Genomic DNA, 57,671 nt, shown 5'->3' with positions numbered 1-57,671 from the left:
TTGATGTTGTAAGGAAGAATTTTATACTCAAGGATTCATTATTTGGCAATTATGCAGCTGATACAATAATTGCTATTAACTTGAATGAATCTAAACTCAGTATTATAGAAGAAAGAATAAAGGAATTTTACGATAGAAATGGTGCAGATTTTTATGATATATACTTAACGCTTTATGAAAAGACAAATGATGACATGATAAATAATAAGTTACTTGAAAAGGAAATTCAAATAATTAAACCGAGAAAAATTATATATCTTGGATTTGATAATTGCTCTGGACCAGCTTTATCTGAGAAAGAATTAGAAATATTAGTTTCTGGAATAAGTGATTTCAATAAAAAAGACACACCAGAATATAAATATGTTAATGATAAATTTAAGCTTCTAATGGAATATGCTGCTTTAGAAAATAAAATGGGTAATATAAGTTAATGGAGGACTATTATGATTCAGTCAACTTATACAAATAAAGAATGGGAAGATAAAGAAAATGAATATCTTTTAAAAATTAATTCCATAGTCATTCCATTAAAGCCAACACCAATTGAAGTTATGGGAATTGTAAGCAGGCTGGACAACCTTCACACAGAAGCAAGCTTTGATTATTCAAATTTTAAACGAAAGCTGGAGCTTGCTAATATGGATTTAAGGAATGCAGAAATTGAATACTTTTCTATAATTAAGCATCAGCAACAAAACTTAGGGTATAAGGTTACAGAGAATGATATAAAAGGGTTAGTTAAAAGTTATATTTCTAATAATATTATTAATGGATATTCCTCTGATTTATATACTTTAGTAAAATATTATATTTTCAGAACGACATTTATGGATCAGGTACTTAAATCCATATTGGAAAAGAAACAAAGCATAAATATTATAAAGACAATGATGGAAACATACAATAATAAGAAAAATTAGAAAAAAATATATAAAATGTTATTGTAATACAAAAATATAAGTGTTATAATAAATATGCAATACACCATAAAGCCCATTAACGGGCACCGTATCCCTATAAGTATAGATGATGAAGTTTTTGAAGTTTAAAGTCGATTTCGACATATAGTTTTTCAATTTTAAACTCTATAGAAACGTTGAATCTCATCCATTTTTATTCGTTATCTATAATATACCTTGAAAGCTAAAGTAAATGTATTAATAATATGTTCTTTGGCTTTCATCTCCCACAAAAATTGAATTTATGCTGCTAATATTTAATTATGTATTCTATCCATAAATTTAAACGCATTAAACTCCTATTAAGTAAGCACATAATGTTAATAATCTCTCTTTCTATAAATATAGCAGCTAAATATATAAATAAGTATCACAGAATAGCCAAAAAATAAATTGTTTTGTGATGCTTATTTTATTTTATAATATATGTTAATTTAAAAAATATAGTTAATTGTTCCATATTTCAACAAATTAAACAAATAATTTTATTTATTTATTTAATTTAATATTATAAATCTCAAAAAAACAAAATTATCACCCTATATTATTTACAAAAAAGGAAAAAATATTACATTGTGAAAGCCGAATTATTATATAGGGATATATTTGTTGTGAGAAAGAATTGTATTCAAGAGTAAAATAAATCTAGTTTGAATTTTGATGAAACAGGTAAAAATAGCGTTACTAAAAAGTGTGTTTTCGGGAAATGTAAATTTCCCGAAATAAAAAAATGGTATTTTTCAATGGTTTGAGCGGAATTATAAAAAATTAAATAAAGAGGTTTTTTTTTCGAAATCGACTATGCATAGATTGTGGCAAATTTTTGGATTTGAAAATTAAATAAAACTAGTATAAATCTGATTTGAAAAAATATAAATTTGAAAATATTTCTATTTCGTTATAGAGAAAGTTCAATATATATATAGCTAAATATGTATATATATTAAATCAATTAAATTATATAGAAGAAATTACTTTCAATATAAAATTTGACAGAAATAACTATATTATTCTATATAAATGTAATATAATAAAAATACAGGTATGCAAAAAGCATATGAATAGATAACAATTCCAGGGCGGAACAGATTCGTCTGATTACGAAGAGTTACTAAAATTAATAGAAGGTGAATATTGTGGCTGATAACAGCACTATATTACAAGAAGAACAAACATCAAAGGTACTTACAAATAATTTATTGCTACGCGATAGTTTTGATAATAGCGGAGCTTTAATGGCTATTAAATTTGGAGGAGATATTCAAGAGTCAGATGGAGAGGATGCTAATTTTACTTTAAGGTTTAAAGCAACTGAGGCTCAGGGTAATTTTGCTATTGATAGACATTTGCTAAACTTTGTATGTACAGCAGATGATAGTGGCGCAGTTCCTGCCATTACTTTTAATGATTATAAAATATGGAACGAAACAAATGATGGTCCAAATTCAGGACTAAATGCAGATTTACTTGATGGTAGACATGCTACTGAATTTAAAGATAGGTATGGTTATCATCATTTTCTTCATCAAGTTAATAAAGATCCTAAAACAACTGATGAAAAGAATTGGGTAAAAATAGCTACCTTTACTACAAGAAGAATTATGGGTAATAGATCAGATTTAGACTATACTCATGAGGGAAAACCAGCTTATGGAGGCGTATTTGAATATAGTGGAAATGGTGTCTTTGGAGTAGATCCTAAAGATGTTGTAGTTCCAGGAGGAAATGTAACTATTCCTGCAAAAAATATAAATTCTTTAAATCAAGCTCTTGCAACACTTGATATAAGAGATCAATTTAAGGCAAATACCCCACAATTCTTAGACGAATACGACCCAGATGTATTTCATACAACTAACCTTTTAACAGAAGGTGTGTATAATGGAGCTTTAAGGGGCTGCGTTACTTTACTTAAAAATGATAATGCAACAACTTTTGATTTCCATGTTGGATTATTTGAAGATCCATTATATACAAAAGATACTACAATGAATGATGCTTGGAATGGTATAAGAAAATATTTTTATGTAAGTTTACATGATGAAACCTTGCCATTTTTATCAGAAAAAGATGTCTATACTACTCCTAGTTATGAGGATATGGACTCTAATTTAAACAAAGGCTATACCAAGGATGATAAAAGAAATTGGGATACAGATGATGAAAATGGAGATAAAGATGCTTCGGGTGCAGTTATTGATGGATATTCTGCAAGCTATCCTAATTTCCCGCAATATAGCTGGAGTTATAGCGGTAATACAGGAACAAAAAATTATCAAAATGATGTTACAAATGAATTATCTGGTGGTACTAAAAGTGCAATGGCAAACTTGTATTTTACAAAACCTGATGTGGAAAAAGCTAAAAGGTTAAGAGAACTAAAGTTAGCTTATGGAAATGATTATAAACTAGCTTTAGAAAGTGAACTTGCACGTTTGAAGGAATTAGGTCTTGCTATGGCAGATGGAGATTCGGATCCAAGTGGAGGTTCAGGACCAGGAGGTTCGAGCTCATCTGATGGTGAGGGCGGAAAGTCTTCAGATAAAGATTCTAGTAATGCAAACTTCAATTTTACTGAGTTAAGTCAGTTAGACCCTCTTATTGAACAAGGAAGTGAAAGAAGACATGATTTTAAAGATGATCCTATTCCTCACTTGGAATATAGAGACGAAGATGTTGAAGCGATTACAGATGTGCATACTGGTCCATTATCAAGAATAGATCTAGAAACTAAAATTCGTGGTAATTACCAAGAGTTACCAAAAACTATTCAAGAAGCTGAGCCATATAATGAAACAAAGAGAATGAGAAAGCCATTCCCAAAGAATAATGATGCAGATCAAGGGGATAAATATCAAACTTATATTGATATTATGAGATTATATCATGTAAATACAATAGTGGAACCACTAGATGGGCTTCAAGTAGTAACTCATATATTTGAATTATATATGGCAATAGATGAAAAAACAGAAATAAGAATTCAGCCATATATGTCAAGTGCATGCCTTATGTATAATTTTAATGAATGTGTACCAACAGGAGAAATGCCAGCTGCAACACGTTATATAAGACCAAAATCTATATATGATAATAGATATGCAAGTGTTCGACACAGGCATTATGACTATGAAAGAAGAATTTGGGAACTTACCTTAGAAGCAGATCAAATCTGGAAGAACTTTAAGAATTATGTAGCAATTGATCAAGGTATGGATAATGCAAATAAAGTAATGCTTACAGATAAAGAAGGAAAAGTTTATGCTGCTGATGATAATATGGTAAGGCATTGTGAGCCAACAGATATAAATCCAGACACAGGAGAAGCGCCAAGAAGAAAAGGTTCAAGGGTTCTTGTAACAGGTGTTCCTGAAAATAGAACAATAGAAAATTGTAAAAGTTCTATAGGCACTTCTTGCGTTGAAGAAAGTGGTATTACAATAACAGAACTAAATAGCTTGAAAGGTATTCGGGGAAATATTCAAGATCAAATAAACGATTTATTGGCTGCAGTAAATGATGAAGTTGAGAAAATATGGACAGACATTGGAGATGTATGGGAGGTATTGAAAAAAATAAAGGGATTGCTTGAAGATTTAGTTAAGGCATTAAATGCAGCATTAGGTAATTTCGTAAAGAAAACTGGAGATACTATGAATGGGTCTTTGTGGATTCAATATGATGGGAAGGCATTAAAAAATGGAGCACCTAAAGGATTTGAGGAAAAAAATAAAGATGGAGGAGGAGAAACTTTCTGTGGAGTAAAATTCTATAGTACTGCTTCTGATGCAAAACATGGTGGATATTTATATGGTGCAACTAATAAGACAAGTGTAGGGCTAGGGGTTCAAAGAAAAAATGGAGAAGATAGAGATGCAGATTGGGCTATAGCACTTATAGCAGAAGAGAAGGTAGATGGCAAATACTTACCTCTTAGGTGCAATTTTAATTTTAATAGAATAACTTTTGCAATAGATGGTAGAGATGATACGAAATTAGATGCAAATGGTAAAGAGATTCCTGCTAATACTTTTTCAATAGATTTTAAAAAGCTTTATGATTGGTATAATAGCACTCATACGGAAACATTAGATTAGTTTCTTCAATTGTTCTTTGCAATAGAAGAGACGCTATTGCAAAGAATTTAATATTTTTAGGGAGATGATAGGGATGAAAAAAAGAATTATAGGGTGTATATTGCTTGGATTAATGGTGTGTACAAGTTCTACTACAGTTTTTGCAGGAATCTGGGAACAAAGTGGACCTTCATATGATCGTTATTGGAAGTATTTAAAAGATGATGGAAGTTATGCAACAAATGAATGGCTTTATTATAATAACGCATGGTATTATTTCGGTAAATATGGTCAAATGGCTGATAATAGACAAAACTGGGAAATGCCAGGTAGTAAATACACTTATTACTTTTATGCTTCAGGAAAAATGGCAACTGGTTTTATAAGAGATACTGAATCAAATTATTTTTCTGATGTTTGGATGTTTGCTGATAAAGATGGACACTGTATAGATGGACCACTTATTATTGATGGCCAACTATATTATATAGATGTAAAAAGCGGTTTTGCTAGCGCAAATTCTACTTATAATAATGATTACTTATATCTTTATAATGATGTTACTAAAGAGAATGACAAAATTCCTTGTATAAATGATAAAGGAAAAATATTTGATAGAAATGGTAAGCCTTTTACAGCTAATTCTAAAGTCTTTACTAGGGCAAAATATATACCAGAGTATGATTCTAATGGTAATTTAGTTGGAGAAATCAAAAATTCAACTGATTGGAGAATTATGAATTGGTAATCAATAGATAGTGTTTAAAGTTAGTTAGAATAGTATAACTATAATAGAAATACAAATAATTGATTATATAATATAATATGAATCAAAAAACATACAGCTAGTTAATCAATAACATAGCTGTATGTTTTTATTTACATATTAATTTTCTTAAAAAAATTTGATCCTCTCCCCTCACCTTCTACTAAATAAAAAACTTCACGCATAAAAATTAACAACATAATCCTAAGAATATAAGAATATATATTTTTTAGAATATATATTCTTATATTCTTGGCTTCTAAACGCCTATTTTAGGTATGTTCCTTATTCTTATATTCGTATATTCTTATATTTCTGAGAATCTTATTAAAGTTTTCGTATGTTATGAAAATAAAGTGAATATTATCTCAGTGAATAGCAACGTAAATTTAAATTTACGGCAAATTTTCTTTAAATGGTTTTGCTATAAAAAAAATGATATAATTATTAAGTATAATTAAATTTTGAGTATATTGACTTAATTACTAATGTAAGCTATGCTAAGGTTTAGTTAAAAGTAGTTAAAAATGTATGTAAAAAGGGGTGGGGTATAAAATTAAATGAATTTAAATATTTATTTAATTTTGTATATAATTTAATGACTTATTGTAGGTCGAATTCGTGGTAGAAAAATGTAGAATGTAGAAGTTAAATCTAAGGAATGGAGGGTCTTGTTTAAGTGGAACAAAAAAAAATAACCAAAATTACGCCTGGCAATTTATTAGAACTATTTACACTGGGATATATAATGAAAAAAGATTCAGAAGTATATTTTAAAGAAGTTCTAGACGAAATAAAGCGTTTTGACATTACATGGGATATATCTCATGGAACTTATTATCCTGTAATTAATTCTATGATTAAAAATGGGTATATCAATTACATGTATGATTACAACCAAAAGAAGTATTACGAAATAACACCTGTAGGCAGAGACTATTATAATTCTAATTCTGAACATTATAAAAAATTACTTAGCAAAACATCTAAATTTTATAAAGATGTTGCAAAAGTTTTACCTTAAAATCTAGCTTATGCTAGATTTTTTTGTTTTATCTCATATTGACAAAATATCCAATATAGGGTTAAGATGATATTAGGTTAGGAAATAAAATTATTTCACGTACAAGACTTAAAACTATATAATTTACATTTTAACTACGAAAAAGGAGCTTTTGCATTAACTGATAAAAATCTGTTAGCGATAGCTCATTTTTAATTTTAAAAATGTTGTAAGTTTAAAAAATAGCATCAAATAAATATGAAATAAAGTTTAATGTTGACGTACTAAATTTTAAAATATATCATGAATATATTAAGAAATTCGAGGATTTTGATTTAGAAAAAGTAAAGCTGCAAGAGGTAGCTGAGGTTTTAGAGGCAAATCCATTTTAAAGAAGGATACAACAGTTTGAAGCATTTCGGTATCTTAAATTTATCATAGCAGAAATGGAGGGATATGATGCTTATTAATGAAAATGATTATTTGCAAACCATTCAGAAAATAAAGGAAGAAATAAAAGCTTCACAATATAGAGCTATAAAAACTGTGAATAAAGAACTTATACTATTATATTGGAATATAGGTAATGTGATTCTTAATAATAGCAAATGGGGCAATAAGTTTATAGATAGCCTTGCAAAGGATATTAAAATGGAATTCCCTGAAATAAAAGGTTTCTCTATTAGGAATTTAAAATACATGCGTAAATTTGCAGAATTATATACAGATTTTGAATTTGTGCAGACAGTGTCTGCACAAATAACATGGTCACATAATATTGAGATTATGGATAAGGTAAAATCACAGGATGAAAGAAAATGGTATATTGAAAAGGCTATAGAAAATGGATGGTCTTTAAATGTATTGGCTACTCAGATAAAAACAAATCTATATAAAAGGCAAGTACTTGTAGAAAAAACCACTAATTACGAAAAAAATTTACCTAAGACACAAAGTACAATTGCAAAGGGAATTTTAAAAGATCCCTACAATTTTGATTTTATTACATTTAGGGAAGATATGTTAGAAGTTCAATTAGAAAAAGAACTTGTAAAGCAGGTTACAAAGTTACTTTTAGAACTAGGTTCAGGCTTTGCATTTGTAGGAAATCAGTATCACATAGAAGTGGCTGGAGAAGATTTCTATATTGATTTATTATTTTATCATTTAAAACTAAAATGCTATGTAGTCATTGAGCTGAAAACAGGAAAATTTGTACCTGAATATGCAGGTAAATTAAATTTTTATCTTTCTGCTGTTGATGATATCTTAAAAACAGAACAGGATAATCCAACTATTGGGCTTTTATTATGCAGAGAGAAAAATAAGTTAATTGCAGAATATGCCCTTAAAGATATGACAAAACCAATTGGAATAAGTGAATACAAACTATTTGGAGAATTACCAGATGAATTTGAAGATGCATTGCCAACTATTGAAGATTTAGAAAAACGCATTAATTTCTTTGATGGGGAAATATCTGATGATTAAAGATCAGAGAAAATCAATCAGGTAAAATTCTTAAATTGTGCAGACAGTGTCTGCACAATTTAAGTTGAACTGCTATAAATGTAAAAATCACATTTATAACAGTTTTTGTGTACCAAGTATTTGTATTAACTAATATTACTCCACTTTTCTATATTTCAAATACTCCCCTATCTTTGTCTTGGCAATATTTCTTCTTTTATTTATGCTGCCTCTACAGATGCCAAATTTATCACCTATTTCTTTGTCGGTAAGATTATCTATATACCATAATTTAATAATTTTACGTTCTAAAGGAGTAAGGATCTTAAAGGCTGTGCTGCAAGTAATACCATTTATCCAGTTGGTATTTAAAAAAGTATTATTATATGTATCACTATTTTCTTCCCCGTAAGCCACTGGGATAGAGGAAGTTTTAATATCGTAATATACAGTTATCTTATTTAAAGTATAGTCGTTTTCGACTTTTGATTGCACATCTTCCAATATATCTGCAAAGGTAAGATTGGTATCTTCTACAAACTTAATTGATTTAATTGGTGTAGAAATACTTACAGAGCTTCCACGTCCAATGGGATCTCGTATAGTTTTCTCCCAGTACCTATAGGCATAATAGTGGAAATTTTTATCTATATAGGTATGAAAACTAGGCCTTACATCCTTGTATTTCTGACACATATTAAAAAATATTATTTTCAAATCTTGTTTTATATCTTCAGAGCTTGACTCATGAAAAATATTCATGATTGTATTAATTGTTGAGAATACTACATTCTTCCCTGCATATTGATTATAAAAATGAGAATTTAATAATTTTCTATCTTTAGGATCTTCAACAAATAGCTTTATAAAGCTTCTTACAGAATAGTAATTTAAATTGTATTTACCATACTTTATTAGTACTGCATAATTGGATAAGAATTTTGCAAAGGACTCCAATAATTTATCTGCAGCATCCATTGAACCATTTTTATATTCATATACTAAGTCATGTACTCTTTGATAATCTTTGCTATAATCAACTTCATATTGTTTATTTCTCATAAAAGCTACCTGAATAATTTAGTGATGGGATTAAGACTAACATTATTCTCCCTCTCTTCTTAGATCTTTTCTCCAAACCGCCTTGTTCTTACTAAATTTTTAGAAGTGGCAGTTTTATCAGTAGTATCTGAATTTATTTATTCCTCTTCAAGGCGTCTTGCAGCCTTTTTTCTTTCATCTATAAGCCCTGGAGTTCCCCTGTCAGCTTGATTTAACATAGCTTCCTTACACCAAGGATGCAAATGCCATTTAAATTCAAATTTTCTTTGAAAAGAATCTTTTGAAAATTCACTTGGATATATTATTTCGTTGCAATACTGGCAAATAATAGGCTGACCTGGTTCAGGCTTTTTAGGTATATTTTGCCCATTTCTTGTATAATCCTCAGCATTCATATTATTATCTAGCACTATTTTCATTGTTTATCACCTGCTCTCTCTTAGCTGCAATAGCTTTTAGCTTATCAATAGTTTCTCTTGAAACCTGTATAGTATTGTTTTCTCTTTTTATCATGTGCTGTCTATCCATATATTTATGGGTGCACATTGGTATTTGGCAAAGTTCACATTTAATATATAAATGGCTTGCCTTATTCTCACATTTACTGCATATAGGACATGGATTGTATCGAGGACATGAAGTGAAGCATTCCTTATCCTCTTCAAATATTTCTTTAGTTGTCTGATGCTTATGCATATTATCTTTAATTTTTGTAACCAGCTTTTTCTCTGCTGCTGCTTGCTGCATCTTAATAAATTCTTTATTCATACTATTCTCCACCACTTTATATAGTTACTATTGTATTTGTATTATAAATGAGTTCCTTTGATTTCTTGTATAAAATTATAGTATCTTCATCTATAAAATTCATAACAGAAAAGATATCTGCACATTTTTTTAACAATTGAGGAAGAGTATATATCTTTTTAACAATACATTTTGTATTGGAATTGAATACGGAAAATATTATATCTGAGTTTTTGCTTAACTCAAAATTGATGTAAATACTGTCATATTCAGAGCTTGGAACATTGTTGATTAATTTTTGAGCACAAACTTGCTCCAGGGTGCTTAATAAATAATTTAAATTTTTCATTATATTCAGTATTCTGTCTTCGGACACTATAAATCGCCTGCCTTTAATGTAATTTAGTAAAAGTACTTATGAATCTTCTTAAATATATATAGTCGAAATAGACTTGAAACTACATAAGAGAATCCATTGATTCATAAGCCCTTTACATATTTAGAATCAATATCCTTTATATATAAATTATAGCAAATTACAATAATATTACAATCTAATATTAGCTATTTTTTTTATATATAATTTCTATTTTTCTAATATTCATTTCGTCATAACTTTCACCAAAAATACATTTTACCTTGATATTGCTAGTAGCAGGCGTAAATGGGAAGGTATCTGTTATCTTATGATATTCATCATTATTGTCTTTATAAAAGAAATCATAATTGAAATCTTCATAATACATGCTTGAATCGCTGCCATTGTTAAAGTATGGCTTAATACCTGTTATTTCATAGCCATCTGTATCAGGAATCTTGGTTTCAAATTCAAAGGAAGAAGTTTCATAATCGCTATAATAATTAATAAAGCCAGTTACTTCTTTAAGTCCATATAAAAAAGTCCTGTAATTACTTTCGACTTCTGTATATCTGCTTGCTTCAACGGTTATTTTTATTTGATTTATTTTTCTGCTTTCAAAATTTAATTTAAAAGGTCTTATGGATTCTATATCACTATCTTGTGAGTTAATGCCTGCATTAGCTGTAGCAGGATTATAGTTTAATCCATCAATAAGATCCCAGGCAGCAGAATCTCCATATCTGCAATATACTTTAGTAACTTTGCAAAGGAATGGATTAATGTATAATTCATTCATTAAAGGGGTTGTCATTATTTCTTCAGGCAGAGTTATTACATAGTTTGTTGTTAATTTTTCTACTGAATTATCAGTAACTACCCTTCGTGTCCAGTATAAATTTTCGTCTTTATAAAATGGAGAATATATATCATTATCGCTTTCAGTTATTATGCCATTAGAATCTTCATTTATTATTGTGACATTTAAGGTGTCTGGAAGATATACAGAATCAGCTGCTTCATCAAAAATAACAAATTTAGATACTTTTAAAGTTGGTCTTTTGGTGATACTTGAAGTCTTTGTTTCTATGACTGCCCCATAGTTTCTGTCATCTGTAGTGCAGGAAGATGGAGTTATTAGCAGTCTTCTTTCTGTAGCACTATTTTTAAAGTCTTCATATTGAGTGAGCAAATCATTATATTTTTGAAGCATAATTTTGTTTAAGGAAGTTAAATACGTATTTTCTTCTTTAATAAAGTCCATATTTCTGTTTAATAATCTTTCAATTGCATTGGTTTTGTTATAAAGGTCAAGAATATCAGCTAATATTTCATTTTGATTTTCATTATGTTCATCACTTCTGTTAATTGATTTATAACCAAAGTTTTTTCTATTTGCACTTGGTATATTATTAATTATTACGTTCTTCATATTTTAATTCCTTTCTTATATCCTCCATGCTACTTTCTATGGTTTCTAGTAAGTTTGTAAGCTGTACATTAATGGTTTCAGGTTTATCTAAAAAGCCTTTTTTGTAGTTTTGTAAGTATGAAACTCTCTTTTTTAGCTTATTTATATTATTTTTGATTTCCATTATGGCAAAGTCTTTTTTCTTTGACTCATGAGGGCCTCTATATCTATTGTTGTATCTTATTGCATTTGGCACATCTAAATGCTCTTCTTTTTTGAAGATAGTATTATCTATTACAAATCTAGCACTAACTTTATCAGTTTTTATATCACCAAGCTGAGCATATAAATAAATTATATATTTACCATTGTCCATATTAGTGAATTCTGCAAAGTTAGCTGTTGTTTCTGTGAATTTATCTTGCTTATTTAAAGGCATATCAGCTTTTTTAATTAGGTAGAAATATTTGTCTGGAACCTTTTTAATATATATCTGCACTTGGTTTGAAGCAGATAGCAGATTATCATTTACATCATAGATATAGACAGAATACACATAATTTCTGATATTATCTGGATTATTTACAAAGGATATTTTAATTTTCCCAACTTCTCTTTGAAGATCTATTGATATTTGAGGAACCTTCATATTTTTTGTTACTAACACACTATTATCTAAATAGGATGTAGTCTTTTGATCTTGTATTTTATTAGAGGCTGCATCTGTTTCTAAGATTCTTCTGTAGATCTTATAATGGTCAGCCCCTATATCGGTTGTTGTCCAATTTAAAGCAACTGCATCATCCTTGTCAGGATAGTTATATGTTAAAGTTGTAGCCATTTTATTCACCTACTATCTTTATAGAATTAATTGCTGGAGATACTGTGTAATCAGCAGTAGATAATTTTGCCATGATTCTAAGTCTCACGTTTGAATTTCCTTTTGCATTTTTAAGGTATTCCTTAGTTGAATTAAGCATATGCTTATAAGTAATATACATTCTAAAGTATGGAGTATTGTTCATATAAACTTCTTGAGAATGATATGGAGGATAATGTCCATCATCTGATGGTTTAAGCACATCATTGTTTTCATCATATATAGGGCCATCACCAGGGCCGTCATCCATAGCTTTTTCTTTAGTGTTATAATCCATATCTCCCATAGCCATCGGTACGTCTGGGACGTTTACTTCTAGGTTTAGGTTATCATAGTAATGAGGATCTTTAATCTTTTCAGCTTTATTTTTTAAATCAAAAACAGTTACTATGACATTTTTAAATTCTTTTACACGAGGAGCTTCATTTTTGGGATGGCTGCTTATATCTTCTTTTTTTACAGAATAGTATTTTAAGGACTGATTACTTATGTTTTTTATAAGGCTATTGTAATTTATTCTCTGCATTTCAGGGCCAGCATATAGTTCCTTGCAATAAGCTAATAAATTAAAATTGTGCTTTATTTTTTTCACATCCTTAGTTTTATCCTCATTATCTAAGTTTGTTAAGTCATGATTAATTAATAAAACCATTATTTGTATTAGATTTTCTCCAGCATTTAACTTAAAGCTGTATTTATTATTTTTAGGGAAGATTTGCCTTCCATTTATCAATACCATTGCATTAAAGGTTTCAGTTGTAACATCATAGGTAATATATCTATTTTCAATTATGGTTTCTTGTTCACATATGGCATATTGACTCATGATAAAATAGTTATTGACCCTTTCACATCTTATATCCATAACTGTAGAATCTAACGGTGCTATATCTGTAACCCTTGCCTTTGAGTAATCATCAGTATGACATACTTTATCTGCTGGAACAGCATCATGTATTATGTGCTTATCCTCAGGAATTCCTTTATTAGGATCAGCTTTAATATCTTCTATAGACTTATTTTTATATCTATCATTTACATCAAGTCTTTCAATGAGCCATTGGGAATGACCAGCTCTTAGATAAATAGAATTTAAATTTGTATTATCTGGCAAGGGGTAAACCTTAAAGTAATATTGTTTATTTACTTTGTCATATCTAGCTAGTTCAGAAAACTCAAATTTTTGTGTTTCATAGGTTAATATTTCTTTTTCATTGGTAAGAAGGCCTAAATCAACATTGCTTCCAGCTTCAACATTCTTCCATTCTACATCATCGTTTTTGTTTTCAAAGCCTACAAAATAAGCTATATCAGTATGTGGAGGCAGTTCATGAATTGGATCTACTGTAATATTTGATACTGGCTGCTCCATTTCTATGGTTTTACTTGTAAATACACTGGATTTCTTGTATTTATCATTATAAACAGATAAATTGGAAAACATATAATAGCAATAAAATTCGTTATTATCATTATCCATGTAATCAAAACTTGTTTTTTCAAAGATAATTCTAAAGGCTTTCATATTCATAGCATTAAATCTCCAAGACATACTTGAATCCCCAGCAATATTGCTTTTTTCAAGAAAGTTAGTGCCATCCTCTGAGATAAATAATTTAACGTTAGTGTTGTATAAGCTACAGCCATTTAAACATATTCTTGAAGCCTCATGATTTTCTGCAAAATCAATTTGAAGGGTTAAGGTTCCAGGCTCTTTATTTGAAGTTACTGTAGATATTGTAAGCATATCAGTTATTATTTCACTTAGAATTGAAGTTATATCTTTGTTTAAAATGACTTTAGCATTACTGCTATCAACACTTATGGTTCCAGTTGTGCTTATATCAACTTTATCACTTGGAGTAGACCTTAGCTCATTTCTTAAAATTGATATATCATAATCTATTTCACTTGTACTTTGAGGAATATTATGAGTAATTAGATTTCGTGTACTAACCATAGATAAATCATTGAACTTTATTATATAAGGTTCATAAGCAGTTTTAGTTTCTGTATATTTTTTTAAGAGCTCTGTTTGAAGAATTAATTTATCTAAGGAATGGTTAGCTTCCTCCATTTGCATATCATAATCCCCATTAATAAGCACTTCATAATTAGTTTGAGTATTGTATACCTGAAAGGCATTTTTCAAGTCCTGTTCTATGTTTTTAAACATATTATTATAATCTTTTTTATCAGATCTAACATATTTCTTTAATGTAATTGGCTTAAAATAAGGAAGTCCTGGAGTTTTGTTTTCAAAGAATTCAGTTATTCTCTTATTAACTTGATAATTTGTTGCTCCATGACCTTCTTTTAAAAGTTCTAGGGAATACTGTTCATCTTTTTGCCTAAGTTGATATTCTTGCATATTAATCATATTAAAAGCTCTCCTTCCCGCTTATATCTAAATTGTAATTGTAGACTATTGGTGTCTCATCAATAATATCTTCAGGTCTCGAAAGCTCTATTTTTATTATGAAGCTGCTTGGTGAAGTCAGCATATCTACATAAGTAATGTTTGGATTACGGTTTAATACTGCTGAGTCGGAATTTACAATAATAGTACATGATCCACTTGAAGCCTTATGACGTGGATATATACGATGCCATTCCCCTCCATTATCAAAGCTTATGGAATATTGAATAAAGTCATTTATATTTCCTGTAGCAGGGACATAATTATTAAAGGAATTAGGAATATAATCTTCTGAATTAAATATTAGCTGTTTTATTGGATTTGAAGCAGTAAAGGTCTTAGAAATATAAGTTCCAATTTTTACATATTTTCTATATCTAACATCAACTGCACTTATTCCTATGCTGTATCTATTAGCATTTACAGGTTCTCTTTTTATTAAGTTTCCATCAGAACTTATAGTGTTATAAAAAAGCTGTGCTTTTACATAGGCATCATCCAAAAAGTTTTCCGTATCAGCAGTAGTTGGATAAATTGTGCGTCTATTTCTTTTATCATATTTAAGGCCTAGGAGTTCAATACTTTGAAGTGGAGCTTCAACTTCTACATAGCCTTGTAAATCATCGCTATCATATTTTGATACCCTGGTTGGATCAATGTTGATTCCGTATTGCCTGCATACTTGAGTGCTTACAAATTCTGTTTGAATAAGTTCTAAAGTTACATATTTAACCTTTTGGCTGGAAAATGGGATTACAAGTGTACCAACTAACTCTCTATTTAATTCTATAATTTGAAGTAACCCTAGGTCATCTGAAACTATTACCTTATGTAATATTGGATTAGCAGTTTCATTGGTTTTAGGTGCACCTTTTATTACCACGTAATTAGAGTTGTTTTCTGATTTTAAGGTTAACTTTAAATTTAAATAAAGAGTGTCATCATCTGTTACCCATCTTATTCCCTCAGTATAAGAAAAACCTATCATGGATGTGTCTTCTTTAATAGAGTCTGAAATATTATACATTTCAAATTCAAACCAGTTTGTAGAGGTATATGAAGAAGCAGTATTATTATTTACATTATTCTCTTTTATAGCAGATAACTTAATGTGAGTGTTGTTTTCACCTTTAAAAGTGAACTTATTATTTATAGTTCCAACAGTGTTATATACCTCATGAGTGTTACCTGGAAAGCCATTTGAGGTATTTAGGATTTCTATGTCTATATTGTTATCTGAAATAGACTGACTGTTAACAATTCCTAGCATTAAGGCATTTGAGGAAGTATCAATAAAAGAATTCTGTGCTTTATAGCCTGTACCATCACTAAAATCATCTGAAATAATAATATCTGAGGCTTTTCTTATGGCAGTAATTTTATTTTTTATAAAATCAGTTGTTGCAGCTATTTGGTCAATTCTATTTACAAGTATATCTATAGAGTCTTCTGTTTTCTGCCTGCTGGAATTTAAAGTTTCATAATTGCTGCTACACCCTTGAATTACTGTATTCATATCATTTATTGCATTTTCAATCATAGCTGTGTATTCCTCATAAAAAGGAACTGAAGCTGCAGGTATGAATTTCATAGTAGGCTTTCCAAGCTGTTTATAGAACTCTAAAATGGCATTTTTTAACTCATAAGCATAATCTGTTTGGGTTTTTATCTGTCCATTTTGGTATTTAAATTGTATTTTTGCTACTTCCTGTTTAAGTCTTGAATCTAAAGCAGAATTATTTTGTCTATACTCATATCCATTCATTTTATTGCCTCCTAATAAGTTTCAATATCATACTTTATCTCATTTAAAATTGGAGTAAGCCATCCATCCTTTGAGGAATTTCTTCTAAATATAGCTTTAGTTCTAAATTTAGAAATCAAATGCCTATAAGAAATATCTACTATATAATTTTTAGGAATAGGCTTGTTAAAATATATTATGTTCTTATAAACATAGTATTGATAAGTTCCATCTCCTATAAAATTCTTGTAGCTAATGCTTTGATTTGCGGCTTCTGTTATATTTTTAACTTCTATTTCTGTACCTGTAGTATTTTTACTAAGATCAGTAAGCTTTACACTACAGTAGTTATCTGTGTCATCTATATAAGGTTCATCATTAAGTTTAAAAAAGGTCTTATTGTTGCCATCAAAACTTTCAATGGAAGTTGCTAGCTTTTGACTTAAATCTAATATATTAGAACCATCAATAGGCTTATAATTTACACTATAAACAGCATCAAAATCGTAATTATTTATTCTAATTGCATAATAGTGACCAGCAGAATCTTTAGAACAATCTTTTTCAAAGACTATAGTATTATCCTTTTTTAAATTAATAGGCACACCATTCTTCATAACATTTAAAATTTCATCTGTTTGGAAGCGCAAATAAGCATAATTTCCCCCAGTAATTTCTAAAAGCTCTGACTTTATTTCTGTAACTCCTTGAGGAAGTATTGGAAGCCAATCCTCCATAGTTGGATTTTCTGAACCAGCTATATAATATTCAATGTCAGTAATATAATGATTCAGGCTATCCCTTTGATGAATTTCATCAGTATAAAGCTTAATTGTTCTTATGTTATTGCCAAGATTAATCATTTTAGATACATAAAAACCTGCTCTGTCATAATGGTTGTTATAGCAGCTTATATAGTAAAAACCATAGTTATAATCATATTTAATGACCTTTCTATTATCTTTTTCATCCCCTATTATAATGGCTGCAAGATCCTTGTTTTCATTTTTTACTATCCTATCATTTACATTGTCCCAAATAGTCGAATTCAACTCTCTATCGCCATAAGTAGGTTGAAATTCAGCTTCTAAAACCTTTGGTTTAACACTATTTTTACTATCAAACCATAAAGAATTTTTGTATACATCCTGAGGATTGTACAAATAAGTTTTTCTTAAATAATGCTCCTGTACAAATAAAATATAAATTTTCTTACATAGAATATCTGGAAATTTAAAACTCACTTGTGATTTTGTAAATTTATCTTGAAGCATTTTTTGCTCATTCTCAGGCCATACTAATTCTGTAAGTGGCTCGTCTTCATCATCTGTTTGCTTATATCTTACAGCAACTATTCTAATTGGATAATTACAGCAAGGATTTAATACTAATTCATTTACTGTATTTACACTTTCAAAGTTAATTTCAAGCTCGCATACAGCCCCATTGTCAATGTCATAGTAATAACCATCTCCAGCAAAAAGTACACTAGGTTTTTTGTCTATAAAGCTTACCTCTAATTTACTATCTGAAAGGATACTTGTATTCCAAAAGTCAGTTTCACTGTCATCTAAGCAGTTTTCAATATTAGTTTCGTCATTTTTTAAATTAGTAAACCCTCTGCCAAGCTGGAAAAAAGGTGTAATATACGCTGTTTCAACCTTGTCATCATAACGCAAGGAATTATCCTGCCTTAATAAGGGCAAGGTAAGCCTATGTTCTTTATTTTCATAATTGCAGTAACAATAGCTTGGAAAGTATCCATCATACCTTGTTTTTTGTAGACTCCTTGTCGTATCAAAACTATCTGCTGTTCTAAATCTTTCAATGTGATAGGCAGGCATATAGATACTTGTTAAGGAGTGTCTGCAAGCTTCTAAAGCATCGCTGATTTCATTTATACGTGAATTCACATAGTTTATATAGGAAGAGTAACTTACATTGTATTTTGATAAATCTTCCCCTATATTATTTAGCACCCCATAAGTTGTAAGAAGATCAATATATAATTTATTCATTACATTATTTATTGAATCTGCATCAATTGTTATATCTCCAGAAGGTGCATTTGATATTAAAGTATTGGCCTTTATTTTGGAAGTTAAAGCCTGTTTTAGTGCTTCTTTTTCATTTTCAGTTCTTGCATTACTGCTTAAAGTGTCTACTACATTATCGATAATGCTATTTTTTATGGTATCTAAATTTAAAAAAGTCAAAATAATTCTCCTTTCGAATAATAAAAGGCAGCTAGAGGTTTTCTAGCTGCCTTGTAGCTACTAGATAGCTACTTCTCTTTATATTATTTTAACATGTCGAATTCGACTATGCAATAAATATTAAATATGAATTTATTTTTCTAAAGTATTTTTAGTTGCAACTCCACTTGAATCTATTATGTAATCATAGATTACAGTATCATGTGCCATTTCACCTGTGCTGTATAATAAATAATCTTTTCCATCTAAATTAATCCAGCCAGTTCTCATTTCACCTTTGACATAGGAAGTATTAGTAGTAGAATCTGTAAAATTATCTACTTGTAAGTAGTACCATTTATCATTGATTTTTTGCCAGCCTGTCTGCATAGCTCCAGAGTCATCAAAATAGAACCATCTTTTATAATTACTATCAAATACCCAGCCGGTTTTCATAGCTCCATCATTGCTTCCACCTAAGTAATACCAGTTACCATCTTTTTGCTGCCAAGAATAAAGCATATATCCATTTTCATTAAACAAAAACCAAGCAACATTATCAGCATCATTATTTTTTATAGGAAGCTTAGCCCAAGAATTTTTAGGATAAGTTCCATCTTCATATTCAAACCACCAGCCTTTAGAATCAAGCTTCCAAGTTCCTTTAGAAGTTTGAAATTCTAAGCTTATTACACCATCTGTAAAGACATTTAAATCTCCAGAAAAAACACCCAAAGTACCATTTTCAGTATACTGATGTCCAACAATTTCAATACCAGCTGAAGCTAATGCATCATTTGCAACACTATCTAAATCTTCACGATTATTGTAATTGGCCATCCATGCTTTCCTGAACATGCTTAAAGACGTATTATTTAAGCTTGATAAAAAGCCTGTATAAGTATAAAGTAATAATTCCTTGTTTGAATACATTGAAAAAGCAGCCACAAATCTTTGAACGTAATCATTAAGATTATCAAAATTTGTTTCTACATCTAAGCAAGGCATAAGTTCAAATTCGTAGCCTTGAATTTTTTCAGCAAAGTTTTTAGCTTGGTCTTCAGGATCGCTTGTACTTACTAGGAAATGATAAGCTCCTGATTTAGCTCCTACAGCCTTACACTGATTATAAAATCCATCCATATAAGAGTCTTTAAAAGTTCTTCCTTCTGTAGCCTTTAAGTAAATATACTCAGCCCCGCTATTATAGGCTCCATTTATATCTACATTTCCATTATTATTTGAAATATCTATTCCAGTAATTAATGACATATAAAAATCCTCCCTTGATTTTATTGCTAAGCTTGTACAGATTCAGATTCAGTTTGAATTTTTGTTCCGTCGATTTCAGCAGCTGCAGCTGATTTATCGTCTTCTTGTAATTTATCAGCTTGAGTTTGTGAATTAGCAGTTGTTGTTTTAACTGAATTTTCATTTCCAGCAATTACTTGTCTTATATAATCTATTTCCCCTTGAGTAAGTGAAGGAAACTTTTGCAAAAGAAGATTATCAAAATAATCAGCCTTATTTTCAAATTCCTTTGTAATATCAGCGCCTATGCGGAAATTTTCATCTACAAGTTTCCAAATATCACAAGCTTTTTTAAATTGATCCTCATATTGACTAGACTCAATTTGAAGTAAAACATATTGAAAAAGATTATCTAATAGATCTTTTACATAAGGTCTAACTTTTGCAATTAAAGTACCTAGAGCTGCAATAACAACTGTTGTTATGATTTCACCAAAGTTAATGTTTGAAATAGCATTATTAATTATATCTAACATATTATCTCTTCTTTCTAAAATATTTTATGCGTGGCTTAGCCACTATTAGCTTTAAGACCAATAATAAGCAGCTGGATAATTCCAACTGCTTATTTTACACTCTTGCCTTAACATTGTTAATGTTGTTTTAATTTCCAGCTTTGTTAGAATCTTAACCGTTAGTGCTGCTAGAATCAGTTGTACTAGTAGTAGCAGTAGGATCAGTTGTAACTCCACCAGTAGTATTACCAGCTTCATTTGAATGAACATGGGCATCAAATTTTGCTTGTAATGCATCTAATCCCTTTTGTAAAGCTGCTACATTACCTGAAATATCAGATAGAGCTTTAATTTGATCTTCTGTTAAGTTAAGACCAGTAAACGCCTTTGTTAGATCTGCTACTGCATTATCAAGAGTAACAATTCCAGCTTCAATATGGTTTAAATTTTCAGCATTAAGCTTTGTTCCAGGTATGTCTTTAGATTTATCTCTATCAACCCATTTAAGTGCTTGATATGACATAAAATCACCTCTTTGATTATAAAATTAGATTCCGTTTATATTCAGCATGGTTTTATGCATCCTCAGAATCTATGTCTCCGCAATAACTTGCACCACATTCTGCATTTCCACAATATGCTCTAGGTGCGTCAGAATAATCAGAAAGTGAGTCCAAAATTTCTTGGAGAGTTTTTTCACCATTGTCTGTTTCGACTATGATATTCGACGCTTTAATGTTAATCAAATCGCCTTCTGTACATAATATACTGCCATTATATAATAGTTTGTCATTACTATTTTTAGAAAGATTTTTTATTATATCCTTCTTATCATATATATCTATTAACTGCTCTTTGGTATAAAATCTAGTGATTAATGATTTGCTAAAACTTTTAAGATATTTTTCTACTACATTAACTATTGCATCTTTTATATTTATTTGAGCCATTTTACATTCCCACCTCATTCCATATCTCTGCAACTCCATTATCAGCTTCGGCATCTGTAATATTAAAAGCTTCTACATTCATAGAACCAGATTTTACCCCTACTATTTTGCTTATCCTAGCGTTATATGAAGTCCAAGCAGAACCAATTGTAGAATCAATATAAGTAAGCTTTTTTTCTCCAATTGTGAATCTGATATTATAATAACCATTCACATATTGAAAATAACTAAGTGTTTCAGTGGGACTTATTTCAGAAACATCAATTACAGTCATGCTTTTATCCAAACCATTGTTTATATCTCCATATACATATAAAAACTGATAGTTGTTTATATAATCACTTAAGACATAATCTCCAACGCTATTTGCTGTACCTTCAAATAAAGTCTTGGTATCAAAGCCAGCATATTGTGGTGAATAATTCATAAAATAAGTTGGTTCAAACTTTATACAAAATAATACACCAATTTGTTTTCCATGTGTGGTGTTAGTTGTATCTGTTCTAGTAACCAATGATGAATCAAGATCAAATCCTCCACCAGATGAACCAAAACCACCACTCCCCCAAGTGTAAGTTCCAGTATTCTTCTTTGTAACTGCACCTGAAGCACTTCCATCACTTTTAAGTATACCAACATAACTACCAGTTACTTTTTGCATTTGGTCATCTTTGAATTGACCGGCTGTATAAACATCATGTGAAGCAATAGTCTTTGTTGTATTTTGTTCAGCTCCCACTGGAACAAGTTCTCTCATATCTGGTACAGCCAATGTCGTTACGCCATCACCACCAAAGTAATTTATACTTCCAAATTCGTTTAAAAAATAATTAGCAAGTTTTTGATAATCAACTATATTATATACGCTACCATCACAAGCTAGATAATGTGGCGGAGCCTTTAATCCCATAACTGACATTATGTGACCTACTGGGGTATCCTGTATTCCAGATTCTTTATCTATTTGCTGTGCTGGATCTATTAATACTGTTCTACCTATTTCTATTACTTCCAGGAAAGCACCTATGCCTACAGCACTACTTGAGTTTGTTGTTCTGTCAACTCTTGCAGCTATTTGCATATCTGTATCACAATGTATAACTGCTGTACAAGTTGTATTCCAAACAGAATCGCCTCTAGCACCTGTTGCAACTTCTTTTGAATTTGTTATATCATAAAAAAACTTCCAAGCACCACTACTTTCATGCAATGAATATTTAAGAGAATATGTCTTTCCTTTTTTTAAAGTAACAATTCCGTTTTTTATAGACAATCCTTTAGCATCACCAGCTTGAACGAAAGGTATATTTTGTCCTACCGTAAATGAGGCATCAGCTGAAAGTTTACAATATATATAATCTAGATCTTCTCCTATAATACTTCTAGTGTCTATATTAGCCATTTTTTTATCTATTTCAGCTTTATTATAGAATCTTGAAACTAATGATTTACTAAAATTAGTTAAATATTTTTTAACTACATTTGTGATATTAGTATTTATATCTATTCTGTTCATTATAATCCCACCCCACTCCATATTGATGTAATATCAGAATCTACTGCTGAATCTGTTAACGCTGCATCTGGTGCTGTTGTTATTATGTCTTGGTAAGGATTATCGTAATCAAAGCCTGTGGCTGTTATTTTAAATACTCTATTTGAAGTATAATATTTATTTGATAGACTTACAGTAAATGTTGTATTTGTTTTAAATATAACATCAGCTTTGTGAAATGCCCCACTACTTTCCCAATAAAATATTGAGTAAACTTTCCCTAATACTGGCTTATATATTTTTTCTGATATGCTGTTGGTATTAGCACCATTATATAAAGCGTCAGCTTCTATTAATACATAATCAAAATTATCTAAGCTATCAGTTAAATTATATACAGTTCCAGCAGTATTTGCTGAACCATCAAACAATACACTTGTCTTTACACTATCTTTAAAGTAATTAAAGTAATAAGGCTGAGCCATTTCTTTTATTTTGAATGAACATAAATCTTTACTTATAGCAGTTATTCCAGCAGATGAATTTATTCTAAGGGACACATAAATATCTTTTTGAGGGTTAAAGATTGTACTTAAGTAAGGCTGAGAAATATATCCAGCACCATAGGTTGTAGAGACTCCTTCACATATTCTCAAATAACAACCATCTGTTTCGTTATATAAACCGAATAAAATATATCCAGTAGATGTACATGGCGCATAAATTGATGCTTCTATTTCATATATCTTTCCAGATTTTAAAAGAACTTTATTGTTATTTATTTGCATATTTCCTATATTCAATTTATCAAATGTTATTATAGATCCAGATGAATTTGATGACTGATCAGCTGACATTAAGAAATCCCCATATTCAAAGTTTATATTCTTACCATTTTCACAAGGATCTATTATTGTATTTCTTCCAATCTCTTGTATTGTAAGCTCACAATAATCTGTAAATACCATAGTTCCTTCCCTATAACTTACCATAACTGTAATATAGATATCTTTGGTAACTTCTATTGAATAAGAACCACTTCCACTTATAGTTGACCCACTTATAATTGTTTTTCCAACACTAACTGAATCTGTAACATTAAAGAATTGAAAGTCAAATCGCGCATTGCTTGTTGCAAAAAAATTAAGGTTATAGCTTTTTCCTTTTTCCAATTTAATATAACCATTTGAATCCACTATAAGATTGCCACTTTTAATTTTAAAGGGTATCTTATAATTTGCAGATAGCGTAGGATTGACCCCTGTTTTTGATGTATCTATATCAAAAGATCCAAAACTTAATTTTGATCCAATAATGCTTCTTGTATTTAAATTATCTATATCTGTTTGAATTGCTGGGATAGGTAATATCATAGTATCTACTTGCTTTTTTGTGTAAAATTTAGAAGCTAATGATTTACCAAAACTGACTAGATATCTTTTTATTATTTTAGTAACAGCATCTTCAAAATTAATTTTTGCCATTAGATTCCCACCTCACTCCATAATGAATTTATGTCTGTGTCTACAGCTGAATCTGTAAGTACAAATTCATCAACTGTTGTAATAACATCTTGGTAAGGATTTTCATAAGTATAACCTATACCTTCTATTCTAGTTACAACAGGATTTGTCCAAGGACTTGATGCTGTCCCAAAACCATATGTCATTATTTTTGAACTTTTAAAGAACAATAACAAAACTGATTTTAATGTTGTATCGTTAAGCATATCAAACCATAATCTTTTATTATTAGTGTCACCTATTGCTATTGTATCAACAGGAATCATATCTGTTTTAGTTTGAGTTATGGCTGTAGTTCCAGATGCACTATTGCCTGTTTGCCATGATATTAATAGATATTTATACTTAGTTATATCATCGCTCAAAGTATAATCTCCGACACTTGCAGCATTTCCACTAAACAATACATTTGAAGCTATACTATCCTTGTAATAATTAAAGTAATATGGTTGTGCTATCTCTTTAATGATTAAATGTGTAGTTGCACTAAATAAAACTGCAGCGCCACTTAATGTATTTATTTTTATTGATATATAGGTGTCCTCAGTAGCCTTAAATATTGCATTAGAATTTTGGTTTGATATATATGCTCCACCAGATACAACCCCAACCCCAAAACCTAGATTAATCCAGTTACTATCTGATTCATTATATATACCATAGGATAAGGAGTTACTGCATTCACCACACACTTCTGCTGATATTTCGTATGTTTTGCCGGCTTTTAATAATACTTTATTATTAAGTAAAGCCATATTTCCACTATATACTGTATCAAAAGCTATAATTCCACCAGCTACAAGATTGCTTCTTTGATCAGCTGATAATCTAAAGTCTCCATATTCAAAATTTATATTTTTTCCATCTTCGCAAGGGTCTATAATGGTTGTCCTATTGACTTCTTGTATATCAAGAAAAGTAAATCCGTCAGTTATTTCAGCACCTGTTGCACTATTTACGCCAGTAATATATATGCCTACGTTTATGTCTTTTTGTGCTGCATCTATATATGCAATAGCTTCTTGTTGTCCTTCCCAATATGAATAGCTATTTATAGTTGCTGCTACTCCAACATTCACTGAATCCGTAAAGTTCCTTATCATATAGGAAGCAAAACCAGTATTTGTGACTGTTGCGAATCTTATAGATCCTCTCACTTTATAATAAGAACCTTTTGGAAGAGTTATAGTTCCATCTGCATTAAGCGTAAAATCACCAGATATTTTTGCACCCATTTTTACTATACCTGTAGTAACACCACCAGTAATTTTTGTTGCCGGCTTATATAATCCTGTCTTCAATTTACTTCCTATAACACTTCTTGTCTTTAAATTATCTATATCTGTTTGAATTGCTGGGATAGGTAATATCATAGTATCTACTTGCTTTTTTGTGTAAAATTTAGAAGCTAATGATTTACCAAAACTGACTAGATATCTTTTTATTATTTTAGTAACAGCATCTTCAAAATTAATTTTTGCCATTAGATTCCCACCTCACTCCAAACTGAATTTATATCTGCGTCTACAATTGAATCTTGAACTATAAATTCATCAACCGTTGTAATAACATCTTGATAAGGATTTTCATAAGTATAGCCAATCCCTTCTATTTTGTATATTTTTACACCTGTCCAACCATTTAAGAATATAGACGTCAAATTCATAGTTTTATTATTTTTAAAATAGTAGAATAGTCCATATCCTGAACCATTTCCAGGTGCATAAGCTGAATTACAAAATTGATTACTAGCAGTATAATCTATATCAGATACTTTTATTATATTTGAAGCTGTTCCATGATTAGGTGTTAAAGTATTTTTAGAATAAACTATCAAATGATCATATTTAGTTATATCATCTAACAATATATAATCTCCTACTTCATTTGCACTACCTTCAAACAAAGTTGTAGAACTTATGCTATCTTTATAATAATTAAAGTAATAAGGTTGAGCTATTTCTTCTATAACAAGGTAAGCACCTACCCAATGTGAAGCGTTTGCAGCTATTTTAAAATTTATTACAGTATCAATTGTAGGCTCTAAAATAAATGTTGAGACTGGTGATGATTGTGAATCACCAGTGTACGTTGTAGGATACGCATATGGTAAATCTTCTAATACATTTCCATTAGAATCACATACATTGAAATCTATAATACCATTAGTTGAATTTCCAGCATTAGAATAAGAAAAATCAAACTTATATTTTTTATTGGCATGTAATGTTATTAATCCCTTTTCCTGATTTGAACCAGTAGAAGCACTCATGTTTCCTTTTATCATATCCAGTTCTAAATGATTTTCAGGTGCTAAATTTGATGATTGGTTTGCTTTAAAATAACCATATTCAAATTGTATCTTTTTAGCATCCTCTGCAGGATCTATTATTACTTGTCGATTTATTTCCTGGACTTCGATATAACATTCATAACTTGGAAGAGTCACAGGATTTGTAGAACTATACCAAGTTATATACATCCCTATTTCACAATCATTTGTTGGAACATAATAGCTTTTCCCAGGATGACTTGCATTAACAGATATAGTAGAATGACTATCAGAAACGATCGTTAATCCCTTTGAGTTAGTATAATCATAAAGTCCAAAATCCAAACCACTTGTAAGATTTATTGTTCTTGCTCCAAATTCTATTTTGTATTTTTTCCCGGCTTTAAGAAGTATTCTTCCGTTTGAATTTAATGTCATATTAGAGCCATTAGCTAAGTTCATTGGAATCATTGCTCCATTTGCATTAACAACAAAATCAGAATCTCTTGTAAATAGACCATAATCTAATGAACTCCCAATAACACTTCTATTTTTTAAATCGGTAATTTCAGCTTCTATACCAGAAGTATCAAAATCAGCTACAATCTTTTTACCATTAAATAAAGGATTATCATCTTTATCAACACTAAATTTATCAAGTACCTCTCGATTATCATGAGTAGCCAAAGTCGTATTCGACTCTACTTTGGTCTTTAAATTGTCAAAATCCTCTGTTGTCACATAACCTGAAAATTTAAGAGACAATGCATCAACTGCATCATTAAGGGTTTTAATATCCTTAGAATTTTTGCTATCTAAATCGCTTATTTTATCAGATATATTATTATCTAGTTCTTTAAGTTTTTGATTTACTTCATCAAAAGTTATACCTGAATTTATTGATTTAAATTCTAAATATCCACCTTTACCATCTGTTAAAAAAAACTTTAAATCCCTTGTGACTAAAAGCTGCTCTTCGCCTTTAGTAAGACTTCCCGAATAGCTTGCCACTCTTTCATAATCGCCAATCTTAACAGGACTTTTCAAAATTATATATTTATTTTGCATTTCTTCACATCCTTAAAATTTATCCAATGTGTTGATTGTATAAGCAGCGCTTTCACTTGATAATTTATTTACAAATACTGCATCATAGTCTTTATGAAATACTATATATGCTTTATCAATAAAATCATCATATACATCAATACTATAATCTTTTATCTTCGTATACTTATCATTTCTTCCAAATAGCTTTATTGTTTGCAATTTAGCATCAGTTGCATCAAATTTGAAATTTAAAAAGAAGTCATATTTTAGTATCTCTTTATTTAATATACCACAGCTTTTCCGTAAATTATCTTGATCGTCTCTATTATAATCAATAAAATAATCTAATTTATTTTTATCTGGAGAGGTTATATCAATAAATGTATGATCCAAATTACTAGTTAATGAAGTAAATTTGTCTTTTACTTTTATAGTTGTTTTAGCTAATGATATATTAGATGGTTCATATATCATTTTTAATTCTCTGTCATCTAAACTGGCTTGTGTAAATGCACAGATCTGACATTTAGAGAAATCAAGTATATCTGATGGATATAACGTTTTTCCATTCATTACAAATGGTTTATTCAGATCATCAGGCTTTGTAATTGTATAGTTATTTAATATATATTCTATAGTTACACTATTAAATTTTTTATTGTGTATATCAAAAAAAGCTTTTTGTGGAATATAATATGCCCCATCTTTTTTTAATAGATAAAACATTTCATAGTCCTCATATGTTATAATTGCTTTTCCATTACCATTGTTAACTCCAGCTATAGCGGTGGGATTTAATAATGAACCATAATATGATGAGCCACCACCAGCACCTCCATGACCACTACCAGCACCTCCGTACCAGCCACCGCCACCACCACTTTGAGTGTTAGCACCACCTACTCCAAATCCTCCATTTATACTATCACTTTTGAGTATTCCGTTTTGATACCATCTGTAACTTCCGGCACTTGTTTGAGTTCCTCCAGTACCATAACCATATCCATAAGACATACCACCAGAGTTTTGTCCCGCAGTTGTTCCGTCTGTACCAACTAATCCTCCCCCGTCTCCACCAGAACCATAACCATATCCATCATCCCTAGAATTTGCTCCACCACCACCTCCAGCCACTAATACTCTACTTTGCAATCCAGTTAAGGTATCCCAAGCTCCAGAGCTGGTTCTAAAATCTGTTGCACCTCCACCTGGCGCTCCATATAATGATTGACCACTAAGTAAGCTTCCTCCTCCATTATATCCTCCAGCATCAGAAGTTGAATCAGCTGCATTAGTATCTCCACCTTGACCACCTACATATATATATATAGTTTGTCCAGCTAACAATTTTATATCTCCAGAAGCATATCCACCTTTTCCACCTCGCTGACTTGTAGATCTAGCCGAATTACCTCCACTTGCACCATATGCTTCAAGTGAATACCTTCCATTTAACGGAGCTGTAAAAGATTGTACTCCACCAGTATAATTAAATATTAATGTTTTTAAAGCCATTAAAATCCCCCCATGGTATCTTTAATAATATTTTCTTTTCCACAAGTAAGTTTTTTAACAACTAAATTAGTAACATGCTCAGGAACTACAATAGTAGCTTTGCTTTCAGAACCACATTGAATATTTACTGGAATATCTACTTTCTTATATTGAGGAATAATTTGCTCTGTAAATCCATTAAATATTTCATTATCCTCTATGTGAATATATATATATTTATATGCTGTATCAATTTCATCTATATATTTGCAATTATTAATAACATAGTCTCTAATAAAATAATTATCTATATTATCAATATATACTTTATTGTAATTCTTATTATCATAGTAATTGAACCATGTTTTTAAATCATTAGAAAATAACATCTTGTGTTTCCCTGCTGTTTTTATATTTTCATACGTATAGCCTAAAACATTTAATAATAGAAAAGCATTGCTGCTTATTGGAATATTAGCTGACGAATATTCTCTTAAAGTAAGAAATACAATTTTAAATGGAGAAAGACTATGCAGATCATTTATAAATTCAAAGTCTTCTATATTGAATCCATTTTCATATTTCATTTCTGTTTTTATTAATGTTCCATTATAACATGAGTAGCATATACCATCATCAGATAGTACGAACATTTTAGTACCATTCCAAGGATTACTTCCAGAATAAACTCCATATAAGCTATTATCTCCAGTAATAAGTAAAAATTCAAAGCCATATGTTTGATTATATAAAGAATTTGTTTCTATATTATTTGGAACAGATGAAATTCCAAGGTAATTAGTAGTGCATTTATTTAAAGTACATGCTCCTAAAACTATGGGATAACCGCGATCAAAAAAAAATGAGCAGGAATTAAATGACTTATTGCATACAAACATAGCTGTGTTGTTATGAAAATAAAACAGTACTTCTGTTGGAAATACCCCGCTAGGGGATTTTGTAAAAAATACATTATTAAATACAACTGCCTTTGTATCACTTGTATATATTACTGCTCTTACATCTCCATTATAATTATTACACGGCCTAACTACACATTTGTTTATAGTCATTTCATTTTTAAAACCAGCATTACAATAGCAATATTGAAATTCTATAACTGTAGAAAATCCATTTCCATAATAATTTATTACATTGGTAGTCAAACTCATATCAACAGCAGCATACATTTTATGTACACCTCTACTTAAATATATATCAATTTCACCCATTGATGCTGTAATCATTGTTAGTGCAAAAGATATCGTTGCAAAAGGGTTAGCTTTGCTTCCATCTCCAGTAGTATCACTTCCACTTAAGCTAACATAAAATTTTTTATTCATTAAGGAGTGTCATCCAATACAAATCATAATCCTTTAATGTTGTAATATTATCTACTAATTCTACTGGAAGATAATCAGTTACATATACATTATATCCATTTACTGTATTTTCTTTTTGAAGTGTTAAAGAAACGGAGGTTTTTGGTACAGCACCATCATCAGTTATTTCTACATATCTAGGATCATATTCTAATAAATCCTTTGTTGTTGTATTTATATTTATAACTTTATGCTCAATAGGAGTCCCTTGCTCCGTTTGTACATAACATTGAATCAAAAAGTCACTTCCATCACCTTTAAGTGGAATAGTCACAGCTTGACCAGCCACAACATCTTTAAAAACAAATTGCTCCACATTATTTATATAAATAGAATCCCCTGTTGGTCTCATATCTGCAGAATTAAAATCGGTCTTAAGCTCATCATAATTATTATCAACCTTAGCTGATAAATTACTGATAATGCTATTTGCAGTTTTTATATCTGAAGTATTCTGACTTATAATTTGATTATTATTTTCTATTTTAGTACTTAATTCTTTATTGTCGAAATCGACTTTTACCTCTAAATTAGAGATCTTAGAATTTAATGCAGTAAGTTTGTTTTTAAGATAATCATATAATTTAGTAGAATAATAAGTTAATCCACTATTATCCAAATATTTTTTCATTAAAGAACCACTCCTTTACTTTTCAAATAAGTATGAAGATACAAATTTAGCTCACTTGATATTTTTTTAGTAGAATCAATGCTCTAATTTTCAACAGCATCTGAACTGATTGAATAATAATTTATTAATTTTCACTTGTTTTATCTGTATTTAATATACTGCAATTCTTATATGATTTGGTTTCATCATAATCAAAAAAATAATCTATTTTTGTTTATTGGGATCATAGATGCAATTGTTTTAAGTATTTTTAAAAATTTCCTCTAAAATTTATCTAATGTATCAATTGTATAATCCAATGATTGTTTTTCAATCATATTTACAATTACTTCCTCATAGTTTTCTTTGAAACTTATGAGCATTTCAAAATTAAATTTACTATATACATCAACATTAGTGCTTTTTAGTTTAATATATTTATCATTATTTTTACCATATAATGTTATTGAATTAAATAATCCATCATATGAATTAAATTTAATATTTAAGTAAAAATTATTAATTGCAATATCATCATGTAATACACTACAATTTTTATATATTACGCTTTTATCACTATCATTCTCAATATAGTAGTCCAACTTAGTTTTATCCAAAGTACCTATGTCTAAATAAGAAATATAATCGTTAGGACTAAGTTTATATAAATTTGGCTCATATTTTATTTTTATGTTTGTTTTTGATAGTGCAGTTTCTGATGGAATATATGATAAGGATATCTTGCTTAGAAGTGCATCATTTAAAGGCATTAAACACAATTGATACTGCATTAAATCTATAAGTTTGAATGGTGTGTATATTTTAGTATCTATAGAAAATGTATTATTTAAGTGATTGTATTCTATTAGACTAGGATCTTCATTTATCTGATTCATAACATCAACTAATGTTACTGGCAAAAATGTATTTGTGCTGGGATTGAAATATTTAGCAATTGGCATGTAATATTCCTCATTCTTCTTTAAAAACGATATATAACTTATTTCTTCATATGTTATTACTACTTTTCCATTACCAGAATTTATGCCAACTGTTGTTTGAGGTTCTAGCAATTTTCCATAGTATGATGAACCTCCACCGCCATAGTAACCACTACCACCTCCGCCAGAATCGTAGTTATTTCCATTACCACCGTAACCAAATCCACCATAATTGGGGCCAGCACTTGATATTTGAGATGCACCACCACCACATCCACATCCCGTACCAGCATTTCCACTAAGTCCACCTCCGTTACCTCCACAAGCGCCTTGCAATCCATCATCTGACCCACCACCGCCAGCCCCAACTATAATTCTCGAGCTTAATGACGATATGTCATTCCAATTACCGCCTATAGTACGAACATCAGAAGCACCTCCTCCTCCAGCATCTCCAGGATTATCTGCACCATTCTATTTTTATTTTTTATGTACCTACTGGTGGAATCAAAGTCTGTACTGCTCCTGTATAATTATGCTTAGTTTAAACTAGCCTTCTTCAACTAAAAATCCACCAATTATAATTTTATTTCCACTGCTCTCAGGATTTCTGTTCTCACTAAGTTTCATTAAAAGATTATGATTCCCATCTTCAATATCTTTTAAATTAATTAATGTAGAAAAATATTCTTCGTTATTCATGTACAAATCTAATTTAAAAGTAAATTTATCATCCAATATACACTCCAAAATCCCTGATGCTTTTGATAGCAAAGCCATTACACTTAAATATCTTCCTTTAAAATTAATTTCAATACAATCCCCTATATTCTCTGTCATAGCACCAACACTAAATTTATTATTCAAATTTACTTCTTTTTCAATCCAATTACCATAAAAAGTACATTCTTCATAAGATTTTATTCCCGGATTCCTTAATATATAGTTAGTAGTTGGCTTCTTATCCCCCCAACATTCTATCTCTCCAAAATTTAAATTCTTTAATACTTCAATTATAATTTGACAATAGGTTTTATGCCCCATATCATTAGGATGGAGGTTATCTATAGATATATCATTCCATGTATATTTATCACTACCTATTTCTTTCCAAACACTATCTTGAACATCTATAACTGGTATATTATAATGATAAGCTATTTTCTTATGTGCTGTAGAACACGAATCACTCATTCCAGTTGGCATTTCTAATGAAACTATCTTAACTTCTTTATTCCATTTGAATATTTCTATAATTAAATTTTCATAATAGATATTTATATCTTCCAAGGGAAAAATTCTATCATTAACTGCAAATTCTAAGAAAACAACATCTGGCCTCTTTTCCTTGAAATACTGACTAATTCTAAATACTCCAAAGTTAGACCCAGTACCGCCTGCGCCTAAATTTATTATATTTAAATTTTCCTTATATTCATCCTTTAAATACTTACTAACCAAGGCTGCATAGCTATTCTCATACTTACTAGCACCTGCTCCCTCTGTTATAGATCCTCCTACAAAATAAATATTCATATTTTCTCCTTTATCTATATTTCAAATTTTATACAATCTAGCAATACACTTCTAATACTTTTTACTATTGACTTCAATTTCAATATTAGTTATTCTTAATTCACCAAATAATCTCTCAGTTTTTCTAAAATCAAATATAAAAAAATATCCTTTTTCTAGTTTATATTGTTCCAAATACTCATGTTTCACAAACTCTTGAAACTTAATAAAAATTTTTTTATATCTAAATTAACATTATTTGTTACATTTATTTTATCACATTATGAGTTTATTTACACATATAACTTATTTTTACTATTTCAATATTGGATAAGATAATGATAACATTCTTTAGCCTTTATGTTTAGAAACAATATTTTTCATCAATATACATGCTGAATGCCTGTTATAACTACTAAAATTTATCTAAAGTATTAATTGTATACTCCAGTGATTGTTTTGCAATACTATTAACTAGTACTTCCTTATAATTATCTTTAAAACTTATGAGCATTTCCGAGTTAAATCTATTATATATATCAATATTAGTACTTTTAAGTTTTGTATATTTATCATTATTTTTACCATATAATGTTATGGAATTAAGTATTCCATCATATGAATTAAATCTAAGATTTAGATAGAAATCATTAATTATAATATCACTATTTAACATATTGCAATTTTTATATAATTCATTTTCACCAAAATCTAAAAAATAATCCATTTTGGACTTATCATTTGAATTTATATTTAAAAATGTGGGCTCAAGCTCATCATGTACTGGCGTATATTCATTTTTTACTTTTATGTTTGTTTTAGATAAAGCTATGTTTGACGGGATATAATTTAAATTTAATTTATCTACAATCTTTTCACATATGACACAAATTTTATATTTAGTTAAATCTATTATTTCTAATGGATTAATATTTTCTCCATTTACTGTTATTTGAGTATTTAATCCAGTAATAGAAATTGGCATACGCGTTTTATTTAAAATTTCTGTTTCAAGTTCGGTTAGTGTTAACTTTTTAAAATTCCTAGTATCTATATCAAAAAAATCTTTTGTTGGAATATAAAAATTATTTTCATCGCTAAATATAAAACTTGCTGCTACAGATATTCTTGCAAAACCATCACCAAAATTACCCTTCATAGTAGAATTTTTATCAGTTATTGAGGGCATATCCTCATATCCAGCTTTTGCAAGTTCTATTCCAGTAGTTCCAACATAATAACTACCTCCACCTCCACCAGTATTACCATAACCATCTCTAGTAGAGTCACCGCCAGAATAGCCACCACCTCCTCCAGCACCATTATAGTAGTATCCTGGAATTCCACTCATATAACCTATCATTGCAATAAAGCTCGAGCTACCTCCACCTCCAAATCCCCCTTTAGGTGCTGATCTTAAATCAACAGTATATCCTCCAGCATTTGTAGAGATATTCCCATATCCACCAGCGCCTCCGTTTTTAAAAGACCAACCACCATAAAGCCAAGCATAAGCATGAGTTGACGGAGTACAGGTCATTCCTGCTCCATTTCCAATATATCCAGCACCACCGCCTCCTGCATAGGCTGAACCACCATTGCTTATATTTCCATTATATCCAGTTAAATTATAGTTACCTCCCTGCTGCCCTGCTTGCCCATGCGAATAATTACTTGAAAGTCTGCTGAACATAGAACCTCCTCCGCCTCCTGCACAGCAAAGAAGAGTAGTAGAATTTAATTCTACAAAACTTCCACCACCACCACCACCTCTTGAACCATCCCATGCACCTTTTCCAGCTACTAATATTTTTAATACATCACCCTCATGTAAATAATGTGTACTCCTTGAATATGCGCCAAGACCACAAGTTGATCTATCTTCACCACCACCAGAAGCCCCCCAGCATTCTATAACATATCTTCCTTCATTTACAATTTTATATGTTTCTATTAATCCACTATATTTAAAATTCATCATAAAAATTTCTCCATTAGAAAGTATCCAAATTATCATTAAAATACTTAAAATATTGCTTAGTTAACCTATTTATCAATACTTTTCCATACGCTTTTTCAAAATTTACAAATGTATCAACAAAATCATTACTTATAATTAAATTGTCATTTTCTATTTTAGAATAAGTAACACTATCGTTTTTAGATAATGTTATTGTAGTTAACATTGTTGCTGATTTATTAAATATAAAACTTAAATAAAAATCATCTTTTAAAATTTCTGTATCTATAAAATATGCATTATTATTTGATGCAGTCTTAAAAGTTTTGTCAAAATCAATTGCATATCCAATGCCAGATTCATTTGTTCCAATAATATATAAATAAGCATTTTTTAAATCCTCTAAAAAGGGAGTATATTTTTCTTTTATTTTAATAGTCGTTTTAGACAATGAGTATATTGATGGATTATAATTAAAGATAATATTTTTAATATTTAATTTACTAATCATACATAGTTTGCACTTTTTAAAATCAAGTACTTTAGATGGAATTATTGTTTCACCATTAATATCGAAAGGTGAATTAATATTATCAATCTTATAAATTTGAGCGTTATCATTATTGTTAATAATTGAAAAAATATCATCTGCGCTTAATGGCTTAAAAAAATTTCCCCTAACATCATAATATTGTTTTTGGGGAATATAATACATATCATCCATTTGTAAAAATAACTTTAATGGAAATTCTTCAAAGGTTATCACTACTTTTCCATTACCATTGTTTATTCCAGCTGTTGTCCCACTATTTTCTAACAGAGCTATATAAGAGGAACCCCCTCCACCTCCAGCATCCCCATTACCAGATCCGCCTCCATAATAGCCACCACCACCTCCTCCACCATCTCCTGGATGACTTCCACCATATCCAAAACCTCCATTTCTAGAACCTGTACCTCCATAAACTTGACTTCCACCTATAGCACCACCACTTCCAGTATTTCCAGTCAAACCACCTCCTTCACCACCATTTTGATAATATCCACCACCTCCGCCTCCTCCAGAAGAACCAGATGGTCCAGCATTACCTCCACCATTCCATCCTCCACCACTTCCAGATGCTCCAGAAACTCCAGCTCCTCCTACATAAATGTAAACAGTTGAGATTTTAATTTTAAAAACATATTCCCCATAGCTATATCCACCATAACCACCAGAACCTCCACCATCATTTCCACCACCTGCACCATAACATTCTATTTTTATTCTTTCTGTACCTATTGGTGGAGTCCAAGTCTGTACTGCTCCTGTATAATTAAATATAATTGTTTTTAATGCCATAAAATCACCTCGTTAAAATTTATCTAAAGTGTTAATTGTATAATCAAAAGATTCTTTTGTAATTTTATTAACTAACACTTCATTATATGAATTTTTAAAGGTTATAAATTTAGCTTCATTTAAATTTTCATAAACCTCAATTTCATAGTTTTTAATTTTACTATACTTGTCATTATTTTTGCCATATAAAGTTACCGAACTTAGTAACGCATTTGGAGTGTCAAACATAAAATTAGCATAGAAATCATCCTTAATTATCTCTTTACCTAATTCACTACATTCCTTATATAATTTGTTCTCACCATAATCCAAAAAATAACTAAGATCAGATTTAGAATTAGGTGTTATATTTATAAACGCAGTTTCTTGCTTATCATATTTATCCCTTATTTTTATATTAGTCTTTGCTAAGGCTATAGATGATGGACTATATTTTATATTTAATGTTGATATATTTTCTTTTACATCAGAATAATCTTGTATGAGACACATTCTACATTTAGATATATCTAAATAATCAAGTGGATTATAAGTAATCGAATTTATTACAAATGGTGTATTTAAATCATACAAATTGGTAATTAGGTAATTGTTATTATAAATTTCATTCATTAAATCATTTAAACTTATGGGGTCAAATGATTTTTTCGTAGTATTGAAATATTTTCCTATTGGCAAATAATACTCATTATCTTTTTGAAAAAAGAGAGTATAAGTTCCATATAATAGACTTATATTTATAAATGACAATGCTGGAGACATACGACTACAATTACCATTAGTTACAGACCCTGCACCACTGCCTGAACTTGATCCTCTGCCTGAGCCTTCTGTTGTGGTAACAGCTCTTCCAACTCCACCATAACCAGGTAAAGTTTGACCATTACCAACAATATTACAACCGTCATCCCCAGCACCACCGCCGCCTACCCAGTCATACCAATCTTTACTTACACATGCTCCACCAACCAATATATATAAGTTGTTTCCAGCTTTTAAATTAAACTTTCCAGAAATATATGCTCCCTTACCGCCTTCATGTAAATTTGGACGTACTTTACCTACATTGCCACCCTGCGCACCATAAGCTTCTATTTTATATATTCCATCATAAGGAATCATCCAGGTTTGTATGGTTCCAATATATTTAAAATTAAAGGTTTTTATCATAAAAATTCCTCCTAAAAAGCTGCTTCATTAGAATGTATCCAAATTATCGTTTAAATACTTAAAATATTGCTTAGTTATTCTATTTATAACTGTCTCTGAACATTTTTTTTCAAAAGTAATTTGAGTATTTATATAATCATTACTTATATTTAAATCATCATCTTCTATTTTAAAATAATTAATATCTCTACTGCATAATGATACTGATTTTAACAAACTCATTACATCATTTAATTTAAAGCTTAAATAAAAATTATCTTTTAATAACTTTTTATCTATCGAACTGCAATCGTCATTTACGATGTCATATATATTTTCATAATTTATAATATAACTAATATTAGCTTTATTGGCTGCTTCTATGTTCAGAAAGGGATTTTGAATATTATTTTTATACGGAGTGTACATATCTTTAATTTTAATGTTAGCTTTAGATATGGCTTTAGTTGTAGGAATATAGTTTATATCTAATTCTTTAACATATTCATTAGTCCTAGAACTATTAGGTATAACACATATTTTGCATTTAGATATATCTAGATAATCAAGTGGATTATATACAATTGAATCTATCACAAATGGTTCATTTATATTATATATACTGATATTTCCATAGTTGTTATTATTAATTTCGTACCTTAAATCATTTAAACTAACAGCTTTAAATTTCTTTGCATCAGTATCAAAGTACTTTTCTATTGGTAAGTAATATTCTTCACCTTTCTTAAAAAAGAAAGCAACTTCGTCGTAAATTAGAGATATAACTACTTTTCCATCTCCAGTATTAATTCCTGAAACTGTAGAAGCGTTTTCTAGTAGACCTAAATAAGATGAACCGCCTCCACCACAGCCACCAGTTGAACCTATCGCACCATATCCACCGTAGTATCCACCGCCACCTCCAGCATTGTCGCCATTACTAGAATTTCCTCCAATACCAAAAGACGCTCCTGATGTTTGATTAGCAACTCGTCCATTATCACTAGGACCACCAATAAGACCACCTCCATAACCACCGTTGCCAAGAGGAGTATCTCCAGATGCTCCTCCTCCACCTCCAGCAACAATTATTCTATTTTTTAAATCTGTTGCATTAACTCTTATATCTGATGACCCACCTCCACTAGCACCACATGTGTCACTAGCTCCATATCCGCCACCATTAAAAGCATATGCTGGATATCCACCATCTGTACCCTTTTGCCCAACATATATGTATATTTTTTGTCCTTTTATTAAATTTATATCTCCTTTGGCATATCCACCATATCCACCAATATACCCTCCTGTGTTGCCACCCTGAGCACCCCAACATTCTAATCTATATTTCCCACTATAAGGAGTAATCCATGTTTGTGCTTGCCCAGTATAATTAAAAGTAAAAATTTTTTGCATAATAAACCCTCCTAAAAAGCACATATGCCATATTGCAAAATGATGTAGTTTTTCCCCTATTCAACCAATTCTATAGAGCCTTGTATAATTGCTAAAACTTATCTAAAGTATCAATTGTATAATCAAATGATTGTTTTGCAATCATATTAACTATCAATTCCTCATACTTATCTTTGAAACATACTAACATTTCCGAATTAAAGTTATTATATACTTCTCTATCAATGCCCTTAAGTTTAGTATATCTATCATTATTTTTCCCATATAATGTTATAGAATTAAGTATTCCATCATATAAATTAAATTTAAGATTTAGATAAAAATCGTTAATTATAATATCCTTATTTAGCATACTACAATTTTTATATGATTTATCTTCACTAAAATCTAAAAATAATCTACTTTTAATTTATCATTTGAATTTATATCTAAAAATGTATGCTCAAATTCATAATGTACTGGCGTATATTTATTTTTTACTTTTATATTTGTTTTAGATAAAGCTATGTTTGATGGGATATAATTCATATCTAATTTAGAATCTTTATTAATATCAATAATACATATTTTTGAATTAGCATAATCCAATATATCATTAGGAAAATAATAAACTCCATCTATCATAAATGGCTTATATAAATTAATTAATGGATATACAGCAGAAGTATATCCGCCATACCAGCCACCTCCGCCTTGTCCAATATTCCCACCATTTCCATCCCACACAACACTCCATGCATCTTGACCTCTTCCGAATGCATATCCACTGGTTTGAGTTGCTGGGGAGCTTGTATTATTAGCACCCATTCCCCCAGTTAATCCCCCACCTTTAGCACCATAACACTCTATTTTTATCCTATATACACCCTCTGGTGGAATCCAAGTCTGCATTATCCCTGTGTAATTAAATGTGACTGTTTTTACTCCCATAGTAAATTCCTCCTAAAAAACAGCTATACTATCCTTTATAATTGTGTTCCTCTCTACAGATTTTGTTTTTTTGATTAATACTTGACTATATTTTTCTGGAAAAGTTACAGTCACTTGATTTATTGCTCCTGTATTAAAATTTGTATCATAATCAATCCTCTTATATTCTCCTAATATATTTTCAAATAATTTATTTAGCAATTCTCCATCATTCAATTTTAATAAAATATAGCTATAATTTTTGCTAATATAGTTAATATATTTACATTTACTATTTACATAATCTTTGATGTATCTATCAGAATAGTTCTCAAAATATCTAGAGTCACAATTATTAGAATCATAGTAGTTATCCCAATTTTTTAAATCATTTGATACGAGCATCTTATGCTTGTTTTCAAATTGAATGTTCTCATGCTTTATATTAGTTAAATTTATAAGAATAAAAGCATTGGAACTATTTATTTTATAGACCATGCTCTTATTCTTATTAGCATTAAATAATACAATTTTAAAAGGTGCATATGCTTTTAACTCATCCCTTAAAGAATCTAAAAGGGATGAGTCAAAAGCATTTTCAATATTTAATGTAGTTTCAGCTAATTCATTATTTTCAATACCAAAGTATTTATTTCCTGAATATATAAGGCAATTCATTTTAAGCACCACTTTCGTCTAAGATAATTTATAATCTGTTAAATTATTTATACTATCTACCAGTTCTACTGGAAGTAAATCAGTAGTGTAGATATTATATTCACCAATTGTGCCTTGCAAAGTTAAATCTAAGGTTACATTATCTTTAGGCTTTGCTCCATAATCTGTTATTTCAACATATCTATCATCATATTCTAATAAATCTTTTGTAGAAGTATTAATATTCAAGCTCTTATGGACAAGTGGTGTTCCAGTTTCTGTTTTTACAAAACACTCTATAAGAAAGTCACTTCCATCTCCTGAATTTGGGATTGTAACTGTTTCTCCAGCGCCTATATCCTTAAATACAAATTGCTCCACATTATTTATAAAAATAGAATCACCCGTTGGTCTCATATCTGCAGAATTAAAATCCGCCTTAAGCTCATCATAATTATTATCAACCTTAATTGATAGATTACTGATATTGCTATTTGCAGTTTTTATATCAGAAGTATTCTGATTTATACTTTGATTATTATTTTCTATTTTAGTGATTAATTCCTTATTGTCGGAATCGACCTTTACTTCCAAATTAGAAATCTTAGAATTTAGTGCAGTAAGTTTATTTTTAAGATAATCATATAATTTAGTAGAATAATAAGTTAATCCACTATTGTCCAAATATTTTTTCATTAACTAATCACTCCTTTACTTTTCAAATAATTATCAAGATAAGAATTTAATTCACTTTTTTTAATGTAATCGCTATTAAAAGATATTATATTATCAGAATCATTAATATAATATAGCTTTTTAGTTACTTCATTAAATACAAACTTACCAATCCCTAGTTCACTGGATACTTTTTTAGAAGAGTCAATGCTCCAATTTCCAGCTACATCTACCATCCAAGTTGAATTTGTTCTTGAATCATAAATATATTTATTATCTTTATCAAATTTTATATCGGAAAAACTAGAATACATTTGAGATAGACAAGAATATCCATATTGACATGGTCCTTTAAATTTACTTAGTAACTCATTAGAATTTAAATCAATGTCAATTTTATTATAAGCAGAAACTGTAGTTGAATTCATATCAGAACTATAAGTTGTTATCTTATCACCGTCTCTTATTATCTTCAATCTTATACCATTTGGTATATCTGCCCAATTACCGACAGTATCTGAGCTGATTGAATAATAACTTATTAATTTTTCATCACTTCTATTATAGTTATATACAATTGCATATTGAGTTGATATATTTTCTACTAAAACATGAGACTCAAAGCTCCTCATTCTTACAACAGAAAGAGTATATTCTCTTCCAGCTGCATCTTTTGTAAATGCTATTACAGATCCTATGGCATCATTATCCATGTCTGTTGATGATATAGTAACTTCAAGATTATAATTATCATATTTTTCTGGACTTATAAAACCAATATAACTGATAGAATTATTTTGACATATTATCTTTTTCTTATCCGAATCATATACCCAACCAGTAGTTTCTGATGTTACCGCTGGCTGACTTTCGCTACTATCATGTGAAAATCTATACCAAGTATTATAAATTACTGAAGGATCTATTAAGGTTACTTTTGCATCCTCAAGTTCCTTATCTGTTTCAATTATAGTTGCTTTATATAAAATATATCCTGGAGTTATTTCACTTGAACTATTGCCTTTTATATAATATACTTGCCCATTATTTCCACATGGTTTTGATTTCCACTGTGCATCTCCATCAGCTTTCCATTCTAATATTTGGTCAGAATTACCTCCTGACGGAATATGGTTATATCCAGAACCCGTTGGATGAATATAATTCTTTACATTTGCTTCTATTCCATCTAATTTTATCTTATCTTCTTTTGACATTATTCCGTCAGCTGTTTCTGTCACTTTATTTAAGGCAACATCTGCCCACTCTGCTTCTCCATCACTGTGCCATTTTAAATATTGTCCGCTAGCTCCTCCAACAGGAATATGGTTATATCCTCGTCCTATGGGATGTATGTAAAAATTTGCATTTGCTTCTATTCCATCTAACTTAATCTTATCAAGTTTATCCATATACCCATCTTCAGTGTGCGTCACAAGCTCCGATTTTCGGTAATATAAATCATTATGGTTATGAGGCAGTGGAATCCTTGCATCTGATAATCTTGGATCATTCCCTTCACATACTGTACCACTATCAGTTCCAAAAGGCCTGTTAAATGCTGAATATTTTGTTGGAATCTTAGGCTCACCATTTAAATCATCCAATGTTAATTTAACAACTCCGGACATATTGTTTATGCTCAACACTCCTGAAGCTTTCTCAAATATAATTTCTTTTTTTGCTCTCTTAACAGCTTCTGTAATTATTGACTCAACAGATTTATCTAAAAACCCAGGATCATTTTCAATAAATCTTTTAAACATATTTAGGAAATATTTTTCCATTTCATCTAATTCTTTTGTATATGTTGCATCATTTTTTTTATCTATTCTCATATTTATCACCCTTAATATTAAATTTGAAATATTATTTCATTAATTTTATACTTAAATATAAATTCTAATAATTAATATACTTCTTAAAATTAGTAAATTTCTTATTATTTTAATTCTTATATATTTAAAATTTGTCTAAAGTATCATTTAAATACTCAAAATATTGTTTCGTAATTCTATTTATTAAAACTTGTTTATAATTACTATTAAAAGTTATATAAGTATTAATATAATCATTTTCAATATTAAAATAATCAATACTCTGTTTGTAATTAATGTTCTCTTCACTATATAAGCTTATTGAATTTAAAATACTTGTTTTGCTATCTAATTTAAAACTTAAATAAAAATCATCTTTAAGGATCTCCTCATACAACACGTCGCACGTATTATTTATATAATTTTTATAGTAATAATCGAGACTATAACTTATATTTCTTTTGTCTGCGGCTATTATATTCAAATATGGATTAAATATATTATCATTAAATGGTGTGTATTTATCTTTAATTTTAATAATTGTTTTTGATAATGCACAAGAGGAAGGATTATAATCTAAAGTAATACTATTGAAATTTTTAAATTCAATTACAACTAATTTATACAAAGTAAAATTTATAATATCTGCTGGATAGAAACTTTCTCCATTTACCATAAAAGGAGCATTTAAATTTGGTATATTACTGGTATATATAAACTCCTTAGTACGAGCTATTATTTCATCTATAGTAGCTTCCTTAAAAGTTTTCGTCGTAATGTCAAAATGCTCTTTATCAGGTATATATAGTTTAGTATCCTTTTCAAGAGCTACTATATTAGTTGAACAAAGTGATATTATTATTTTTCCATTGCCAGTTTGAACACCAGCAGTAGTACTTCCATCCCATAATCCGCTAATATAAGATGAGCCACCACCACCTCCACCATCATCATTACCTCCACATTCACCACAGCCTCCACCATACCAGCCGCCACCTCCGCCGCCGCCATATGAGTTCCCTACAGAATTTCCACCTTGTCCGAAACTTCCATCTTGGTTATACCAACCACTATCTACTTGATTCCCCCTAGTACCACCACTTGTTTGAGTTCCACCATGGCCCAAATAGTATGATGGGCCAACACCATCTCCACCGACAAGCCCACCTCCAGCACCACCTATATAATTCCATGTAGCGTTGGGGCCATAGCCAGTTCCGCCACCACCTCCAGCGACAATAACTCTATTTGATAGCGAAGTCCCACCAATTCTAATATCACTAGCATCTCCACCAGAATATACTGAATAACCTCCTCCATTCCATATATTATTATAATTAGGACAAGCTCCTACATATATATATATTTTTTGTCCTTTAGTTAAATATATAAACCCTTTTGAATATCCACCTTTCGCTCCATTATTATTTCTACTTCCACCTTGAGCTCCCCATACTTCAAATTTATAAAATGATGTATATGGTATGATAAACTCCTGTATACTTCCAGTATAATCAAAAATATATTGACTTATAATCATTAGAACACATCCATTCTATATAAAAAGCTTATTCGAATTTTAAAATTATATATCATTTTTTTATTTACTCTCATATTTATCACCTTCACTTATTTAGAGTGAAAGTTGATTAAACTTTCTAATATTTCAACTACATTTAAAATTTCATTTTAAAATTCTTCTAAAGTCTCTATTTCTCTACAGATTATATCTTTTGAGAATTTATTTATAATAAGTTCAGAATGAGGAGCTTTTAATTTTATATATATTTTATCTTTATTGCTATATATATCTGCATCTTCTTTCCATAACTTTCTATAACTATTGCTGGTTTTTGCAATAAGTTTTATTTGCTTAAGTTTATCATTAGAATTATAAACATTATCAATAAAACCTATTGATAAATTAATTATATTGGATTTTATAAAATACGATGACAAATCACCAGCCTTTATTCCAGCTTTGAATATATTATAAATAGAGTCCTTTTGCTGCTCATTATTATAATAATCCTCATATTCTTTAATCATTACCTTCATATTTTTAGTAGTATTTATTGTAAAATATATATCAGAAAGTTCATCATATATAATTGCATCATCTTTTAATTTTATTTGAGATTTCAATCTGACTTCTTCATTTATTTTGTAAACAAGTTTTAGTTGATTATAATCTTCAAAATTAGAATAATCACTACTGCACACTTTGATTATTTTGTCTTTTTCTAAGTCAAAATAATGTAATGGGTTTATTGTTTTTACATCAGTCCCATTAGCTACAGTAAATGGATTAAATAATTCTATAGCATTATAAATACATTGATCAAACACAATAATTGAATTATCAGAATATATCATATCATTATATACTTTAGATGCATCTTCTTCAGTTAACGGAATAAATTTACCATAGTATTCTGAAAAAAAGTACTTATTGGGAATATATAATTTTTCATCATGCTTAATAAAATATAATGCCTGAGGGATATATGATATTTTCACCTTGCCAATTCCAGGATTACCAACTACTGTTTCCGCTTGTATTGCATTACTTTGAGAATCATAATTTGGATTTGGCATTGTTAAATTTCCAGCTATTAGCATTGGTGTGTCTATACAATAATAATAGCTATCATCTATATATCCACTTGGTTTATATGAAGTTCCAGATAATACATATCCAGCACCTCCTCCACCTCCAGAATCATCATCTGCACTACTATCTACAGATCCACCGCCACCACCATACCAGCCGCCACCGCCGCCGCCACTATAACCTCCCCATGCAGCCATTCCGTATCCGCCATATCCAAATCCTCCTGGTACTCCACCTCCAGAACCGCTTTGTGTACCACCTAGTCCTGGGCTACCACATCTAGAAATTCCATTTCCTCCAGATAGCCCTCCTCCATATCCGTAATAGTCCACAGAAGTATTATATCCACAAGTACCACCGCCACCAGCTACAATGATTCTATTATTTAAGGTATCTGCTCCAACTCTTACATCAGAAGCTCCTCCACCATAACCTCCCCATCCGGCTCTACCGCCACCATTAACTCCATTATTATCTCCAACTTTAACAAATATTTTATCTCCAATTTTAAATCTAAAAACAGCACATGCATATCCACCTCGACCACCCAATCCAGTTGAACTTCTTGCTGCAGCAGCAGACCCCCAGCATTCAATTTTATATATTCCAGGTCTTGCTTGAAATGAATATGCTCCAGATGTATTATATTCTGCTAAAACTCTAAACAAATTATAATTAATAGTGACAGCCATATTAAAATTCCTCCAATGAATCCTTTTTATACTCATTTACATTTGTTACATTAACACATAAGTTACTAAAGTCTGTTGATGTTAAATTTTTTATTTTTATGGAGTTCTTACTTATCTCTGTATACATATCTATGTTTTTAACTGTTGTTTCATCCAAATAATTTCGATAATAAATTCTATCCAGCTTATTATTAAGTTTCATAAAAATATATTTTATTTTATTGTTATTTATAAAACTTATTTCCTTTGTATTATTATTAATATATTCCTTCATTTTCAACAATTCTGATTTTTGAAGATTTGTAATACTAGTGAAGGAATTTAAGGAAACATTAAATTCGGTTACTATATAATTATCTTCATCAAGATAATTTAACCATATAACTCCATCTTCACTTACAAGTACATTTTGTTTAATCTCAAAACACACATTTGTAAATGGACTGTTTACTTTAATTAATAAAAAACCATAACTATTTTTTATATGAAATATACTTTGACTTACATTATTTATACTAACAAGTTTTTTATTTTTAATTAACTCTTTATCTGCCCTTAACAAATCTGATATTTCAAATCCATATTTACTTATATTCTTTAATGCATCTATCTCAAATACCTGACCAGATAAATTATAATATAGTCCTTTAACATCTTTTAATAAGTAACTCATAACACACCTATTTGTTCCTCTATTGATATGATACTTTCAAATCTTTCAACTATTTCACTTGGAATAACTTCTGACTCATACACATTAATTGTTTCATTATTATATTTAAATTGTTTTTTATTAAACTTCAATAATATAGTATCTTTTGGTTTTGCCCCATCTAAATCTATATCTATATAATTTTCATCATAGACTAACTTATCTTTATTATTTTCATTTACATCTATTGAAACACATTCTACTTGAGTTCCTGCATCTATTTCCGTATAACATTCAATTAAATAGTTAGTATCTCTACCATTATTAGGTATTTCAATCACATCATTTATTTTTACATTTTTATATACAAATTGCTCCACATTATTTATATTTGTTATTGGATAAGTGGGTTTATCATCTACTTCTGTTTTTAGATTTTTTATCTTAACATCCAGCTCATTGATATCCGCATTTGTTTCTTGTATACTTTGAATACTCTGATTTATTATATTAGTATTATTACTTATCTTATATTCCAGTTCAGTTTTATCGTAATCGACTTTTGATTTTAAAGAATTTATATCATCTTGAACTTTAGAGACTTTACTCACTAAATAATCCTTTAACTTATTTGAATAATAAACCAAACCACCTTGATCTAAGTATTTTCTCATTCAATCAACTCCTTGCAGTTTGATTAAAATTTAATATTTGTTAGTAATAATCTTAGTTAATACTTCCTCTGTTACACCAGAGCTATCTGTGTAATTTAAATATACCATGTCACTTTCTTCTACTAATAAGGAAGTCTGCAACTCATAGGTTTCAACACTTGCTAATCTCTTATCCTTTTCATCATCATAGGTAAGTTCTATTTTTGTGTTATCCGTTAATACTCTAACTAACTTGTCTTCGTAATCTCTATCTCTAACAAGAGTTATAGTATCACTATTATCCTCATCCTTACTTAAATCTACATTTATTAATCTGTATGCTTTTTGAACATAATCATCATAATATAGTACAGCAAAGCCATTAATTACTGGCGTGTTTATCTTATTGCTTAATAAATTTGCCTTAAGTCTAAAACTATAACATGGAATATTTAAAACTAACGGTACGGTATCATTTGCTTTAATTAAAAAATTTCTATTGTCATCTGTAATAATGTGATAAATAATATCACAACCTGTTGGTATTACTTCATCTACAACCAAGAAGAAATTATTTAACTGGGATTTATAGGTTTCATCAGTGCATTTTTCAGTTGAATAATACACACCATTTTTAGTTAAATCCTTAACCTTAAGACTAGATTCTATTGAGTTATAAACCATATTATCTGATAAATAGAAATCAGAGTATTCTCTGTCCTTAACTTCATTTACGAACATGGAATTTACATATTTATTATTATCAAAAGATATCTTTACAGAATTTAAAAAAGTGTTGTCTCCAAATTCGGCAATATCATGTCTCGTTATATCATCAGCTATTTTTCTAGTACTTACATCCTGCTCTATATCTGCTTTTGTTATTTTCTTAAAGTCAGCCATAATTATCCCCTCCTTTAAAGCTTAGTATGCTGTCCTATTTTATAATTATTTCTAAATATCGGGTATATATAATAGGTACAGGTTTTTTCGCTGCTATGAGTATATTGCATTTTATCTGTATCGAATTCGACTTCAATTATATCATTAGCAGTTATATTTAATACATCAATGGACATCATCCTGCTTGCTATATTATAGTTATAATAATTTGTATTTATTTGAACATTATTTACATATACCTTTATTTCTGAAGCATTTTCAGCATATATATCCGCTGGTAGAGTCCAAAGTAATCCTGCGTTATACTCAAGTTCCTTTTTTTCTCTTATATAATTTGCGCTTTTAGTATTTTCAATATATATTGTTTCTTCGATACCATCACTATAAGTTATAGTTAAGTTATAGCCTTTACACAAGTAATAAGGTAATCTTTCAAAAGTAATTATATTTTCATCAACTAAATTAAGCATTTATACCACACTCACAATCGCTTTTGAAATTTTCTTGTATTTATCATATAAATACATTGTGTAATTATATTTATTCCCTCTTATTCCTATATCATTTACTTTTAAATTAGGAAATCTTGAATCGAGGGTTATTGAGGATACTAAATATGTTGGATAGTCGTAATCATTTTCTTCCATGTTCTCATTCCTCAAGAAATATTCTTGATAATAGACTCCTCCTTGTCTTACAAAGACTTTAAGTACTCTTCCATCAATATCATTATATTGAATAGGTTTATTTCTATCATCTTCTGAAAGTAATGTGACATCTTTCCTAAGAATTTCTATTTTATCAATAAAAACTTCCTCTTTGCTATCATCAAATATGAAAGGATCAGATTCTACGCTAATGTTTGCAGAATTCTCATCAATGCATGAATTGACGCCCTTTAATACTTTTTTATTTCTTAGCATTAATTTTCTGTTATCAGAATTCCAAATATTAGTTATCTTCAAAATCCTAGCTCCATCTTCATCTAAATCCGAAGCATAAATATCAATACCATCAGTTGGTATTATACTACTTACAAGCTTTTCTTTTGGGACTCTAATTTCCCCTATAGAGGAAGCTGTACCTAAAACTTCATCAAAGGTTGGAGTCTCTGCACTATAATAATCACTGCTTGCCTTTAATGAAAAATTTAAATATGGTTCTGAGATCTCAGATATTGCAGTATTGCTTATATCTGAAATATTTCCACTGCTATCCTTTGCTATAACGTAATAGTAATAAATATTTTTTCTATAATCTGCATCTTGGTAAAATGCTGTATATCCTGTTGTATTTATTGTCCTAAGAATCGGCTTATATATTCCATGTCCTCTCTCAGGAGTAACATCTTCAAAGCCTTTTCCAACATCATAAAAATTGTATACTGTTAAATCACCATAGAAAGTTATACTTTTATAATTTAAATCAAAATCATTGCTGAATAGTATCGAATTCTTTAATAATACAAAACTTTTAGCTAATAAATCACTATCAGTTATATCATTTAAAACCTTATTGCTATCATCTAGTTGTTGTACATGAGTTATAACATTAGCCCCTATGAAAATTTTATATATGGCATCATCTTTTGTTGAATCTACACTATTTCTGAATTTAATATAATAAGTGGAATTAGGTACATTAAAATTAAAAGGCAAACTGAAGCCTGTATATCCTTGATGATTTTTAGGTGCTTTATCTAGAAGCATTGAGACATTTTTTAATTGTTCAATTGATACTATCTTAGTATCAGCTATTTCAGATATAACCCCCACAGGAGTTCTGTTATCTATAAATTCCTCTAAATCTTTTTCTATAGGAATACTCTTGCTTCGATATATATAATGAGTCATATCTCCAGAAGATGATTTATATATTTTAATTAAATTTGTTTTCAACAGTTACACTTCCTTTACATTAAAGTAGCTTACAATATAGCTCGCACTTCATTATTTAATTTTAATCAATAACTTTAACTGTTATATATGGGTTGAAATTAAGTGCATTTACTACCTTTCTGTTTACCTTCATTGTATTTTGAGGCATTAATTCATCATCTACAACATCGACATATTCTATAATTGGGTACATTCCATATGCACACCATCTATTAACGGCATTTTCAATATCATCCCTAGAATATATTCCTCCATTTATTTTTAGCATCCTCTTATCAAGTCTTATAACTATAACTGAATTTTCATGATAAGGCTTACCATCTAAAGTTCCTATATCTAAATAATAATCACTTTCCGGCTCAAGCTCCTGCCTTAATTTATCAGACATTGCTTCAATTATTCCGCCGCCTCTTTGCCTTGTGTCAATTAATACTGTTGATTTCTGAGATGCATGATGTCTTACAAAAAGTCTTCCTATAAGCAAGTCAAAGCTACCTTCTGCTTCCTGAGTATCAAATCTATGATATATTGTAAATTCTTGATCTTTATCTTCTTTGACTTTATTAGTCTTTACTTCAATTTGCCTCATTGGTCTTAAGAAGAAATAAATGGTTTTATTAAATAAATTATAAACCTGTTTTTCTTCCTGAATCTCATTACTAGTATCTGTATAAGTACAATATTTACTTGGATTAATATTTACATCAATCATCTTTTTATTCTTATCAGCTTTACCATCTGTTAAAGGATAATAGCCTTTATAGTGAAAAAATAGCTCTTCATAAGAATAATTTATAAGTATATTATCATTTTCTGAAATAACATTTTTAAATTCTATATATCCATATTTAAAATTAAAGCTTTCTACAGTAAGTTGTTTTAAGGAACCATCATGAAGGACTTTATAAGCTTCTATGTTTACAGGATTACCTAAAGCATTTACTTTCACATATAAAGGATAGTGGACAGTTTTTACTGTATTATTCCCAACATATTGAGGTATTTCATCTTTAACATCTTTATATGGGCTGCCATAACCCCCCCAAACCTGTGAATGAAATTCAGGTATAGAATATATTAACTGGGTATCATCATTTTCATATACTTTTTTAAAGTAGCTGTATTTAAATTTTGGATACCATTCTTTTAATGGATTTGTTTCATCTGGGCCACATAACCTTATTTTATTTATGTTTCTGCATAAAACAGAATATCCTTTAAATATTTTTCCATTAACTACTTGATAAATACTATCTGGATCCATGGATTTATTATATCTTGTAACACCATCTTCTGTGTTTTTAATACCTGTATCTTCATAGGTTCTTGCATATATTAGTCCAGAACCATCTGGATCTGTATATAAAATAACTTTATCTCTTACTAAAAAGCTATTGAAATCATCAATGTCAACTCCTACTTTAACTACTTCAGCATTTTCGATTTCTTCACGATGATCTTCTCCTGCATACTTAAGCAATATACTTTTTGCTGTTAAATATCCTGTTACAGCCTTTGGAGATACAATCATATTGTCATTCTTAAATAAATCTTTCTCTGAATATAAAGCATACTTTTTATTTAGTACCTCTGCTTCTATTGGAGGAGTCTTAATGCTTCCTGCTGATATTACATATTGAATCCTTATTTTACGTCTTTCATCGTATATAACATTAAAATCTTTCATTTTAACTTTAGTTTGAAGAGTTATTCCTTGGGCTTCTTTTATCTCATACTCAACATGATTATCCATTGCTTGTATCACACTTATCTTTTCAAGGATTCCAACTTTAACATCAAGAGGTGATATTTCATCTTTTAAGGTATAAGCCTCCTGAGCTATACCATCATACATTGCATATACAGGGTTTGCAGCTAATGGCACAAAGCTAGTATATATATAAGCATCAAAAATATCGGCATATTTAGTAGGTTCTAAAAAGACCTTATATTTATAAGTATCAAGCAGTGGCATATTATTTTCATTAACCAATTTAATATTATCTGCCTTGTAATTTCCATATTCATCTCTTCCAAGATTGTTATAAACTCTATATTTAAGCTTATATTTATAGTAAAGAGGGGTTTCATCCTTAAACTTATCTGTGATATAAAATAAATCATCATCTATTAAATCATTTCCCTCTATATCATGAAGGATTCCACTTTCATCAGCATACATTATAAATTCTCTCTCAGCTTCTGGATCAATATTGCTAAGGCCATCTTTTTTTGTTACATATCCTAAATATTTAGCAGTACCATTATAAAGAGGAATCTTATCACTTATTATCCCTCCATATCTTGCACTTATAAGCCAGTAACGCGGAACGAATCCTTCTCCTTTAATAGTAAAAATATTATAACTATCCTTAAAGAAATCATAAGGTTCATTGGCAGAGTTTATATATTTCAAGGTACCAAATTTTTTCCCATTATCATACTTCTTTATTCTTGGTATCCTTACGTTTTGTGTTCCTCTAAACTGTTCGTAAACTTCAATATATTCAGGATTTTGATCTATTTCTAGACTTTCATCCCAGTCCACATACTGCCTATATAACGTTCCTGAATATCCATGATACTCTGTATTTTCTTCACCTTGAAATTCAATACTTGAAGGAAAAAAATCATCATTCTTTTCAGGTAAATTTCTCTTACTGATCCACTTCACAACATTTTTTACGCCAACTGAATTTGTATCTGTTTCCTGAATTGAAATTGTATCATTATAACTTGCAACTGTATTGTAATAAAAGCCTAAATTTACAGCACAGTCTGGTACATTCTTTCCTACTCTTATGGTTCTATTATTGTATTTGTTAAATTCAAAATGGGCATCAGTATTTCTAAGAAGATTTCCATCTTGAAAATCACTTTCATATTTTTCAAAGCTATTAGAAGGAACTTTTGGAAAATCAATATTGGTATCTTTAAAGTTAGGCTTATCATCCCAAGTCCAAGTATTCTGTCCTATAACATAGGTGGTTTCTGTTTCATCTATTTTTCGTGCATTAAAGATTATATTTATTACTTCTTCTCCATAAGACCATTCTCCATCGTTCTTATCTTCAAAATCTTTAAAGGTTAATATTAAATACTCTGTTCCATTGAAGGGAAGTTTTGAAGTTAGTGTAATATCTACTTTTGGAACTGCATATATTTTATTTCCCTTACCTGATTCTATATTATCGCTTTTGTCATCTCGTATGACTTTTGCATTAACTACAGTTTGAGTACTTGCTGAACATGTGAATTTACTTGCAGTATTAACATGGTTCATGGTTTGTAAATTTGATTCTATACTTAAACTATTATCAGAAACTGCCAAGCAGGCTTTAGTTGGATGCAAATCCTTACCTGAAACTTTATATTCAGTATTGTAATTAACTTCAATACTTCTAATTCCATTATTCTCCACCAAGTTATATTCTGGATCCAAGTAATATTCATAATATTGATTAGTAACACTTTCATTGGAAAAGCTTTTAATAACATCTATTTCAATTACTCTAAGCTGCTTTGTTCCATCAGAATAAGTTATTAAGAATTCAAAAGAATCATCTCCATGAAAACCTGTCATACAAGTATAGGTGAACTTTATTCTATCCCCTTGAACTTTTATATCTGCAAATAAAATAGTACCATAAGGATTTTCTTTAGTAGTTTTATACGTATCTCTTTTATATGCATTTGAAAGTTCAATGCCTGTAACTCCTATTCTGCCTATTGGAATTATCCCATGAAGAATTGAATTTTCTTTTATTGTGTATTTAATTGTATCTCGAATTTCCTTATAATCTTCTGCCAAGCAAATCACAACTTTCTATTATATATTTTAACTTCATCTTTTACATCCGTTGATACAGTTGCCTTAATAGTATCAATACAATTTTCTAATGAAGCTGTATATCTGCAATATATGATTCCATTAGAATCTGTCTTTTCATTTCTTATGTTAATGCTGCCTTTAGCTGCTACTATATTAACCTTAACATTTTCTATTGGATTACTATTTTTATCTAATACCTGAACTAGCGTATTCATTGTATCCAATCCATTAGCATATATATAATCGCTTGATGGGTATATGGTTACACTCCTTGGTTCATCTACATAATCACATATAAAAACATATCCATTATATCTTGCGCTATATATAGGATTAAAGCTTATATCGCTTAATTCCCTACAGGCAGAAATTTTATTTGTCTCATAAAATATTTTTATATTTTCAGCCTTTTCACCAGTTTCTTTATTAAAATCTATCTTAAAAGTATCTTTTGAGTAATCATAATTAACAGCAAAAGAATACAATAACTTATAAGCAACTTTAATATGCGTTCCCTTTTTTATCTTTTCATTAAAAATTATTACATTATCCTTTATAGTATACTGCAAATATTGTTTATAGTCTATTTCGACTTTTAAACTCTTGATATCTATATTCAAATATTTCAAGTATAAAGTCTTAAAACCTAAAGACTCAAATTCTTCTGTATTCGTTAAAACATAATTGTAATTTTCATCTGTAAAGAATACCTGTGTATATGCTGCATCACGTTCGTCACAGTAAATAATTATTGGTGCATACTGTTGAGGAATTGGAGATAAAGTAATGGTATTATCAGTAATTCTATACGTAGCTCCAGCTTGGTTATTTTCTATGAGCTGCTCATCATATAATATATCATCACTTTTAATATAAACTTCATTTCCTACCTTAGATATTGAAAAATCTGAAATATCTCCATATGGATAGAAATTAGTATTAACCACATTCCCTACATTAAATCCTAATGCAGTTGATAAATGAGTTAAGTCTCCATTTAAATCACTTATTAATAACTCATCTTTAGCATCATATTTTAAGGAATGAGTAAATACATACTCATATTTTGCTTCATCTGTAGTTACAATGTGCTCAACTAAAGTACAAGTGGAAGCATCAAGGCCACATACAGAGCAAGTTGGTGAGGTTTCTGATATATGTGTTTCCCCTGGATAAATAGATATATTATTATGGTGGAATAAGTAATAATCATAATAACTAAGAGCTTCTACATATATATTTCCAAAGCCTGGCAGATAATCTTTTCTTTCTTCATCAGTATATTCATATCTTTGAACTTTCATTTCCATATAAAATATTTTAGAATTTGGCTTTAATATTATCATATACCTTATGAATCTTTTTAAATCAGTTTTGACTGTATTTATATCAACCTTCTGCCAATCAAAATACTTTACATTCCCTTGAATATCATTTTTATGGTCAGCCTGTACCATATAAATTTCTATTTCCCCTTGGTAAACAGGATTAAATTCTATACTTCTTTCTTTTATTTCTTCTGCAGTATCTCCTAAATCCATAAAAGTTCCTACATATGCGCCATCTACAGAATAAGACATTGGCATAAGAATTTCCTCATTATAGGATACATTATAAGATAAATAAAAATTCATATGATTTCGCCAATCAGCTTCGCAGTCATAAAGAAGAGTTCTTTTCCTAAGCTTAGGTTTTCTTGATGGCTTCAAAACAAATTTTAATATTAAAGTTCTAGATAACTGCAATTCTTTTGGGATTTCCTTATCCCTATATATTCTTACTGGAGAATTATAAACTCCATTTATTTCATCATAAGCATAGGCATAAACTTCTATTGTACTATTTGGTGTTCCTGCCTCATCCCATGTGATTTTAGAATAATGAGTTACCTTATCATTAAAGACAAATGGCTTTGTATAATATTCATAGTATGGTGCATATTCTCTATAATAATCATTATAGGATTCAATTGCCTTGGGCCATACCATGTCATCAGCCCATTCATAGTGATAACTATCAAGAAGAAGATCTTCTTTAGTAGATAAATGATACGTATATTTTTTATTTTCCTTCTTTTCTCCTTGCACTCCTATTTCTAGCTTCACCTGAACATCTTTAGTTAAGTAAAGATCCTCTTCGATAAGGTTTTGATCATCTGGTACACATTTAGAATATAAAAAATACTCATTTTGATTATAATAGTAATATCCATTATGAATACTTGGACTCCATTTTGCAGTTGCACTTTGCAGGTTTCTACAAGTTACTGTAACTGTAGTATCTATGCTTCCATCTTCCTTTATAATTAAATCTGGAATGTTACTTATAATTAAAATATCATTAATACTAGGAACTATTCTAAGTTCAAATCTTTTATATGCCGCCAAATCAACAGAAATTCCTGATATAGT

At 29.5% G+C, this 57,671-nt stretch carries 45 protein-coding genes and 1 pseudogene (2 of these 46 cut by a window edge); 6 read left to right on the top strand and 40 right to left on the bottom strand.

From position 1 onward, the window contains the following. From CSPA_RS28835 to CSPA_RS28810, 6 genes are all read left to right on the top strand, one after another. Window positions 1–434, top strand: the 3' portion of a protein-coding gene (locus CSPA_RS28835) for a hypothetical protein (RefSeq protein ID WP_242838593.1). The gene continues 58 nt to the left of window position 1, outside the view; the window shows 434 of its 492 coding nt (coding positions 59–492); the start codon falls outside the window, past its left edge; the stop codon is at window positions 432–434. A gap of 12 nt (window positions 435–446) precedes the next feature. Then, window positions 447–923 (top strand): hypothetical protein, encoded by a 477-nt coding sequence (locus CSPA_RS28830; protein ID WP_015395950.1) that lies wholly within the window; start codon window positions 447–449, stop codon window positions 921–923. A 1,175-nt stretch (window positions 924–2,098) separates the two neighbouring features. Continuing rightward, entirely contained in the window at window positions 2,099–5,059 is a 2,961-nt protein-coding gene (locus CSPA_RS28825; protein ID WP_015395949.1) for a hypothetical protein, read from the top strand. 73 nt (window positions 5,060–5,132) lie between these two features. Then, window positions 5,133–5,786 (top strand): hypothetical protein, encoded by a 654-nt coding sequence (locus tag CSPA_RS28820; RefSeq protein WP_015395948.1) that lies wholly within the window; start codon window positions 5,133–5,135, stop codon window positions 5,784–5,786. A gap of 697 nt (window positions 5,787–6,483) precedes the next feature. Then, window positions 6,484–6,828, top strand: coding sequence for a PadR family transcriptional regulator (locus CSPA_RS28815; RefSeq protein WP_015395947.1), 345 nt, complete (start codon window positions 6,484–6,486; stop codon window positions 6,826–6,828). A gap of 438 nt (window positions 6,829–7,266) precedes the next feature. Next, entirely contained in the window at window positions 7,267–8,298 is a 1,032-nt protein-coding gene (locus CSPA_RS28810) for a PDDEXK nuclease domain-containing protein (protein ID WP_015395946.1), read from the top strand. Between the two features lie 135 nt (window positions 8,299–8,433). Here CSPA_RS28810 and CSPA_RS28805 read toward each other — a convergent pair whose 3' ends face one another. From CSPA_RS28805 to CSPA_RS28610, 40 genes and pseudogenes are all read right to left on the bottom strand, one after another. Further along, entirely contained in the window at window positions 8,434–9,339 is a 906-nt protein-coding gene (locus CSPA_RS28805) for a sigma factor-like helix-turn-helix DNA-binding protein (protein ID WP_015395945.1), read from the bottom strand. A gap of 137 nt (window positions 9,340–9,476) precedes the next feature. After that, window positions 9,477–9,758 carry a hypothetical protein gene (locus tag CSPA_RS28800; protein WP_015395944.1) on the bottom strand — a complete coding sequence of 94 codons (282 nt, stop codon included), beginning with the start codon at window positions 9,756–9,758 and terminating at the stop codon, window positions 9,477–9,479. Beyond that, window positions 9,739–10,107, bottom strand: a complete 369-nt coding sequence (locus CSPA_RS28795) for a hypothetical protein (RefSeq protein ID WP_015395943.1) — start codon at window positions 10,105–10,107, stop codon at window positions 9,739–9,741. Before CSPA_RS28795 ends, CSPA_RS28800 begins: the two co-directional genes overlap by 20 nt. 539 nt (window positions 10,108–10,646) lie before the next feature. Beyond that, window positions 10,647–11,876, bottom strand: a complete 1,230-nt coding sequence (locus CSPA_RS28785; RefSeq protein WP_015395941.1) for a hypothetical protein — start codon at window positions 11,874–11,876, stop codon at window positions 10,647–10,649. Next, window positions 11,857–12,696: a hypothetical protein gene (locus CSPA_RS28780; protein ID WP_015395940.1), complete on the bottom strand. Its 840-nt coding sequence runs from the start codon at window positions 12,694–12,696 to the stop codon at window positions 11,857–11,859. The genes CSPA_RS28785 and CSPA_RS28780 overlap by 20 nt, the downstream gene beginning before the upstream one ends. 1 nt (window position 12,697) lies before the next feature. Further along, a complete protein-coding gene (locus CSPA_RS28775) occupies window positions 12,698–15,115 on the bottom strand; it encodes a hypothetical protein (protein WP_015395939.1) in 2,418 nt (805 codons plus the stop codon). Window position 15,116: 1 nt separating this feature from the next. Beyond that, window positions 15,117–16,919 (bottom strand): hypothetical protein, encoded by a 1,803-nt coding sequence (locus tag CSPA_RS28770; RefSeq protein ID WP_015395938.1) that lies wholly within the window; start codon window positions 16,917–16,919, stop codon window positions 15,117–15,119. Between the two features lie 11 nt (window positions 16,920–16,930). Then, entirely contained in the window at window positions 16,931–19,114 is a 2,184-nt protein-coding gene (locus CSPA_RS28765; protein ID WP_015395937.1) for a hypothetical protein, read from the bottom strand. Window positions 19,115–19,246: 132 nt separating this feature from the next. After that, window positions 19,247–20,365: a GH25 family lysozyme gene (locus tag CSPA_RS28760; protein ID WP_015395936.1), complete on the bottom strand. Its 1,119-nt coding sequence runs from the start codon at window positions 20,363–20,365 to the stop codon at window positions 19,247–19,249. Window positions 20,366–20,391: 26 nt separating this feature from the next. After that, window positions 20,392–20,880: a hypothetical protein gene (locus CSPA_RS28755; RefSeq protein ID WP_015395935.1), complete on the bottom strand. Its 489-nt coding sequence runs from the start codon at window positions 20,878–20,880 to the stop codon at window positions 20,392–20,394. 151 nt (window positions 20,881–21,031) lie between these two features. Continuing rightward, window positions 21,032–21,382: a hypothetical protein gene (locus CSPA_RS28750; RefSeq protein WP_015395934.1), complete on the bottom strand. Its 351-nt coding sequence runs from the start codon at window positions 21,380–21,382 to the stop codon at window positions 21,032–21,034. Window positions 21,383–21,434: 52 nt separating this feature from the next. Further along, window positions 21,435–21,809 carry a hypothetical protein gene (locus tag CSPA_RS28745; RefSeq protein WP_015395933.1) on the bottom strand — a complete coding sequence of 125 codons (375 nt, stop codon included), beginning with the start codon at window positions 21,807–21,809 and terminating at the stop codon, window positions 21,435–21,437. Between the two features lies 1 nt (window position 21,810). Continuing rightward, complete coding sequence (locus tag CSPA_RS28740) at window positions 21,811–23,325, bottom strand: phage tail protein (RefSeq protein WP_015395932.1); 1,515 nt, start codon at window positions 23,323–23,325, stop codon at window positions 21,811–21,813. After that, on the bottom strand, window positions 23,325–24,788 hold the full coding sequence (locus tag CSPA_RS28735) for a hypothetical protein (RefSeq protein ID WP_015395931.1): 1,464 nt from the start codon (window positions 24,786–24,788) through the stop codon (window positions 23,325–23,327). Before CSPA_RS28735 ends, CSPA_RS28740 begins: the two co-directional genes overlap by 1 nt. Next, window positions 24,788–26,311 carry a hypothetical protein gene (locus CSPA_RS28730; RefSeq protein ID WP_015395930.1) on the bottom strand — a complete coding sequence of 508 codons (1,524 nt, stop codon included), beginning with the start codon at window positions 26,309–26,311 and terminating at the stop codon, window positions 24,788–24,790. The genes CSPA_RS28735 and CSPA_RS28730 overlap by 1 nt, the downstream gene beginning before the upstream one ends. Continuing rightward, window positions 26,311–28,167: a hypothetical protein gene (locus CSPA_RS28725; RefSeq protein ID WP_015395929.1), complete on the bottom strand. Its 1,857-nt coding sequence runs from the start codon at window positions 28,165–28,167 to the stop codon at window positions 26,311–26,313. The genes CSPA_RS28730 and CSPA_RS28725 overlap by 1 nt, the downstream gene beginning before the upstream one ends. A 12-nt stretch (window positions 28,168–28,179) precedes the next feature. Beyond that, window positions 28,180–29,664: a glycine rich domain-containing protein gene (locus CSPA_RS28720; protein WP_015395928.1), complete on the bottom strand. Its 1,485-nt coding sequence runs from the start codon at window positions 29,662–29,664 to the stop codon at window positions 28,180–28,182. Then, window positions 29,664–30,986 (bottom strand): hypothetical protein, encoded by a 1,323-nt coding sequence (locus CSPA_RS28715; RefSeq protein WP_015395927.1) that lies wholly within the window; start codon window positions 30,984–30,986, stop codon window positions 29,664–29,666. Before CSPA_RS28715 ends, CSPA_RS28720 begins: the two co-directional genes overlap by 1 nt. Next, a complete protein-coding gene (locus tag CSPA_RS28710; RefSeq protein ID WP_015395926.1) occupies window positions 30,979–31,656 on the bottom strand; it encodes a hypothetical protein in 678 nt (225 codons plus the stop codon). Before CSPA_RS28710 ends, CSPA_RS28715 begins: the two co-directional genes overlap by 8 nt. A gap of 263 nt (window positions 31,657–31,919) precedes the next feature. Then, a pseudogene (locus CSPA_RS28705) lies at window positions 31,920–33,029 on the bottom strand (glycine-rich protein); the annotation flags it as partial. A 96-nt stretch (window positions 33,030–33,125) separates the two neighbouring features. After that, window positions 33,126–34,112, bottom strand: coding sequence for an SGNH/GDSL hydrolase family protein (locus CSPA_RS28700; protein WP_015395924.1), 987 nt, complete (start codon window positions 34,110–34,112; stop codon window positions 33,126–33,128). 51 nt (window positions 34,113–34,163) lie between these two features. After that, the gene (locus CSPA_RS30865; RefSeq protein ID WP_278046408.1) at window positions 34,164–34,286 is read right to left on the bottom strand and encodes a hypothetical protein; all 123 of its coding nucleotides are present in this window, start codon (window positions 34,284–34,286) and stop codon (window positions 34,164–34,166) included. A 220-nt stretch (window positions 34,287–34,506) separates the two neighbouring features. Next, complete coding sequence (locus CSPA_RS28695; RefSeq protein WP_015395923.1) at window positions 34,507–36,072, bottom strand: glycine-rich protein; 1,566 nt, start codon at window positions 36,070–36,072, stop codon at window positions 34,507–34,509. A gap of 13 nt (window positions 36,073–36,085) precedes the next feature. Then, window positions 36,086–37,393, bottom strand: coding sequence for a hypothetical protein (locus CSPA_RS30860; protein WP_015395922.1), 1,308 nt, complete (start codon window positions 37,391–37,393; stop codon window positions 36,086–36,088). 12 nt (window positions 37,394–37,405) lie between these two features. Beyond that, window positions 37,406–38,563, bottom strand: coding sequence for a glycine rich domain-containing protein (locus CSPA_RS28685; protein WP_015395921.1), 1,158 nt, complete (start codon window positions 38,561–38,563; stop codon window positions 37,406–37,408). Between the two features lie 27 nt (window positions 38,564–38,590). Next, window positions 38,591–39,958 (bottom strand): glycine rich domain-containing protein, encoded by a 1,368-nt coding sequence (locus CSPA_RS28680; RefSeq protein ID WP_015395920.1) that lies wholly within the window; start codon window positions 39,956–39,958, stop codon window positions 38,591–38,593. 91 nt (window positions 39,959–40,049) lie between these two features. Continuing rightward, window positions 40,050–40,310, bottom strand: coding sequence for a hypothetical protein (locus CSPA_RS28675; RefSeq protein WP_015395919.1), 261 nt, complete (start codon window positions 40,308–40,310; stop codon window positions 40,050–40,052). 35 nt (window positions 40,311–40,345) lie between these two features. Next, complete coding sequence (locus CSPA_RS28670; protein WP_015395918.1) at window positions 40,346–40,888, bottom strand: hypothetical protein; 543 nt, start codon at window positions 40,886–40,888, stop codon at window positions 40,346–40,348. Window positions 40,889–40,900: 12 nt separating this feature from the next. Next, window positions 40,901–41,545, bottom strand: coding sequence for a hypothetical protein (locus CSPA_RS28665; RefSeq protein WP_015395917.1), 645 nt, complete (start codon window positions 41,543–41,545; stop codon window positions 40,901–40,903). Between the two features lie 18 nt (window positions 41,546–41,563). Beyond that, window positions 41,564–42,220, bottom strand: a complete 657-nt coding sequence (locus tag CSPA_RS28660; protein ID WP_015395916.1) for a hypothetical protein — start codon at window positions 42,218–42,220, stop codon at window positions 41,564–41,566. Next, window positions 42,220–44,037 carry a hypothetical protein gene (locus CSPA_RS28655; protein WP_015395915.1) on the bottom strand — a complete coding sequence of 606 codons (1,818 nt, stop codon included), beginning with the start codon at window positions 44,035–44,037 and terminating at the stop codon, window positions 42,220–42,222. Before CSPA_RS28655 ends, CSPA_RS28660 begins: the two co-directional genes overlap by 1 nt. A 124-nt stretch (window positions 44,038–44,161) precedes the next feature. Continuing rightward, entirely contained in the window at window positions 44,162–45,556 is a 1,395-nt protein-coding gene (locus CSPA_RS28650) for a glycine rich domain-containing protein (RefSeq protein ID WP_015395914.1), read from the bottom strand. A 149-nt stretch (window positions 45,557–45,705) separates the two neighbouring features. Then, window positions 45,706–47,322 carry a glycine rich domain-containing protein gene (locus CSPA_RS28645; RefSeq protein ID WP_015395913.1) on the bottom strand — a complete coding sequence of 539 codons (1,617 nt, stop codon included), beginning with the start codon at window positions 47,320–47,322 and terminating at the stop codon, window positions 45,706–45,708. Between the two features lies 1 nt (window position 47,323). Beyond that, window positions 47,324–47,995 carry a hypothetical protein gene (locus CSPA_RS28640; RefSeq protein ID WP_015395912.1) on the bottom strand — a complete coding sequence of 224 codons (672 nt, stop codon included), beginning with the start codon at window positions 47,993–47,995 and terminating at the stop codon, window positions 47,324–47,326. Then, window positions 47,992–48,648, bottom strand: a complete 657-nt coding sequence (locus tag CSPA_RS28635; RefSeq protein WP_015395911.1) for a hypothetical protein — start codon at window positions 48,646–48,648, stop codon at window positions 47,992–47,994. The genes CSPA_RS28640 and CSPA_RS28635 overlap by 4 nt, the downstream gene beginning before the upstream one ends. Before the next feature lie 30 nt (window positions 48,649–48,678). Further along, window positions 48,679–49,530 carry a hypothetical protein gene (locus CSPA_RS28630; RefSeq protein WP_015395910.1) on the bottom strand — a complete coding sequence of 284 codons (852 nt, stop codon included), beginning with the start codon at window positions 49,528–49,530 and terminating at the stop codon, window positions 48,679–48,681. Window positions 49,531–49,544: 14 nt separating this feature from the next. Next, entirely contained in the window at window positions 49,545–50,000 is a 456-nt protein-coding gene (locus CSPA_RS28625; protein ID WP_015395909.1) for a hypothetical protein, read from the bottom strand. After that, window positions 50,001–51,428, bottom strand: coding sequence for a hypothetical protein (locus CSPA_RS28620; RefSeq protein WP_015395908.1), 1,428 nt, complete (start codon window positions 51,426–51,428; stop codon window positions 50,001–50,003). 61 nt (window positions 51,429–51,489) lie between these two features. Then, complete coding sequence (locus CSPA_RS28615) at window positions 51,490–55,248, bottom strand: hypothetical protein (protein WP_015395907.1); 3,759 nt, start codon at window positions 55,246–55,248, stop codon at window positions 51,490–51,492. After that, window positions 55,245–57,671, bottom strand: partial view of an Ig-like domain-containing protein gene (locus tag CSPA_RS28610; RefSeq protein WP_015395906.1) — the 3' portion only. Its footprint extends 1,593 nt past the window's final position; only the last 2,427 of its 4,020 coding nucleotides appear in the window; its start codon lies off the right edge, out of view; it ends in the stop codon at window positions 55,245–55,247. The genes CSPA_RS28615 and CSPA_RS28610 overlap by 4 nt, the downstream gene beginning before the upstream one ends.

The sequence above is a fragment of the Clostridium saccharoperbutylacetonicum N1-4(HMT) genome, from assembly GCF_000340885.1.
Classification (GTDB): domain Bacteria; phylum Bacillota; class Clostridia; order Clostridiales; family Clostridiaceae; genus Clostridium; species Clostridium saccharoperbutylacetonicum.
This window is presented reverse-complemented; position numbering and strand designations above follow the sequence as displayed.

Excerpts from the sequence above, each read along its gene's own strand:
- CSPA_RS28745 (WP_015395933.1), bottom strand. The coding sequence starts at position 21,809 with ATGGCTCAAATAAATATAAAAGATGCAATAGTTAATGTAGTAGAAAAA.
- CSPA_RS28715 (WP_015395927.1), bottom strand. The coding sequence starts at position 30,986 with ATGAATAAAAAATTTTATGTTAGCTTAAGTGGAAGTGATACTACTGGA.
- CSPA_RS28800 (WP_015395944.1), bottom strand. The coding sequence starts at position 9,758 with ATGAAAATAGTGCTAGATAATAATATGAATGCTGAGGATTATACAAGA.
- CSPA_RS28760 (WP_015395936.1), bottom strand. The coding sequence starts at position 20,365 with ATGTCATTAATTACTGGAATAGATATTTCAAATAATAATGGAAATGTA.
- CSPA_RS28755 (WP_015395935.1), bottom strand. The coding sequence starts at position 20,880 with ATGTTAGATATAATTAATAATGCTATTTCAAACATTAACTTTGGTGAA.
- CSPA_RS28695 (WP_015395923.1), bottom strand. The coding sequence starts at position 36,072 with ATGATGAATTTTAAATATAGTGGATTAATAGAAACATATAAAATTGTA.
- CSPA_RS30860 (WP_015395922.1), bottom strand. The coding sequence starts at position 37,393 with ATGGCATTAAAAACAATTATATTTAATTATACAGGAGCAGTACAGACT.
- CSPA_RS28810 (WP_015395946.1), top strand. The coding sequence starts at position 7,267 with ATGCTTATTAATGAAAATGATTATTTGCAAACCATTCAGAAAATAAAG.
- CSPA_RS28670 (WP_015395918.1), bottom strand. The coding sequence starts at position 40,888 with ATGGGAGTAAAAACAGTCACATTTAATTACACAGGGATAATGCAGACT.
- CSPA_RS28665 (WP_015395917.1), bottom strand. The coding sequence starts at position 41,545 with ATGAATTGCCTTATATATTCAGGAAATAAATACTTTGGTATTGAAAAT.
- CSPA_RS28675 (WP_015395919.1), bottom strand. The coding sequence starts at position 40,310 with ATGCTAAATAAGGATATTATAATTAACGATTTTTATCTAAATCTTAAA.
- CSPA_RS28750 (WP_015395934.1), bottom strand. The coding sequence starts at position 21,382 with ATGTCATATCAAGCACTTAAATGGGTTGATAGAGATAAATCTAAAGAC.
- CSPA_RS28775 (WP_015395939.1), bottom strand. The coding sequence starts at position 15,115 with ATGATTAATATGCAAGAATATCAACTTAGGCAAAAAGATGAACAGTAT.
- CSPA_RS28660 (WP_015395916.1), bottom strand. The coding sequence starts at position 42,220 with ATGAAAAAATATTTGGACAATAGTGGATTAACTTATTATTCTACTAAA.
- CSPA_RS28735 (WP_015395931.1), bottom strand. The coding sequence starts at position 24,788 with ATGGCAAAAATTAATTTTGAAGATGCTGTTACTAAAATAATAAAAAGA.
- CSPA_RS28700 (WP_015395924.1), bottom strand. The coding sequence starts at position 34,112 with ATGAATATTTATTTTGTAGGAGGATCTATAACAGAGGGAGCAGGTGCT.
- CSPA_RS28805 (WP_015395945.1), bottom strand. The coding sequence starts at position 9,339 with ATGAGAAATAAACAATATGAAGTTGATTATAGCAAAGATTATCAAAGA.
- CSPA_RS28785 (WP_015395941.1), bottom strand. The coding sequence starts at position 11,876 with ATGAAGAACGTAATAATTAATAATATACCAAGTGCAAATAGAAAAAAC.
- CSPA_RS28740 (WP_015395932.1), bottom strand. The coding sequence starts at position 23,325 with ATGAACAGAATAGATATAAATACTAATATCACAAATGTAGTTAAAAAA.
- CSPA_RS28725 (WP_015395929.1), bottom strand. The coding sequence starts at position 28,167 with ATGCAAAATAAATATATAATTTTGAAAAGTCCTGTTAAGATTGGCGAT.
- CSPA_RS28650 (WP_015395914.1), bottom strand. The coding sequence starts at position 45,556 with ATGATTATAAGTCAATATATTTTTGATTATACTGGAAGTATACAGGAG.
- CSPA_RS28630 (WP_015395910.1), bottom strand. The coding sequence starts at position 49,530 with ATGGCTGACTTTAAGAAAATAACAAAAGCAGATATAGAGCAGGATGTA.
- CSPA_RS28640 (WP_015395912.1), bottom strand. The coding sequence starts at position 47,995 with ATGAGTTACTTATTAAAAGATGTTAAAGGACTATATTATAATTTATCT.
- CSPA_RS28830 (WP_015395950.1), top strand. The coding sequence starts at position 447 with ATGATTCAGTCAACTTATACAAATAAAGAATGGGAAGATAAAGAAAAT.
- CSPA_RS28685 (WP_015395921.1), bottom strand. The coding sequence starts at position 38,563 with ATGATAAAAACCTTTAATTTTAAATATATTGGAACCATACAAACCTGG.
- CSPA_RS28655 (WP_015395915.1), bottom strand. The coding sequence starts at position 44,037 with ATGAGAATAGATAAAAAAAATGATGCAACATATACAAAAGAATTAGAT.
- CSPA_RS28730 (WP_015395930.1), bottom strand. The coding sequence starts at position 26,311 with ATGGCAAAAATTAATTTTGAAGATGCTGTTACTAAAATAATAAAAAGA.
- CSPA_RS28770 (WP_015395938.1), bottom strand. The coding sequence starts at position 16,919 with ATGAATGGATATGAGTATAGACAAAATAATTCTGCTTTAGATTCAAGA.
- CSPA_RS28820 (WP_015395948.1), top strand. The coding sequence starts at position 5,133 with ATGAAAAAAAGAATTATAGGGTGTATATTGCTTGGATTAATGGTGTGT.
- CSPA_RS28625 (WP_015395909.1), bottom strand. The coding sequence starts at position 50,000 with ATGCTTAATTTAGTTGATGAAAATATAATTACTTTTGAAAGATTACCT.
- CSPA_RS28795 (WP_015395943.1), bottom strand. The coding sequence starts at position 10,107 with ATGAATAAAGAATTTATTAAGATGCAGCAAGCAGCAGCAGAGAAAAAG.
- CSPA_RS28710 (WP_015395926.1), bottom strand. The coding sequence starts at position 31,656 with ATGAAAAAATATTTGGATAATAGTGGATTAACTTATTATTCTACTAAA.
- CSPA_RS28635 (WP_015395911.1), bottom strand. The coding sequence starts at position 48,648 with ATGAGAAAATACTTAGATCAAGGTGGTTTGGTTTATTATTCAAATAAG.
- CSPA_RS28720 (WP_015395928.1), bottom strand. The coding sequence starts at position 29,664 with ATGGCTTTAAAAACATTAATATTTAATTATACTGGTGGAGTACAATCT.
- CSPA_RS28645 (WP_015395913.1), bottom strand. The coding sequence starts at position 47,322 with ATGGCTGTCACTATTAATTATAATTTGTTTAGAGTTTTAGCAGAATAT.
- CSPA_RS28780 (WP_015395940.1), bottom strand. The coding sequence starts at position 12,696 with ATGGCTACAACTTTAACATATAACTATCCTGACAAGGATGATGCAGTT.
- CSPA_RS28680 (WP_015395920.1), bottom strand. The coding sequence starts at position 39,958 with ATGCAAAAAATTTTTACTTTTAATTATACTGGGCAAGCACAAACATGG.